We start from the raw sequence: 54,059 nt of genomic DNA, 5'->3' as shown, positions 1-54,059 counted from the left end.
GGGGATGGCGGTGAGGCCCGCCGTGTACACGAGCAGCGCGCCGGGGATGGTCTGCCAGGCGGACACGATCACGATCGACACCCAGGCGAGGTGCGGGTTGCCCAGGATGCTGTCCTCGAGGGGATGGAAGCCGATCGACGTCGCGAACGCCGGGAGGCTGTTCGAGAACAGGTAGTTGAAGACGTAGGCGACCACGATCCCGGAGATCACCATCGGGATCACGAAGATCGTGCGCAGCGACGTCGCGAGCCGGATGCGGCGCGAGAGCCCGACGGCGAGGGTGAGCGCGATCACCTGGGCCAGGATGACCGTGACGACAGCGAAGCCGATCGTGAACCCGTACGCCTGGCGGATCGTGGGGTCGGTGAACAGTGCCGCGTAGTTCCGCAGCCCCAGGAACGACCACGACCCGAAGCCGACGTAGTCGGTGAAGCTGTAGAAGATTCCCAGCCCGGCGGGCACGACGACGACGGCCGTGAAGATCACCAGGGACGGGACGAGGAACAGGTAGGCGGCGAGACCGGGCCTGCCGCGGGCGCCGCGACGCGACCGCGGGGTCGCCGTCGCCTGGCTCGGGGCGGCGATGTCGGCCACCTGCGTCGGGACGGTCACGATCGGTCCTCTCCGTGTGGACGGGATCCGGTGCGGTTCATCGCGTCGCCTCCCTCGTCGCGAGCCGGCGCCAGTCGGAGTCGAGCTGGACGAGCATCGAGTCGAAGTCGCCTGTCCGGATGGCGGTCTGCAGGTAGTTCCCGAGCGGGATCGACGTCGGGATGAAGGTCCCCGCTCCCTGGTAGAACGCCGCGCCGTCGACGAACTGCTGGAGTCCGGCGATGCGGGGGTCCTTGAGCGCCGGCGCGTTCTTGCGGGTCGAGTAGGCGAGGTTCTCGCGGTTGTACGCGTCGATGACCTGCGGCTGCATGAGGAACTCGACGAGCTTCTCCGCCTCGGCCCGGTGCTTCGTCGCCACCGGGATGTAGAGGCCGAGGTCGATGTTGACCCGGACCTGGCGGTCGCCGGCGGAGTCGCTGACCGGGAGCGGGAACGTGTCCAGCTCGAGGTCCTTGTCGACCAGCGCGATCTGGCTCAGGGCCCAGGGCCCCTGCAGGTACATGGCGGCCTTGCCCTTGCCGAAGGCCAGGTTGCCGTCGGCGTACCCGCGCACGGCGTGGTCCGGGTTGAAGAACGTCGAGATCTTCTTGGCCCGCTCCATCGGGACGGCGAGCGTCTTCTGGAACGAGACCTCCGAGTCGGGGCCGACGTCGGTCCCGATCTCGTTCATCTTCTTGAAGAAGGCGCCGGTGTCGACGAGGCTGCCGACGGAGTAGTCGAAGAGCCCCTGCCACAGCGTCCAGACGTCGCGGTCGGTGGCGTAGATCGGTGTCACCCCGGCCTTCTTCAGCTCGGTGCACAGGTCGACGAACTCCGTCCACGTCGTCGGGACGTCGAGGTGGTGGTCGGCGAAGATCTTCTTGTTGTAGATGACGCCTGCCGCCGCGAGCGAGTACGGCAGGACGCTCGTGCGCCCCGGGTACGTGGCGTACTGGTCGGTGAGCGTGCTGATGTCGGGTCGGATCGTGGCGGTCGACGGCAGGGTCGACAGGTCCCCGAGCTGGCCGCGCGAGATGTACCTCGCGAGCTCGAGGTTGTCGTTGAAGCAGCCGACGTCCGCGGGCTCGCCCCGGACGAACTGCGGCGCGATGACGCCCGTCGAGTCGTGGGTGACCGAGATCCCGGGGTTCTCACGCTCGAACTGGCGAAGGAGCTTGTCGAAGTAGGCGATGACCTCCTGCTTCTGCTCGTAGAACTTGAGCCTGGTCACGCCCGATCCGGCCCCCGGCGCGGCGCAGCCCGCGAGCGCGAGCGCCCCCAGGGCGACGGCCGACATGGAGCCGGCGAGGAACGAGCGGCGGCTCACCGTCCCTGTGTCTTGGTCTTTCGTCTGGCCCACGTGACGTCTCCTTCGACCATCAAACTGTGCGATGGCGCGAACTTACAGCGCTGTAAAGTGCAGAGTCAACCGAGCGTCACCTGCCGCTCGGCGCGCTCCACGGGCACGTCGGCGGCGTCGACGACCGTGCGGAACGCGCTCAGCACGGCGTCGTCGTCGGGCAGCTCGTCGAGCCGTGACCACAGCGCCCGGCCGGCACGACCGCCCGTCCCTCGGCGCGCGCCAGCACGTGGTCCAGCAGTCCCACGCGGCGTCGCGGGTACGAGGTGGACGTCGCCGTACACCGACATGCTCGGGCACACGTGGAGGCCGACGTGGACAACGCGGGCGGGCCGTGGATGAAGGCGGTTCCTCGAGGTGCTCGACGAGGCGGGCGGTCCTCGGCGCCGGTCAGGCCGTCGTGCGCCGTGTGTGCACCATCCGCCAGTTCACCGGCGCCCAGGACCGCCCGTCGTCGAACGAGAAGTCCTGCGCCCAGACGGGGTGCTCGGTGTCGGTGTCGGTCCATCGGAACCGGGCAAGGTAGCGGGTGCCGTCGTGCTCGGCGTCGCCGACGAACGTGCCCACCCCGTCCTCGAAGCGGCCCCGCACCGGGTCGTCCAGGACACCGGGGTTCCCGGTCGACGCCCACCAGATCCCCCAGTCGTCCGTCCCGGGGGCGTAGAGCCGCAGGGAGTAGCCGGTGAACCGGGTGCCGTCCGGCAGTGGGCCGCTCGTCTGGTCGGCGTTGCCGAGGCCGTCGAGGATGTGATGGACGTCCGCAGCGGTCTCGAACCGTGACCAGGTGCTGCAGGTGGGGTCGAACGGGTCGGTCAGGCGCTCGTGCTCGACGCGCCAGCTCCCGACGAGGAAGTCGAAGTCAGCTCTGCTCATCGCCGCACCGTACGACCGGGCACCGACCGTCAGGGACAGAAGACGTCCAGCAGCCGCCGGCAGCGCGGCGGGTCGATCGTGAGCCCGCGCTCCAAGCCCCAGAGCAGGTACGACATCGACCGCAGCACGACCCAGCTCTCGGCGCGCTCCACCGGCACGTCGGCGGCATCGACGACCGTCCGGAACGCGCGTCGCACGGCTGCGGCGTCGGGCAGCTCGTCGAGCCGCGACCACAGCACCCGCCCGAGGTCGTGCTCGCGGTCGCCGCGCAGGAGCACGGGGTCGACGACGAGCCACGGCGTCCGGTCCGCCGCGAGCACCTGACCGAAGTGCAGGTCGCCGTTCACCGCCCGGCTCCCGGTCGGGGCGGCCGCCCGTTCCTCGGCGCACGCCAGCGCGTGATCGAGCTGCCGTCGCGGTGTCGGCTGCCCGACGGCGCGCCACCCCTCCTCGAGCGAGTCGCGCAGGCCGGCGGCGACGTCCGCGGTGGAGGTGACGTCGTCGGGCACGGGAACCGAGAGCGTGCGCATGAGCCCGCCGAGCACGGGGAGCGCGACGGCGAGCGGCTCGTCCGCGAGGGTGCGGCTCCCGTCGAGGCGTTCGAGGAGCGTGGCCCGGGCCGGGATGTCCGCGTCGACGAGCCGGACGGTGCCGCGGCCGTCCCAGAGGTGGAGCGCGCGGACCTCGTCGGCGACGTCGTCGCCAGGCGGCGCGAGGCGCAGCGCGAGCCGTTCGTCGCCCCGGCGCACGGGGACGACCAGCGCGTTCGAGCCGTGCCACGGCTCCCCGTCGACGGCGAGCCCCCACGTCTCGCACTGCGCGTCCACGAGCGCGGGGAGCCCGTCGAGCCAGTCGCGGCCGTCGTCGTCGCGCCACCAGCGCGGCATCGCCCGGAACGACGCGGGGACGATCAGCGCGCTCATCGGGCTCCGGCGCCGAAGCGGGCCGGGTCCAGGGCCGCGAGGCCCGCGGCGTCGTCGGCCGACGGGAGCCCCAGGACGTCGTCGGCGACGCGCTCCCCGAGGTACGGGCCGAGCGTCAGCCCGGACGCGCCGTACCCGGTGACGACGCGCGAGTCGTCGAACGCCAGCAGGTAGTGCGAGGAGCCGATCGCCGTCGCCACGGCCCAGTGCGACGTGTCCGTGCCCGGCAGCCCGAGGTGGCTGATCTGCCCGCGCTGCGGGGTGATCGGCACGCCGAGGCCGCGGGGCGCGAGCACCGCGGGCGTCCACGTCCCGGCCGCGACGACGACGTGGTCCGCCTCGAGCCGGTCGCCCGACGCCAGCTCCGCGGCGGTGCGGTCGGGGGAGAGGCGGGCGTCGTCGTCGTGCACGGTGGCTCCGTGCGCGCGGGCCGCGGCGAGGAGGGCGAGCCGCAGCCGGCGCCCGTCGACGCGGGCCGCCCGGGTCACATGGACGGCGGCCAGGTCGGGCGCGGCGGCCGGGAACGCCTCGCGCGCCTGCGCGGGGTCGAGGCGGGAGACCGTCCCGACCTGCTCCGGCCCGAACGCGCGCAGCCGGGCCTCGACGCCGGCGAGGGCGGCGTCGTCCCGCGACAGCCACAGGCCGCCGACGACGCGGTACCCGACCTCGTCGGCGGCGTCGCGACCCAGGTCCGCGGCGAGGTCCCGCATCGCACGCGGGTAGTGCCGGACGGCCGCCGCGTACGCCTCGACGAAGCCCGGCTCGGTGATCCCGAGCGACGCCCGGACGATGCCGGCGCCGGCGAGCGTCGCGGCGCCGTCGTGCAGCCGGTCGACGACGACCACCTCCGCTCCGCGACGGGCGAGGGACCAGGCCACGGACGCGCCGGCGACGCCGGCGCCCAGGACGAGCACGCGCATGCGCTCGACGGTAACGGGGTTCCCGTCGTGAGAAGGTCGCTCCATGACGTGGACCGGCGCCGCCGACGCACAACGGTACGGATCGACGCTGCTCGAGGGGGAGCGGGTCCGGTTCCGTGCGCTCGAGGACGCTGACCTCCCCGACCTGGTCCGGTGGTGGCGCGCCCCGGAGTGGGCGGTGCTGCAGCAGATCCTCGTGCGGCCGAGGCCGGAAGAGCCCGTCGTTGAGACGTTCCGGAACTGGAGCAAGAGCGAACGCAGCGGCGAGGTCGGTTTCAGCGTCGTCGACCGCGCCTCGGGCGGCCTCGTCGGGCACGTGACGCTCTTCGGCGCCAAGCTTCCCGTCCGGGCTGCGACGCTCGCGGTGATGATCGGCAGCGAGCACGTCGGCCGCGGCTACGGCACCGACGCCGTCCGGCTCCTCACCGCCTACGGCTTTCGTGAGATGGGGCTGAACCGCATCGAGATCCAGGTGCACGCGTTCAACGACCGAGCACGAGCGGTCTACCGCAAGGTCGGCTACCAGGAAGAGGGCGTGCGCCGCGACGCCACCTTCCACGACGGCCGCTTTCACGACGAGGTCATCATGTCCGCGCTCGCCCGCGATTGGCCGCCGACGTCGTCGGGCGAGGTGCCCTCATAGCGAGCGGCTCCGCGCGTGGCCCGTGACCGCGAGAATGGAGGGCGTGACTCTCCCGTTCGACCGTGGCTCCGCGCCCGCCCCGCTCCCCGACGTCTCGTTCGCGTCCGACAACTACGCCGGCGCCCACCCCGAGGTCCTCGAGGCGATGGTCGCGGCGAACCGCGGCCACGCGGTGTCCTATGGCGCGGACCCGTGGACGGCGCAGCTGCAGGACGTCGTGCGCGGCCACTTCGGCGAGCAGTCGGTCGCGTACCCCGTGTTCAACGGCACGGGGGCGAACGTCGTGTCGCTCGCGTCGATGCTGCCGCGGTGGGGCGCGGTCGTGACGCCCTCGACGGCGCACATCGTGACCGACGAGAACGCGGCGCCCGAGCGGGTGGCCGGCATCAAGCTCCTTACGGTCCCGACGCCGGACGGACGCCTCACCCCGGAGCTCCTCGACCGCGAGGCGTGGGGCTGGGGTGACCCGCACCGGGCGCAGCCGCTGGTCGTGTCGGTCTCGCAGGCGACCGAGCTCGGGACGGTCTACGGGGTCGAGGAGCTGCGGGCGCTCGCCGACCACGCGCACGGACTGGGGATGCGCGTCCACCTCGACGGCGCCCGCCTGGCCAACGCGGCCGCGCACCTGGGCGTGGGGCTGGGCGAGCTGACGACCGCCGTCGGCGTGGACGTCGTGTCGCTCGGCGGGACGAAGAACGGGATCGTGCTCGGCGAGGCCGTGGTGGTGCTGGACCCGTCGGCCGTGGACGGCATCGAGTACGTCCGCAAGCTGACGATGCAGCTCGGGTCGAAGCTGCGGTTCGTGTCCGCGCAGCTCGTCGCGCTGTACGGCTCAGAGCTGTGGCTGCGGTCCGCCGAGCACGCCAACGCGATGGCCGCGCGTCTGCGGTCGGCGCTCGCCGCCGGCCTCGCGGAGGCAGCGGACGAGGGCCGCCTCGTCCTCACCCGGCCCACCGACTCCAACGCCGTCTTCGCGGCGCTCCCGCGCGACGCCGCCGAGCGACTGCGCGAGCGCTGGCGGTTCTACGACTGGGACGACCGCCGCGACGACGGCCTCGTCGAGGTCCGGTGGATGTGCGCCTGGGACACGACGCCCGAGGCTGTGGACACGTTCGCGGCGGAGGTGCTGGCCGCCGTCGGCGAGTGATGCGCTGATCGGCCCGACCCCGGCGTGCCGGGTGGTGACTCGGACGGCGCGGGGGTAGGCCTGAGGGGACGACGCTGTTCCGACGGAGGGATGACGATGCCCAGCGACAGCCCAGTGCCCAGCGTGAGCAGGTCGGCCCCCGGCGTGCGGAGCATCTGGCGGCGCAAGCCGATCGAGACCGACGAGGACGAGTCGTCGGGGCTCAAGCGGACCCTCGGCCTCTGGCAGCTCACCGCGATCGGGCTCGGGGCCATCATCGGCGCCGGGATCTTCACGCTCGCGGGCGCCGTCGCGCACACGGACGCCGGACCGGGCGTGACGATCTCGTTCCTCGTCGCCGGGATCGCCAGCGCGTGCGCTGCCCTGAGCTACGCCGAGTTCGGGGGGATGATCCCCAAGGCCGGCTCCGCCTACACGTACGGCTACGCGGTGCTGGGCGAGGCCGTCGGCTGGTTCATCGGCTGGGACCTGCTGCTCGAGTACACCGCCATCGTCGCGGTGGTCGCGATCTCGGTGTCCGGGTACCTGTCGTTCCTGCTCGAGTCGGTGGGGGTGCACCTGCCCGCGTGGATGCTCGGCGCGCCCGGCACCGGCTCGGGCCACAAGGTGGATCTCTTCGCGATGGCGCTGTGCCTGCTGGTCGCGTTCCTGCTGACGAAGGGCATCAGCTCGTCGGCGCGCATCGAGACGGTCCTCGTGTTCATCAAGGTCGCGATCGTGGTCGCCGTGATCGTCGTGGGCGCGTTCTACGTCAAGAGCTCGAACTTCTCGCCGTACCTGCCGTTCGGCTTCGGCGGGACCATCACCGGCGCGGCGACGGTGTTCTTCGCCGTCTTCGGGTACGACGCGATGAGTACCGCCGCGGAGGAGTCCAAGCAGGCGCAGCGCAACCTGCCCAAGGCCATCATCCTGTCGCTCTCGATCGCGATGGTGCTCTACCTGCTCGCCGCCACCGTGCTGACGGGGATGCAGAGCTACAAGGACCTCGACCCGACGCGCGCGTTCGCGGTCGCCTTCGACTACGTCGGGCTGCCGGGATTCGCGAAGGTCGTGGCGGTGGGCGCGATCGTCGGGATCTTCACCGTGCTGTTCGCGTTCACGCTGGGCGCCTCCCGCGTCTGGTTCTCGATGAGCCGGGACGGGCTCCTGCCCGGCTGGTTCGCGAAGACCAACCGCAACGCCGTGCCCCACCGGCCGACCTGGATCATCGGCGTCGTCGCGGCCCTGATCGCCGGGTTCACGCCGATCCTCGACGCCGCCGAGCTGACGAACATCGGTATCCTCCTGGCGTTCATCGTCGTCTCGGGTGCCGTGATCGTGCTCCGGTACCGCTCGCCCGAGACGCCGCGGACCTTCCGTCTCCCGTGGATGCCGGTCGTGCCGATCATCGGGATCGGGTTCTCGATCTACCTCATCACCAAGCTGCAGCCGGTGACGTGGCTGCGCTTCGTCGTCTGGTTCGCGATCGGCGTCGTCGTGTACGCGTTCTACGGCTACCGGCACAGCCGGATGTCCCCCGACGACGCCGAGGCGGCGCCCGCGGACCGGTCGCCCGGCGCCTGAGGACCCCGCCCGGACGCGGAGCCGTCAGGCGAGCGCGTCCCGGCGGCCCTCGAGGAACCGCCGTTCTACCGCGTTCTGCGTGAGCCGCGCGGCGGTGTCGTAGGCGGTGCTCGCCTCGTCGGTCCGCCCGAGCCGACGCAGCAGGGCGGCGCGCGTGACGTGCCACGGCGCGTACGCGTCGAGCCGCAGGCCGTCGACGACGTCGAGCGCGGGCCCCGGTCCGGTCACCTCCGCGAGCGCCACCGCGCGGTTGAGCGCGACGACGGGCGAGGACGCGACCGCGAGGAGCTGGTCGTAGAGCGCGACGACCTGCCGCCAGTCGGTGGCGTCGGCGGTGGGGGCGTCGTCGTGCACGGCGGCGATCGCGGCCTGGACCTGGTACGGCCCGGGCGCTCGTCCGGTGAGGCGGGCCCTCCGGAGCAGCGTCCGCACGACCGACTGACCCTCGGCGATCAGCCCGGCGTCCCAGCGGGACCGGTCCTGGTCGGCGAGCAGCACGAGCTCCCCGGCGGCGTCGGTTCGGGCCGGGCGCCGAGCGTCCGTGAGCAGCAGCAGCGCGAGCAGGCCGGCGGCCTCGGGCTCGTCGGGCATGAGGGCGACGAGGAGCCGCGCGAGCCGGATCGCCTCCGCGCAGAGGTCGTCCCGGACGAGCGCGTCGCCCGCCGACCCCCGGTACCCCTCGTTGAAGACCAGGTAGAGGACGTCGAGCACGGACCGCAGCCGGTCGGGCAGGTCCGCGTCCGACGGCACGCGGTACGGGATGCCGGCGTCCTTGATCTTGCGCTTCGCGCGGACGAGCCGCTGCGCCATCGTGGCCTCGGGGACGAGGAACGCCCGCGCGATCTCGGTGGTCTCGAGCCCCCCGAGGAGGCGCAGCGTGAGGGCGACCTGCGCCGCCCGGTTCAGGGCGGGGTGGCAGCAGGTGAAGATCAGCCGCAGCCGGTCGTCGCGCACCGGACCCTCCTCCTCGGCGGCGTCGGCCGGGCCGAGCGCGCCGGCGTCATCCCGCACCCCCGACGCCCTTCCGTGCACGAGCGCCGCCTGCGCGTACCGGGCGGGCCGCGTGGACTCGCGCCGGACGACGTCGAGCGCCTTGCGCCGGGCGGTCGTGGTGATCCAGGCGCCCGGGTTGGGCGGGACGCCGTCGGCCGGCCACCGGGCGACCGCGACCGCGAACGCCTCCTGCACCGCCTCCTCGGCGAGCGAGATGTCGTGGAACGTCCGGACGAGTGTCGCCACGCACGCCCCGTACTCGGCCCGGAAGACGTCTGCGACGGCGGACGCCCCCGGGCCGGGCCCCGTGGACGTCACGCCTCGGGCTCCTCCTGGAACGGGCGCACCTCGACGGCGCCCTGGCAGGCGACGGCGCCCTTCTTCGCCCAGGCGAGCGCCGCGTCGAGGTCCTCGGCCTTGATGACCCAGAACCCGCCCAGGTACTCCTTCGTCTCCGCGAACGGCCCGTCGGTGACGAGCACGTCGTCGCCCTGCGGGCGCACCGTCGTCGCGACGTCCGGCGGGAACAGCCCGCCCGCGAACACCCACGCACCCGCGTCCTGGAGCTCGGTGTTGAAGGCGGCGACCGCCGCGTACATGCCCTGGATCTCGTCGTCGGACGGTGTCGCGTCGCCCTCGGTGCCGTTGACGGCGAGGAAGTACTGCTTCATGGCTGTCTCCTTGGGTCCGGAGCCGGTAGGTCCGGCTCTCACCGACACTACGAACGGGAACGCCGCGGATCGACACCTACGCTGAGCTCATGTCTCGTGTCGTGGTCGCCGGCGGCTCCGGCGCCCTCGGCCGGGCGCTCGTCGCGGACCTCGCCGGGCGAGGGGCGGACGTCGTCGTGCTCACCCGCCGGCCCGACTCCGGGTGGGCGGTGCGGCAGGAGCAGTGGGACGGCCGGACGGTCGGCGCCTGGGCTTCCGTGCTCGACGACGACGGCGCGCCCCCGGTCTCGGTCGTGAACCTCGCCGGTCGCCTGGTGGACGTCCGCCCGACGGCCGCGAACGTCGCGAGCCTGAGGTCGTCGCGCGTCGACGCGACCCGGGCGCTGGTGGAGGCGAGCCGTGCGTCGCGCCGCCCGGTGGCGCGCTGGGTCCAGATGTCGACGACGGCGATCTGGTCCGACGGCGGCGACCGGCGGATCACCGAGGCCACGCCCCTGCCCGACCCCGGCCTGCCGCAGATGACGGGCGTCGCGCTGCCGTGGGAGCGCGCCGCCGCGGGCGCCCACGCCGAGCGCGTCACCACGCTCCGCACCTCCCTCGTGCTCCAGCCCGGCTCGCCCGTGGTCGCGCGGCTCGAGCTGCTCACCCGCCTGGGGCTCGGCGGGAAGGTGGGCTCGGGGCGCCAGTGGATCAGCTGGATCCACGTCGACGACTGGCTCGCGATCGTCCGGGCCGCGCTCGGCCTCGGCGGACCTGGCGAGCCCGCGCTGCCCGGCGGGGTGGTCGTCGCCTCGGCCCCGACCCCCGTCAGCAACGCCGAGCTCATGGCGACGCTCCGCCGGATGACCGGCCGGCGGCTGGGCCTCCCGACGCCCGCACCCGTCGCCCGGCTCGGCTCCTGGCTCCTGCGCAGCGACCCCGCGCTCGGGCTGACCGGGCGGCACTGCACCTCCGAGGTGCTGGCCGGGCTCGGCTGGCGCTTTCGCGAACCGGCGCTCGAGCCGGCACTGCGCGACGTCGTCGGGCGCGGGCCGCGCGGCTAGCCTGGCAGCATGACGCGCGTCGTGGTGACAGGAAGCAGCGGCAAGCTCGGGCAGGCGGTCGTGGTGGATCTCGCCGAGCACGGGTACGACGTCGTGACCGTCGACCAGGTGCCGCCCCCGCCCGGGCAGCCGGGGCAGTTCACGCGCGCCGACCTCACGGACCTCGGCCAGGTCGTCGAGCTGCTCACCGGCGTCGACGACCGGTACTCCGGTGTGGACGCCGTCGTGCACCTCGCGGCGATCCCCGCGCCCGGCCTGCGCACGAGCGGCGCGACGTTCCACAACAACGTGCCGTCCACGTTCGACGTCTTCCAGGCCGCGAAGATCGCCGGGGTCAAGAAGGTCGTCTGGGCGTCGAGCGAGACCGTCCTCGGCCTGCCGTTCGACGTGCCGCCGCCGTACGTGCCGGTCGACGAGGAGTACGCCGTCCTGCCGAACTCGACGTACTCGCTCGGCAAGGCCGTCGAGGAGGAGATGGCCCGGCACTTCGCGCGCTGGGACCCGGAGCTGTCGATCCTCGGGCTCCGGTTCTCCAACGTGATGGCGCTCGCGGACTACGCGGAGTTCCCGTCGTGGCAGGGCGACGCCGCCCGCCGCCGCTGGAACCTGTGGGGCTACATCGACGCGCGCGACGGCGCCCAGGCCGTGCGGCTCGCCGTCGAGACCGAGCTGAAGGGTTTCGAGGCCTTCGTCGTCGCGAACGCGGACACCGTCATGGAGCGGCCGTCCGCCGACCTCGTGGCCGAGCAGTTCCCGGGCGTCGAGGTACGGCGCCCGCTCGAGGGCACCGAGACGCTGCTCTCGATCGACAAGGCGCGCCGGCTGCTCGGCTTCCAGCCGCAGCACTCATGGCGCGACGTCGTCGGGCACGTGTCCTCGGTCTGAGCGCCCGACGGCGGCGCTCCCGTGGGGCGCCCCGGTCGCGGGCCGTCAGCCGAGGCCCAGCTCCGCCGCGAGCCGCCCGAAGCCGTCCTCGACCGGCTCGCCCGGCTCCCCGGCGACGAGCTGCACGGCCACCTGGTCGGCGCCCGCGTCGAGGTGCTCGGCCAGCCGAGCTGCCACCTGTGCGGGCGTCCCGTGGGCGACGACGGCGTCGATGAACCCGTCGCTGCCGCCGGCAGCGAGGTCGTCCTCGGTGAACCCGAGCCGCAGCCACGCGTTCCGGTAGTTGGCCATGCCCAGGTAGACGGTCAGCGCCGTGCGCGCGGCCTCCCGGGCGCGGGCGGCGTCGGCGTCGAGCACGACGTGCTGCTCGGGGACGAGCAGGGGCTCCGTGCCGAGAGTGTCGCGGGCCTCCCGCGTGTGCTTGGGGGTCACCAGGTACGGGTGGGCGCCGGCGGTGCGGTCGCGCGCGAGCCCGAGGACGCGCGGCCCGAGCGCCGCGAGGAGGACGTGGTCGCGGGGGACGTCGTCGGCCGCGAGGGCGTCGAGGTACTCGACGAGCGCGGCGTACGGCGTCGCGGCCTTCGCGCCCGACGCCTCGCGGTGGCCCGTGCCGACCCCGAGCAGGAACCGGCCGGGGTAGGCGGCCAGCACGCGGCGCGTGGAGGCGGCGGCCTCGTCGGCCGGCGACGCCCAGATGTTGACGATCCCCGTCCCGACGACGAGCGTCGACGTGGCCCCGAGCAGCTCCTCCGGCTTCGCGAGCGTGCCGTCGGGGGAGCCGCCGACCCACAGAGCGCCGTAGCCCAGCCGCTCGACCTGGGCGGCGAACGCCCCGTCGAGGTCGAGCCCGCTGCGCCACACGCCGTACCGCCCGCCGAGCCGTGCCGTCCTGCTGTCGTCCGTCGTCGTCGTCATACCGGCGGCAACCCGGCTCGCCCGGCCTCGATTCCCGGCCGCCGGCCACGCTGCCACGACGCCGCTCAGCCCGCTCCGATGATGTCGTCCAGCTCCCGCTCGAGGAGGAGCGCGGGGTCGAACCCCATCGTCGCGAACTGCCCGTTGACCTCGAGGCCGATCAGGCCGTGCAGGCGCGTCCAGCTGAGGATCACACCGGCGAGGACGTCGCCCGGGATGGTGCCGCGCAGCTCGTCGGGGATCCAGGGGGCGCGCTCGAGCTGCTGCTCCAGGAGGGTCGGCGGGGTCGGGGTCGTCCCGGGCGGGGACGGCGGCGCCTGGAGGTCGACCGACGCGGCCATGACGGAGCCGAGGGTCCTCTGTGCCGCCTCGATCACCGCGTCCGGCGGCTGGTACCCGGAGTAGGGCGTGCCGAACAGCAGGAGGTAGCGGTGCGGCTGCGCGAGCGCCCAGGAGCGCATGGTGCGGCCGAGCGCGCGGAGCTGCTCGTCGGCGCCCTCGGGCGCGGCGCCGACGACCGCCCGGGTGAGGGCGGCGCCGAGGTCGTCGTAGGCGTCGATGATCAGCGCGGTGAGGAGCGCGTCGCGGTTCGCGAAGTACCGGTAGAGGGCCGGACCGGTCATCCCGAGCTCGCGGGCGATCGCGTTGAGCGACAGCGCCGCCTGCCCGCCGGTCGCGAGCTGCTCGAGCGCGATGCGCTTCGCCTCGTCGCGCGTCTGCGCGCGGTAGCGCTCGCGCCGGCTCGGGGGTGCGTCGTCCACGGGTCTCCTTCGGGCTGGGCGTCGCGAGGGGTTGACAGGCCCAGGCTAGAGGCACACGCTGAAGTGACAGGCTCTAACGGACGCGAGGGGGAGTTACATCATGGCGACTTCGACGGCGGAGGCGGTGCTCGCCACCCGAGCGGCGCCCCACGTTCCGCGCGGCCTCGCCGCCGGCACCCTCGTCGCGACGGCGCTCGTCTGGGGGCCCTACGCGCTCTGGCCGGGCGCGCTGTGGCAGCCGCTCGCGCAGACCGGCGCCTACGTGGCGCTGTTCACGCTGACCGCGACCAACCCGCGGCTCAAGGTCCTGCTCGTCCGGGCCCTGCAGCGCTGGGTCATCAACCCGGTGGTGCGGGCCGGGTTCGTCGTCGGGATCAACCCGTTCGGCGTCGCGCTCCTCGAGACCCGCGGGCGCGTCAGCGGGCAGCCCCGACGCACGCCGGTCGGCAACGGCCGGCGTGGCACCGAGCTGTGGATCATCGCCGAGCACGGCGAGGCCGCCGGGTACGTGCGCAACCTCCGCCAGGACCCGCACGTGCGCATCCGGCTCCGGCTGGGCCTGCGGCACCGCTGGGTCGACGGGATCGCGACCGTCCGCCCCGACGACGACGCCCTCGCCCGTCAGCGCAGCATCATCGCCTGGCACCCGCTGCGGGCGCTCAACGCGGTGAACGTGCGGGTGCTCGGCGCGGACCTCCTGAGCGTCCACGTCCGGCTCGACCTCGACGGTGCGACCGCGCGGGGCGGCCGCGCCGGAGGGTGACGGGGCGCGGGAACGGGCGAGCCGCCGTCGTCGAGCGGGTCAGTCCGCGTCCGACGACGGCGCGAACGCTGCCCGCGCGACGCCGACCGCCGCCATGGCCCGCGGCCAGCCGGTGTAGAACGCGAGGTGCGTGATGGCCTCGACGAGCTCCTCCTCGGTCACGCCGTTGTCCCGGGCGAACCGGAGATGGAACTCGAGCTGGTCGAGGTTGCCGAGCGTCACGAGCGCGGCGACCGTGACGAGCGAGCGGTCGCGCTTGGCGAGCTCGGTCCGCTCCCAGACCTCGTCGAACAGCACCTGGTCGGTGTAGTGCGCGAGCGCGGGCGCGATGTCCCCGACGGACCGCTGTCCGCCCGTCCACCCGGTCACCGGTCCGCCTCCCCGGACGCGCCCCCGGCGAGCTCCGCGTCGGTGACGTGCTCCTTCCACACGGTGGTGGCGGCCGGGTCGTCGCCGCTCTCGAGCATCGCGAGGTGCTCCATGAACCCGTCCGACGTCGCCGCGTGCCAGTGGTCCTGGCCGGGCGGGGTGTAGAGGGTCTGGCCGGGGCGGACCTCGACGACCTGCCCGTCGCGGGTGCCGAAGCGGGCCACGCCCTGCGTGACGCGCAGGTACTGGCCGCGGGCGTGCGAGTGCCACGCGGTCCGCGCGCCCGGCGCGAACCGGACGAGCGCGACGGTCATGCGCTGGTCGGCCTCGTGCGGCGCGGCGATCGTGTCCACCCACACGTCGCCCGCGAACTGCTCGGGCGGGTTCTTGACGGTGGGTCGGGTGGGTTCGACGTTCATGCGATCCTCTCCTCGGTCGACTGTTCTGGAGGCTCGGGCTCAGACGGTCAGCAGGACCTTGGTGGCCCGACGCTCGTCCATGGCGCGGTACCCCTCGGCGGCGTCCTCGAGGGGGAGGGTCAGGTCGAAGACGGCGCCCGGGTCGATCGTGCGGTCCCAGATCAGCTGGACGAGCTCGGGCAGGAACCGGCGCACGGGCGCCGGCCCGCCGAGCAGGTGGACCTCGGCGAAGAACAGCTCCTCGCCGGGCAGGGTGACGCCGTGCGCGACGCCGACGTAGCCGATGTGCCCGCCGGGGCGGGCCGACCGGATCGCCTGCATCATCGACTCCTGGGTGCCGACGGCCTCGATCACGGAGTGCGCGCCCAGGCCGCCCGTGAGCTCCTTGACCTTCGCGACGCCGTCGTCCCCGCGCTCGGTGACGATGTCGGTGGCGCCGAACCGCCGGGCGAGAGCCTGCCGGTCGGCGTGCCGGGACATCGCGATGATGCGCTCGGCGCCGAGCTGCTTGGCGGCCAGAACCCCGAGGAGCCCGACGGCGCCGTCCCCGACGACCGCGACGGTCTTGCCGGGCCCGACCTCCGCGGCGACGGCCGCGAACCAGCCGGTCCCGAGCACGTCGGAGGCGGCGAGCAGGGAGGGGACGAGGTCGGCGTCGGGCACGCCGGGCATCGTCACGAGCGTCCCGTCGGCGAACGGGATCCGCGCGTACTCGGCCTGCGTGCCGATGGTGCCGTGGACGAACTGCGCGTGCACGCACTTCGACTGGAACCCGGCCCGGCAGATCTCGCACGTGTTGTCGGAGATCACGAACGACCCGACGACGTGGTCGCCCACGGTGAGCGTCGTGACCGCGTCGCCGACCTGCTCGACGACGCCGATGTACTCGTGCCCCATGGGCAGGTGGTCGGCCGCCTCGATGCCGCGGTAGGGCCACAGGTCCGACCCGCAGATGCAGGTCGCGGTGATCCTGATGACGGCGTCGGTCGGCTCCTCGATCCGGGGGTCCGGACGGTCCTCGACGCGGACGACGCCGGGTGCTTCCAGGATGACTCCACGCATGGTGTGCTCCGTTCCTTGGTTTCAGTGTGAGGTGACGCCGACGACGACGCAGCGGTCGTCGTCGGCGGACGTGGGGGAGGGCGTCCGCGGGCGGAGGGCGAGGCGGCCGAGCACGAGCGCGGCGAGGGCGACGGACACGACGGTGACCAGTCCGAGCGGCAGCACCGACGTCGCGCCGGCCAGCCCGACGAGCGGGGCCGCGACACCGCCGAACCCGAAGCGGACCGCCCCCAGCAGCGACGACGCCGTCCCGGCGAGGTGCGGGTACTCGACCAGCGCGAGCGTCGTCGCGGGCGGGGAGGTGATGGCGACGCCGCTGGCGAGCGCGAGCAGCGACCCGACCACGACCCACAGCGGCACCGCGACGAGGCCCGCGAGCAGCAGCCCCAGCGCGCCGGCGCCCGCCACGGCGACGCCGACGGCGAGCGTCCCACCGACGCTGCGCCGCTCGGCGGTCCTGCCGGCGACGTACCCGCACGCCATGAACCCCGCGGAGTTCAGCCCGAACGCGAGCGCGTAGCCCTGCGGCGACAGCCCGTAGACGCCCTGCAGCACGAACGTCGCGCCCGACACGTACGCGAACAGCGCCGCGTACATGAAGCCCTGGTTGAGCACCGCCCCGACGAACACCCGGTCGGACGCCAGCGCGCGCAGGTCGCGCAGGGTGTGCGCGAGGCCGCCGCTCGTCCGCCCCGCCGGGGGCAGCGTCTCGGGGAACGCGACGAGGGTGACGAGGAGGAGCGCGACCCCGACCGTGGCGAGGAGGACGAACAGGCCCCGCCAGTCCGTGACGGCCGTGAGCTGACCGCCGAGGACCGGCCCGACGACCGCGGCGAGCCCGCCGACCACCGTCAGGCGCCCGTAGAACCGGACGAGGCGCCCACCCGTGTAGACGTCGCGGCCGGCGGCCTGGGCGATGACGATCCCGACGCCGCCCGCGAGCCCCTGCACGAGGCGGGCCGCGATCAGCAGCTCGATCGTCGGGCTCAGCGCGCACAGCGCGGACGTCACCGCGTACGCGACGACGCCCACCAGGAGGACGGGACGGCGGCCGTACCGGTCGGAGACCGGCCCGGCGACGAGCTGACCGGCCGCGAGACCCACCAGGCACGCCGTCACGGTGAGCTGGGCGACCGACGTCGCCGCCCCCAGCTCCGCGGTCAGCGCCGGCAGCGCGGGGAGGTAGAGGTCCATCGAGATCGGGCCGAAGACCGTGAGCAGCAGCAGGAGCGCCGGCAGGAAGCGGGCGTACCGGTGCCGCGGCGCGGCGAGGGAGGTGGGGCTGTCGATCACGTCCACCACCCTCCGCGGTTCGTCCGCGCGGGGGGAGTCCCTGTCGAGAGGTGTACCGACAGGGCACCCCTCGCCGCCCGCGCACCCGGGTGGGCGCCGTCGTCCGCGCCTAGCCTGGAGGGATGGACAACCGAGCCGAGGTGCGCGAGTTCCTCGTGTCGCGCCGGGCGAAGGTCACGCCCGACGCCGCAGGCGTGCCCGCCGGATCAGGCCGCCGCGTGCCGGGGCTGCGTCGCAGCGAGGTGGCGATGCTCGCGGGCGTGAGCGTCGAGTACTACGCGAAGCTGGAGCGTGGCGCGATCGCGGGGGCGTCGTCGTCGGTGCTGGAGTCGGTCGCGCGGGCGCTGCAGCTCGACGAAGCGGAGCGCGCGCACCTGCTCGACCTAGCGCGCGCCGCCGACGGCATCCCGACCTCCGGGCGCCCCCGTGGTCGGTCGGCCCGGCCCGCCGCCCCGAGCCCCAGCCTCCAGTGGGCGCTCGACGCGATCACCGACGCGGTGGCGTTCGTCCGGGATCCCCTGCAGAACGTCCTGGCGACCAACCCGCTCGGGCGGGCGTTCTACGCGCCCGTGATCGGCGACGGCGGCCGCACGCCCAACCTGGCCCGGTTCCAGTTCCTCGACCCGGCCGCCCACGAGTTCTACCCGGACTGGGACCTGTTCGCCCGCATGTGCGTGTCCGTGATGCGCGCCGAGGCCGGCCGCAACCCGCACGACGCCGCCATGCAGGACCTCGTCGGCGAGCTCTCGACCCGGAGCGACACGTTCCGCACCCTGTGGGCAGCGCACGACGTCCGGATCCACGGCGCCGGCACCAAGCGGTTCCAGCACCCGGTGGTCGGCGAGCTGGTGCTCGCGTACGACGAGCTCGCGCTCACCGCCGAGCCCGGCCAGGTGGTGCTCGTCTACACCGCGGAGCCCGGCTCGCCGTCGGCCGAACGCCTGCGGTTGCTGGCGTCGTGGGCCGCGGAGTCCGCGAACGCGGGGCAGCGGGCGTAGCGGCGCCGACGCCTCGCCGACCCACCGCCGAGATCGAGGGTGTCCCGCCGAGATCGAGCCCTGCACCCTCGACCTCGACGCGGAACCCTCGACCTCGGCGATCACAGGTGCTCACCGTCCGGCGAGGCCGTGATCCTGGAGGTAGGTGTCGACGATCTTCGCGACGCCGGTCATGCCGGCGAGGTTCGGGTGGTACGACGCCGACGTCGCGGTGCCGTCCTTCCCGGTGATCCACGCCGCGGCCCCGGCGCAGGCGTCGTGGCCGGCCGACCCGTCGTACGTGTCGACGTACGCCGTTCCCGTCCCGGCCGCCGCCGACGCGAGTGCCGCGTTCAGCCCGTGCTCCCACCGGTCGACGTACGCGTAGTCGCCGGCGGCGAACGGCAGGGCCTCGCACGTGCCCTGCGCAGGAACGATCCGCGGGTAGCCGACGAGGACGACGGCGGCGTCCGGGGCCTTCGCCTGCACGGCCTGGACCGCGGACACGACCTGGGCGCGCGTCTGCCGGAGCTTGTCGGCGACCGTGTCGTCGCCGCCTGAGACGAAGTGGTCCCGGCACGGCGAGCCCTGCGGGTCGGTCGCCGCGACCGATGCGCAGCCCTCGATGAGGCCCGTGAACACGTGCTGGTCGTTGGCGCCGAGCGAGATCGTGACGAGCCGGGTGGACGGGTGGACGGAATCCACCTGGGGAGCGTGCGTCTCGGCTCCGAGCACCTGAGCTCCCGTGACGTTGGCGGGGGAGGCGCCCGGGCAGCTCGCGTTCGTGAACGACGACGCGTCGATCGCGCGCGCGACCTGCTCCGCCCAGCCCTGCGTCGAGCGCTCGCACAGGCCGGAGGACGCCACCTGCCGGGGGATGAGCGGCCCGGCGGTGTACGAGTCGCCGAGCGCGACGTACGACGGTCCGGAACCGCCCCGTCCGTTCAAGGCCACAGCGACGACGGCGGCGCCCACCACCGCCAGCCCGGCGAGCGCCAGGGCAAGGGTCCGCACGCGGCGGCGGTCAGGTCGGGTCATGGCGACTCCGTCGTGCTCGGTCGGGTCGGAGACGACGTCGTCGGTTCGACGCTACCCGCCGCCGCCCCTCGCGGCCCCTCTTCGAGGTCGAGGGTTTCCCGCCGAGACCGAGCCCCGCACCCTCGAACTCGACGCACAACCCTCGTACTCGGCGATCAGGGCGCGGCGTACGACCTGACCGTGTCGATCGTGTCCGCCTCGGCGGCGGTCTTGTCGTCCCGGTACCGGACCACCCGCGCGAACCGCAGCGCCACGCCGCCGGGGTAGCGCGTGGACCGCTGGACGCCGTCGAACGCGATCTCCACGACCTGCTCGGGTCGCACCTTGACGACGTACCCGTCCGTCGGGCCGTCGGCGAGCTCCGTGAAGCGCTCGGTCTGCCAGGCGAGCGTCGCGTCCGTCATCCCCTTGAACGTCTTGCCGAGCATCACGAACCCGCCGTCGGGGTCGCGCGCGCCCAGGTGGATGTTCGACAGGTACCCCTGCCGCCGCCCCGACCCGCGCTCGACGGCGAGCACCACCAGGTCGAGCGTGTGCCGCGGCTTCACCTTGACCCACCCGGCGCCGCGGCGCCCGGCCGCGTAGGGCGCGTCGAGCGACTTCACGACGACGCCCTCCTGCCCGCGCGCGACCGCGTCGGTGAAGTAGGCCGTCGCCTCGTCCGGGTCGGCGGTGACCGCCCGGCGCACCGCATACGACCCGGCGATCCCGTCGAGCACCTCCAGCCGGTCGCGGAGCGGCTCGTCGAGCAGGTCGCGCCCGTCGACGTGCAGCACGTCGAAGAAGAACGGCGTGAGCTCGACGACCGCCAACGGGTCGCCACCCTCACGAGTGGCCGAGCGTGACGCCGTCTCCTGGAACGGGCGCGGCGTGCCGGTCGCGTCCACGGCCAAGGCTTCGCCGTCGAGCACGAACGCCCGGGCGTCGAGCGCCAGCGCGGCGGCCACGATCTCGGGGACGCGGGGCGTGATGTCGTCGAGGCTGCGCGTGAAGACGCGGACGCCGTCGCCGGAGCGGTGCACCTGGATGCGGATGCCGTCCAGCTTGGTGTCCACCGACACCTCGGCTCCGGCCGGCCCGAGCTTCTCGAGCGCGGCGGCGACGTCGGGCGCCGACTGCGCGAGCATCGGCCGCACCGGGCGCCCGACCTCGAGCCCGAACCCCGCGAGGGTCGCCGCGGCGGCATCCGGGTCGGGCGCGCGCAGCGCGGCCACTGCCACCGGTCCCGTCGCGCCGGCGAGCATCACCGCCCGCCGCACGGCGTCAGCGGGTGCACCCGCTGCCTCCGCGACGGCATCGACGACGACGGCGTCCAGCGCGCCCTGCCGCAGCTCACCAGCGACGAGCCCGCGCAGGAACCGCTGCTCGCGCTCGGTCGCCGCGCCGAACAGCGCCGACGCCGCCGCGGCGCGGGACGTGTCGGAACCGGGACCCGACAGCCCGGCCATGCGCTCGAACGCGGCGTCGACCCCCGCGACGGTGAGGGTCGGCGACCCGGCGGGAGCGGGGAGGGACCGCATTGACGCCCAGCCGAGCCCGGTCCGGCGCTGCCGCAGCTCCCCGGCGAGGTACGAGGCGACGACGGCGAGCTCGTCCTGCCCGGAGCCGTCACCGACCGCTTCGCTCTCCTCGGCAGCGCGGCGCAGCAGCGCGGCGATGGAGGCCCGTTTCGCGAGCCGCGACCGTGTGGCCGCGACCGCCTCGGACGTGGCGGCGACGTCGTCGAGCAGCATGTCTCATGCTCTCGCCGGTCGCCCACGTTCTCTCGGTGACGGCGCCCCGAAAGATTCACCTGCCCGCCGCGTGCTGTTCGCCCGAAAGGCCGATAGCGGTGTCGTTCCAGTCCAGTACGATTCGGGGGCCCGACGCGCGGTCCACCGGGGACCCCGGCGTCAGAATCGAGAACTCGCATGATCCGCAGGTCCCTCGCCGCCGGTCTCGTCGCCGGTGCGCTCCTCGTCGGCGGGGCCGCTGCCCCGGCGATCGCCGCCACCTCGACCGCCACGCCGGTCGCGCTGAAGGCGACCACGGTCTCCGTCCCCACGTCGCTCGTGCTGCACTCGGCCACGAACGGGAAGCTCCCCGTGACGGTCACCTTCAACCGGGCCCTCGACGCCAAGGCCGAGATCGCCCTGGAGATCGACGAGCTCAGCGCCGCCGGCGGCGCGGAGCTGACCCGAACGTCTTCGACCTCCAGGACGTACAAGGCGACGCTGACGGTCCCGAAGACGACGAAGCCGGGCAAGTACCACGTCGAGATCCTCGCGGGTGGGCTGGACGACGAGGACCCGACGATCGACGTCACGAAGATCGTCACCGTCAAGCGCGCCACGGGCCTGTCGCTCAAGGCGTCGAAGACGACCATCGCGAAGGGCTCGACCGTCTCGCTGAGCGGCACGCTGACGCGGGTCGTGGCGAGCGGCTCGACCACGAAGGCCGCGGCGTTCGCGGGCCAGACCGTGAAGATCTACGCCGACCCGGCCGGGTCTGCGCCCAAGAAGCTCCTCACGACCCTCAAGACGTCGTCGAAGGGCACGTACTCCAAGACGTTCAAGCCGGGCCACAGCGCGACCTACACGGTCGTCTACGCGGGCAGCGCCTCGTACGCCTCGAAGACGAGCACGGCGGTCGTCGTCCACCTCAAGTGACGTCGGTCCGGCACGAGGCCGGACCAGCACCGAAGGGCCCGCCGGGAATCCCGGCGGGCCCTTCCGCGCTCCCGAACCGGGCAGGTCAGCGCGCGGCGCCGACGAGCGCGAGCAGGCGCGGGAGCCGCGCGGCGCGCTGGCCGGGCCGGAGTCGCCCCCCGCGCTCCAGCACGACGAGCCCGTGCAGCGCGCTCCACACCACCTCGGTGAGGACGTCGGCGCCGGGCTGCGGCTCGTCGGGGGCGAACGCGTCCCGCAGCTCGCCGAAGGCGTCGAGCAGCGCAGGCGGCGCGTCGGCCGTTCCGAACGGCAGGTCGGACGCGAGCACGAACATCGCGTCGTAGAGCGCGGGGTGCTGCTCCGCGAAGTCGAGGTAGGCCTGCGCGACGGCGGCAGCGCGGGAAGCCCGGTCCACGGCGCTCGCGCCCGCCGACCGCAGGACGTCGGCGAGCTCCCCGCAGCCCTCGACGGCCACCGCGTCGACGATCGCCGTCCGGTTGGCGAAGTGGCTGTAGAGCACGGGCTGGGAGTACTCGATCGTGTCGGCGAGCCGCCGCGTGGTCACGGCGTCCCAGCCCTCGGCCTCGGCGAGCTCGCGCGCCGAGTCGACGATCAGCTGCCGCCGCTCGGTCCGCTCCCGCTCGCGGCGGCGCTGGGTCGGATTCTCGCTCATGGGTCGAGCCTAGCAGTGCTAGACAACCGAGTGGCGGCAATGTAGCGTCGCTCTCGTACCTAGCACTGATAGATTCGATCGACAGGGAGCACGACCATGGAACTCGCCAGCTACCTCATCGCCGTCGTCGCCGTCCTGTGCGCGGGCATGATCTACGGCACCGACGCCAGCGGCGCGCTCGTCCTGCGCCCCACGTACGCGCGCGTCGACGACCGCACCCTCGTCACGGTCACCGGCTTCGGCCACTACTACGGCGACCGCCGCTTCCCGATCCCCGGCGCCCTCAGCGTCGTCGCGACCGTGCTCGCCGGCGTGGCCGCCGCCGTCGCGGGCCGAGGCTGGGCCACGGCGGCGGCGGCCGTCGCCACCGTCGCCCTCGTCGTCTGGCTCGTGATCTACAAGGTCGTCGCCGCGCCGATCAACAAGCGCCTCACGGCGGCGGCGTTCGCCGGCGAGGTGCCGGCCGATGCCCGGGCGCTCCAGGACAGGTGGGAGAGCGTCGTCACGCTCCGCTTCGTGCTCCAGGGCGTGGCCGTGGCCGCGCTCTGCGGGGTCCTCGCCCTCCCGTGAAGCGTCGACGGCGTCGTGGCAGGGAGCGCTGGCTAGGCTCGGACCGTGTCCGCACCGACCTTGCCCCGCGTCTCGCTGCCCGATGGCGTCGTCCTCCGCCTGCTCGCCTCCGACGACGCCCCTGCCCTCGCCGAGGCGTACGCGCGGAACGCGGAGCACCTCGCTCCGTGGGAGCCGGCCCGGTCCGACGACTTCGCGACCGAGCGGACCCAGGCGATACGGGTGGAGGGACTGCTGCACGGACTCAAGACCGGCGCGGCGCTGCCGCTGGTCCTCGCGCGGCCCGCGCCCACGGGGGCGGCGCGCGGCATCGAGGTCGTCGGCACGCTGACGCTGTCGGGCATCACCCGGGGCGCGTTCGAGTCCGCGGACCTCGGGTACTGGACGGACCGTGCGCTGCAGGGACGCGGGCTCATGTCGGCGGCCGTGAGCGCCGTCGTCGGGATCGCCCGGGACGACCTCGGCCTGCACCGGCTGCAGGCGGGGACGCTGCCGGAGAACGAGCGCTCGCAGCGGGTGCTGACCCGCGCGGGCTTCGAGCGGTTCGGGCTGGCTCGCGACTACCTCCGCATCGCCGGCCGCTGGCGCGACCACGTCCTGTTCCAGCGCATCCTGCGCGACTGACCCGCGGCTACCGGCTCGACGACGACGGCGCGTCGGCCGTCGCAGCGCGGCCCGCCTCCAACCGCGCCACGGGCACGCGGAAGGGGGAGCACGACACGTAGTCGAGTCCCGCGTCGTGGAAGAACCGGATCGACTCGGGGTCGCCGCCGTGCTCGCCGCACACGCCGAGCTCGAGCCCGGGCTTCGTGGCCCGCGCCTCCTCGACCGCGATCCGCACCAGCCGCCCGACGCCGTCCGCGTCGATGGTCTCGAACGGCGAGATGGTCAGCACCCCGTTGTCGAGGTAGGTGGTGAACAGCGTCCGTTCGACGTCGTCGCGCGAGAACCCCCACGTGGTCTGCGTGAGGTCGTTGGTGCCGAACGAGAAGAAGTCGGCCTCGGTCGCGATGCGGTGGGCGGTGAGCGCGGCGCGGGGCAGCTCGATCATCGTGCCCACGGGCACCCGGAGGTCCACCCCGGCCAGCGCGGTGACGCCCCGGACGACGGACTCGACCTCGTCGCGCACGATCTGCAGCTCCCGCACCGACCCGACGAGCGGCACCATGACCTCCGGTCGGGGGTGCTTGCCCTCGCGCACCAGCCCCACCGCGGCCTCGACGATCGCCCGCACCTGCATCGCGAACAGCCCGGGCACGAGCAGCCCGAGCCGCACGCCCCGCACACCGAGCATGGGGTTGGCCTCCTGGAGCCGATCGAGCGCGGCCAGCTTCTTCTCGTCAGCCGCGATCTCCTCGTCGGCTACGCCCACCTGGACGCCGTGGTTCCGGCGGTCGTGCGCGACCGCGACCTTGACCGCGAGCGCCGTGCGGTCGGGCAGGAACTCGTGGAGCGGCGGGTCGAGCAGCCGGATCGTCACCGGCAGCCCGTCCATCGCCTCGAGGATCCCGCGGAAGTCGTCGCGCTGGAGCGGGAGGAGCTGGTCGAGCGCGATGTCGCGCTCGGCGACGTCGTCGGCGAGGACGATCTGCTCGACGAGCGCGCGCCGCTCCCCGAGGAACATGTGCTCGGTCCTCGCCAGCCCGATGCCCTCCGCGCCGAGCCGCCGCGCCCGAGCCGCGTCGTCGGGGACGTCGGCGTTGGCCTCGACGCGCAGGCGCCGCCGCGCGTCGGCGTGCCGCAGCAGCCGGTCGACCGCGTGCAGGAGGTTCACGGTCTGCTCGTCCAGCCCCCGGCCGGACCCGTCGACCCCGACGACGGCGTCGAGGCCCTGCTCGAGGTAGCGCTCCACGGGCGAGGGCACGACGGGCACGGACCCGACGAACACCTCGCCCGTCGAGCCGTCGATGCTGATCTCGTCGCCGCGCTGCAGCACGGTCGGCTCGCCGCCGCCTGCGGACCGGACGGTCACCGTCCCGGCGTCCTCGTCGACGTCGAGGTCCTCCGCACCGACGATGCACGTGCGACCCATGCCGCGTGCGACGACGGCCGCGTGCGACGTCTTGCCGCCGCGCGACGTGAGGATGCCCTGCGCGGCGATCATGCCGCCGAGGTCGTCGGGGTTGGTCTCGCGCCGGACGAGGATGACGTGCTCACCGCGCTCGGCTGCAGCGACGGCGTCGGCGGACCGCAGCACGATCCTCCCCACCGCCGCCCCGGGGGACGCGGCCATGCCGGCCGTGAGCGCGCGGGGGGCCGCGCCGTCGTCGGCGGACCGGGCGAACTGCGGGAACAGGAGCGACGCGAGCTGCTCGCCCGTGACCCGCTGGAGCGCCTCGTCCTCGGTGATGAGCTGCTCGTCGACGAGCGCGGTCGCGATCCGGAACGCCGCGGCGGGTGTGCGCTTGCCGACGCGCGTCTGGAGCATCCACAGGTGGCCGCGCTCGATCGTGAACTCGACGTCGCACAGGTCGCGGTAGTGCGTCTCGAGCCGGCGCATGGCCAGCAGGAGCTGGTGGTGGGACAGCGGGTCGACGCGGTGCAGGTCGTCGAGGGACAGGGTGTTCCGGATGCCGGCGACGACGTCCTCGCCCTGCGCGTTCTGCAGGTAGTCCCCGTACGCACCGGGGGCGCCGGTCGCGGGGTCGCGCGTGAAGGCGACGCCGGTGCCGCTCGTGTCGCCGAGGTTCCCGAACACCATGGTCACGACGTTGACGGCCGTCCCGAGGTCCTGGGGGATGCGCTCGCGACGCCGGTACAGGCGGGCGCGGTCGGTGTTCCACGAGTCGAAGACGGCGCGGATCGCGAGGTCGAGCTGCTCGCGCGGGTCCTGGGGGAAGTCGCGTCCCGTGCGCTCCCGGACGATGCCGCGGTACGTGGCGACGAGCGCGCGCAGGTCGTCGGCGGTGAGGTCCACGTCGGCGACCGGGCCGCCACCGGTGGCCCGGCCGCGGGCCGCCTTCGCGTCGTCGAGCGCCGCCGCGAACACCTCGGCGGGGATCTCGAGGACGGTCGCGCCGAACATCTGGACGAGCCGCCGGTAGGAGTCCCAGGCGAAGCGCTCGTCGGTCGACTCCTCCGCGAGGCCCTGCACGGACTCGTCGTTGAGCCCCACGTTGAGGACCGTGTCCATCATCCCCGGCATCGAGAACCGGGCCCCCGACCGCACCGACACGAGCAGCGGGTCGCGCCGCGTCCCGAGCTGCCGGCCGACCTTGTCCTCCAGGTGGCGCAGCGCCGTCGTGACCTGGACGCGCAGCTCGCCGGGCTCCGTACCGCGGGCCAGGTACTCGCGGCACGCCTCGGTCGTGATGGTGAAGCCGGGGGGCACCGGGAGGCCCAGGCGCGTCATCTCGGCGAGGTTCGCGCCCTTGCCCCCGAGCAGGTCGGCCCGGTCCTTGTCGCCCTGCGTGAAGTCGTACACGTACGTCGTCGTCATGCGAACCTCCGGCCTCGACACCTGGGCTTCTCCAGGCTGGGCTCCCACCACCGTCAGCGCAAACGCGGGAGAATGCGGACCATGCCTCCCACGCCGCCTGCCGCCCCGACGTCGGGCACCGTGCTCGCCGTCTGCCGCGTCCACGCCCTCCTGCCCGACGACGGCGCCGTGGGTGTGACGGCGATCGACAAGCGTCCGGTCGACGGCCCGGTGCACGTGCGGCGGCTCGGGCTGTTCGCCGACGTCCAGGCCGACCGCGCGCACCACGGCGGCGAGGACCAGGCCGTCTACGCGTACTCCCAGGAGGACGCGGACTGGTGGGCCGCCGAGCTCGGCCACACCATCACGCCGGGGCTGTTCGGTGAGAACCTGCGCACGCGGGGGATCGAGGCGAGCCGCGCCGTCGTCGGCGAACGGTGGCGGGTGGGGACGGCGCTGCTCGAGGTGACGCACGAGCGGTCGCCGTGCGCGACGTTCGCGCGCCGCATGGGCCTGCCCCGGTGGGTCAAGCGGTTCACCGAGGCGAACCGGGTGGGCTGCTACCTGCGCGTCCTCGAGACGGGGGACCTGCGGGCCGGCGACGAGGTCGTCGTCGAGCACCGGCCCGACCACGGCGTGACCGTCGCCGACTGGTTCGCGTCACGCACCACCGCGCACGAGACGCGCGGCGACGTGTCGCGGCGGCTGCTCGACGCCGAGGCCGCCGGGGACGTCCGGCTGTCGGACGAGGTGCGCGAGCGCGCGACGGTGGCGGTCGCTCAGTCGGCCTGAGCCGCCGCCGGCGCCCGGTCCGACAGCGCCCAGGCCGCGCCCGCCGCGACGCCCGCGACGGTGAGCACGGCCGGCCACGCGCCGATCCGCTTCGCGAGCGGGTGCGACAGCCCGAACGCCCCGACGTACGTGGCGGCGAGCGCCGCCGTCGTGCCGGGGCCGGACTTCGCGAGCCACTGCCGGCCGGCGAGCACGCCGCCCGCCGCGAGGACGACGCCCGCGAGCGCCCGGACCTTCGTCGCGCGCCCGACGGCGTAGCCCCCGACGAGGGAGCCGGCGACGAGCGGGGCGGTGGGGAAGGAGGAAGCCATGGTTCGACGCTAGCCCCGCTCGATGAGAAATCCCGGCGGGGAGGGTCTGTCCTGGTGTGAGGGTGGGCACACGGCCCGCCCCGGAGCGAAGGAGCCGGTCATGGGCAGCACCTACTTGGGCCTCTGGTACGAGTCGAAGGCGGAGGAGGCCGCCGAGCTGTACGTGTCGATCTTCCCGAACTCGCGGATCATCCAGGTCGTGCGTCACGACGAGGCGACGCCCGAGCAGGGCCCGGGGGTCAAGGCGGTGCCGGGTTCGGTGTTCCTCGTCGACTTCGAGATCGACGGCCTGCACGTCCAGGCCCTCAACGGCGGCCCCATGTTCCCGCACACGGAGGCCGCGTCGATCGTCGTCGACTGCGACGACCAGGCGCAGGTCGACGAGTACTGGGAGAGGCTGACCGCCGACGGCGGGGAGCCCGGCCCGTGCGGCTGGCTCAAGGACAAGTTCGGGCTGAGCTGGCAGATCGTGCCCAAGCGCATGGGCGAGATCCTGGCCGACCCCGACCGTGTCGCCGCCGGTCGCGCGTTCGACGCGATGATGAAGATGGGCAAGCTCGACGTCGCGGCGCTCGAGGCCGCGTTCCGCGGCGAGCAGGGGTAGCGCGTCCGGCGACGACGTCAGAACGAGACGACTGTCGCCCCCTCGAGCGTGAAGCGCAGGAACGCGTCGCGCGCGACCTGCAGGTCGAAGCCCCGAGCGGTCAGGTCGTCCAGGGCGCCGTCGGCCCGCGCGGAGTTGACGCAGGCACCTACGACGACGCCTGCGGCGACCAGCTCGTCGAGCTGCCGGTTGAAGTTGGCGTCCGCCTCGCCGTCCTGACGGCCGAGGCGGCGTTGTGCCGGCCCGAAGCAGAAGACCTCGACCTCCACACCCCGCTCCCCGGCGACCTCGAGCATGCGCTGCGCGACGCGGGTGCCCGTCACGACCGCATCGTCGTCGTCATGGAACACGTGGACCACCGTCTTGGGCATCACGCCACCTCACTTCCGTCCCGAGCGTCCAGGAGACGGTCGCATACGGCCCCGCCGTGCCGAGCGGCGTTCCGGCCCGTGAACGCGCGGGCTCAGCCGTCGGCGGGCGTGGGCGCGACGCCGAGCTGCCCGAGCAGCCCGGTGACATCCATGAGGATGCGGCTCTCGACGAGCCGGCCGTCCCGGTACCGGTCGATCGTCCACGCCTCGACGCTCACGGTGCGGCCGGTGGGCGGGATGCCCATGAACTCGCCGTCGTGCGTGCCGGTCCAGGTCGAGAGGCTCATGATCCGGTCCCCCTCGACGAGGGTGTCGAGCACGTCCCAGTGCATGTCCGGGAACCCGGCGACCATCCCCGCGAGCACGTCGGCCAACCCCGCCCGCCCCGGCCCCTGGCCGGGCAGCGGGTTCTGCTCGACGAAGTCCTCGGCGACGAGGTCGTCGAGCGCGGCACCCAGGTCGTGCCCGTTGAGCACCTCGTCGGTGAAGCGTGCCGCGAGTGCCCGGAGCTCGTCCGGCGTGACGTCGCTGTCCATCGCTGCCTCCCTCGGCGGTCTCGGCGGCTCGCCCGTCCGGCGACCACCGCACCCGAACCACGCTAACGACGCGCGCCCAATGTCGCAGGAGCACGGCCGGAGCCCGAGCAGAAGGTCTCGACGACCGGGCCGTGGTCGCGTCTCGCACCGCCGTCGGGTTCGCGGACGGACGGTCAGCGGAGCCGGATCAGTCCGGCGTCCGTCGGGGTGAAACCGCAGGCGTCGTAGTAGAAGGACCGCAGGTGCGGGTCGAAGTCCACGTGCAGCCACTCGCAGCCTGCGGCCGCGGCCTGCTCACGTGCGACCTCGATCAGCCGGACGCCGATGCCCTCCCGGCGGCGTCGTGAGGCGACCGCGGTGTCCTCGACGAAGGCGTGGACCGAGCCGTCCCCCACGACGTTGACGAAGCCGACGAGGCCCCGCGCGTCGCGTGCGACCACCCAGCCGAGGCTGTGACGCTCCAGCTGGTCGTGCCAGGCGTCGTCGAGGACGTCGTGCTCGAAGGCCTCGGCGTGGAGTGCGTTGACCTCCTCGTCCTCGAAGTGCCCCCGCCAGGTGTACTGCACCGCGCCGCGGCGCTCACTGGAGGGTGCCTCGTCGACGGCGGCAGCGGCGGGTGACGTCACGTCGGCCACCGGCCCGGTCGCCTCGCGCACGCGGCCGAGCCACTCCGCGACGGCCGCGCCCGCCTGCTCGGGCTGCTCGAGTAGCACGTTGTGGCCGGCCCGGTCGAGCACGACGAGGCTCGCGTGCGGGTAGTGCTCGAGCCGGTCCCACGCGTCCGCGTACCCGACGACGTCGTCCTGCCGCCCGCACAGGAACAGCGCGGGCCCGGCGAACGGGGGTGCGGTGTCCTCCGGCTCGGCGGCGAACGCGTAGCGCTCGCCCAGCCGCGCGAGGCCCGCCGTGTCGACGGTGAGGACGCCGGGGTGCACGTAGCGCTCGTAGGACGCCAGCCCCTCGCGCGTCTGGACGACGGCGATCTCGGTGTAGCCCTCGGCGACGGCCGGGTCGACACCGTCGAGCAGCCCCGGTTCGACGTGGAGCACGGTGCGCGGCGGCGCGGTCCGCTCGGCGTGCGTCGCGACGAAGACCCCCGCGATCGCCGCGAGCCCGAGCACCTGGCCGGGCAGCTCGGCGACCAGCCGGCGCGCGATCATCGCGCCGTACGAGTTGCCGACGACGGCGAACGGCTCGTCCCCGAGGCGCTCGCGGACCTCGCGGAGCATGGCGTCGGCCATGTCGTCGCTCGACGCGACGTCCCCGACAGGGGACCGGCCCATGCCCGGCAGGTCGACGTAGAGCCGGCGCCAGCCGCCCGACTCCTCGAAGACGGGCTCGAGCGGCAGCAGGATGCGGTGGTCCACCCCCGCCCCGTGGATCAGTACGACCGGTGTACCGGTCCCTCGCTCCTCGACGTGCATGCGACGACCGTAGTCCGGCTCCCGCGAGGGGCGCCGCGCTAGCGCGCGAGCACCGCGCGTCGGGTAAGAGCTGGCCCGCTGACTGGCGTCTGGCGATGATCTACCGATGACCGCACGCCTGCACGACGACGAGGTGGACGTCACCGACGACGTCGTCCGCGCGCTCGTCGACGACCACGACCCCGCCTGGCGCGACCTGCCTCTCCGCCGGGTCCGCAGCGACGGCACCGACAACGTGGTGTACCGGCTCGGCGACGAGCTGGGCGTCCGGCTCCCACGGATCCACTGGGCGACCGGCCAGGTGGCCAAGGAGGCGCGCTGGCTCCCGGCCCTCGCCCCGCACCTGCGCTGCGCCGTGCCGGAGCCCGTGGCCGTCGGGGCGCCGGGTCACGGCTACCCGCACCGGTGGCTCACGTTCCGGTGGCTCGGGGGGACCGACCTCGGGCACGCCGCCCCCGTCGCGGACGCCTGGCCCGCGCGCCGGTGGGAGAGCGTCGCCGGGCGACTGGGCGACGTCGTCCGCGGGCTCCATGCGGTCCGGCTCCCGGACTCGCCCGCCGCGGGTTCCCGCGGTGGTCCCCTCGCCCCGCACGACGACGGCGTCCGCCGGTTGATCCGCGACGTCGCCTCGCTCGCGGGTCGCGACCGGTTCGACCCGGGGCGTGCGGTGGGGGTCTGGGAGGAGGCGCTCGCCGCGCCGGGCTGGGGGCGCGAACCCGTCTGGGTCCACGGCGACCTGCTGCCGGGGAACGTGCTGGTGGGCGGCGTCGACGAGGTGAGCGACGTCGTCGGGCTGATCGACTGGGTGGCCGCGGGCCTCGGCGACCCGGCCTGCGACGCGATGGTCGCGTGGGCGCTGCCGCCCGCGGCACGGCAGGTGTTCCGCGAGCGAGCAGGGATCGACGACGCGACGTGGGCGCGGTCGCGCGGCTGGGCGGTCGAGCAGGCCGTGGCGTTCATCCCGTACTACCGGACCACCCTGCCGCGCGCCGTCGAGGCGGCCTGGCAGCGCCTCGACGCCGTCCTCGCGGAGGACGTCTGAGGCCGCCGTGCCTCAGCGGCTCGTCGACCGGCGGTACTGGAGGTTCGCGAGGGGCACGAAGATCAGCAGGATCACCACGGTCCAGATCAGCGTGTACAAGGCCGCGTGCTGCAGCGGCCACGCGCTCGGCTCGGGCGTTCCCGCGGGGATGTTGCCGAACAGCTCGCGGGACGCCTGCGTGACCGCCGACACCGGGTTCCACTCGGCGATGGACTGCAGCGGCCCGGGCAGGGTGTCGAGCGGCACGAACGTCACGGCGATGAACGTGAGCGGGAAGATCACGATGAACGACGCGTTGTTCACGACCTCCGGGCTCGGCACCAGCATGCCGATCCACGCCATGATCCACGACACCGCGTACGCGAACACGATGAGCAGCAGGTAGCCGGCGGCCGCGTTCCAGAAGCCGTCCCGGATGCGCCAGCCCACGAGCAGCCCCGTCAGCGACATGACGACGAGCACGATGACGTTGTTGACGACGTCCGACAGCGTGCGGCCCGTGAGTACCGCGGACGGCGCCATGGGTAGCGACCGGAACCGGTCGATGACGCCCTTCTTGACGTCCTCCGCGAGCCCGGCGCCGGTGATCGTGGCCCCGAAGATGACCGTCTGCGCGAAGATCCCGGCCATGAGGAACTCGCGGTACTCCTGCGCGTTCCCGTTCTGCCCGATCGCCCCGCCGAACACGTAGGCGAACAGCAGCACGAACATGATCGGGGACAGCGTCGTGAAGACCAGGAGGTCGGGGACGCGCTTGATCTTGACGATGTTGCGCCACGCGACGACGTACGCGTCGGACAGCACGTACGGGACCTTCATCGGACCGTCTCCTTCGCGTTCGCGCCGGCGTCCTCGGGGGCATCGGGCCCGGCCTCGTCCTCCGCGGCGTGCCCGGTCAGGGTGAGGAAGACGTCGTCGAGCGTGGGACGCCTCAGCCCGACGTCGTCGAGCGCGATCCCCGCGCCCTCCAGCTCCCGCAGAGCCGCGGTGAGGGCCTGCACGCCGGTCCCGACGCTGATCGAGAACGTGCGGCGTTCGCGGTCGACGTAGGGTCGGCCGGACCCGAGCGGGGTGAGGAGGCGCTCGGCGTCGTCGAGCCTGGCGGCCTCGCGCACCGTCACCTCGAGCTGCTCGCCGCCGACCTGGCGCTTGAGCTCGTCGGCGGTACCGCGCGCGATGATGCGGCCACGGTCGATGACGACGATGTCGTCCGCGAGCATGTCGGCCTCCTCGAGGTACTGGGTCGTCAGGAGGAGGGTCGTGCCGCCCGAGACGAGCGACCGGATGACCTCCCACATGTCGGTGCGGCCGCGCGGGTCGAGACCGGTGGTGGGCTCGTCGAGGAACAGGACGGGCGGGTCGGCGACGAGCGCGCCCGCGAGGTCGAGCCGGCGCCGCATGCCGCCCGAGTAGGTGCGCGTGGGCCGGTCGCCCGCCTCGTCGAGGCGGAAGTCGGCCAGCAGCTTCCGCGCCCGTCGCTCGCTCCGGCGCTTGCCCAGGTGGTACAGGCGGCCGATCATCACGAGGTTCTCGAAGCCGGTCAGGTACTCGTCGACCGCCGCGTACTGCCCGGACAGCCCGATCTGACGCCGGACGCCGGCCGGGTCGCGCAGCACGTCGACGCCCGCCACCTCCGCCGTGCCCTCGTCGGCGGGCAGGAGGGTGGACAGGATGCGGACGATCGTCGTCTTGCCGGCGCCGTTGGGGCCGAGCAGGCCGAGGACCGAGCCGCGAGGGACGTCGAGGTCGACGCCGTCGAGGGCGGTGACCTCCTTGTAGCGCTTCACGAGTCCGCGGGCGCGGACGGCGAGGTCGGGGTCCGTGGGGTCCATCGGAGTTTCCTTCTGACGGTTGCGGCGGGCACATAGATGTGATTTGGGTCACATCTACGGTAGAAGGAGACTCCGACACCCGGCCGGACTCATCGCCCCCCGCCGTCGTCAGGTCCGGGCAGCCAGCTCCCGGAGCTCCGCGGTCGCCGCCGCGAGCCGCTCCTCGAACCGGCCGCGCTGGTCCGCGAACGCGGGCACCGTGGCGCTGAGCGTCCGGTCGACGGCGACGACGTGTACGTCCATCCCGAGCGCGTCGCCCAGGATCAGGCGCAGCACGGGGAGCGCGTGGTCGCGACCGTCGGCCTCGGAGTCGTCGTCGTGGGCGGTGCCGCGCGTGGCGACGACGACCGCCCGGCGCCCCCGCAGCGGCCGCGGCTCGTCACCGCCGAACGGTGCCGTGACACCCGGGACGTGCACGTGGTCGAGCCACGCCTTGAGCGTCGCGGAGAGCCCGTAGTTGTACAGCGGCGCGCCGATCACGACGGCGTCGGCCGCGAGGAGCTCGTCGAGCACGCGGGCGTGCGCGGCCTCGGCGCCGGCCGGCACGACGGCGTCCGGCGCGCGGAGGCCCGGCGCCCAGTGGAGCGCGCCGCGGCCGGGTGGGGCGACCGGGTCGGTGCGGAGGTCGTGCTCGACGACGGCGCGGTCCGGGCCGCCCGCGAGCCAGGCCGTCGCGAAAGTCGCGGTGAGGGCGCGGGAGACGGAGGCGGCGTCGTCGTAGGAGGAGTCCAGGCGGAGGAGCGTCGGCACGCGCGTCACGCTAGCCGGATCCGGGAGTGCCCGCTGCGGGTCGGGTCAGGCGCGGTGGCGGCCTGTCCGGTGCCGTCCGCGTGCTCCGCTGCTCGCGGGGCGTCGGTGCGCACGCGGTCCGTCGCGGAGCTCGACCACGACGAGCACGGCCCCACCCGCCGCCAGCGCGCTCATGAACCAGGCGTCGCCCGTCATGCGGTGGCCGTCCTGCTCGTTCGTGTCCGGGTCGCCAGGGAGGTAGCGGAGCGTCACGACGTCGCCGACGGACGGCTCCCCGTCGTAGTCGGAGACCTCGTGCGCGCCCGGGAGGCCGGGGATGGCGACGTCGAGGTAGCGAGTGCTCGATCGTCCGGAGTGCTCGACGTGCACCCGGACCACGCGGGCCGGCGCGACGATGCCCCGCCGGTCGAGCTCGCGCTGGTCGTGGACGGTCGTGACGGTCATCACGGCGCACAGCACGACGACGAGGGCGAGGGTGACGAGGCGGGCGCGGTGTGCCCAGGTCGACCGCCCTGTCGACCGCCCGGCCGACCGCCTGAATCGCGTCACGGCGGCACCGTATGCGCGGACGCGCGACTTGACGATATGGAAAGTCGCGAGCATGCTTTCCAACATGGAAAACGCCTCGCCCGGCGCCACGCCGTCCGCCTCAAGCTCAGGCTCCGACGCCCACTCCGACGTCGCCCACTCCGATGTCGCCGGCGACGCTCGCGCCGCCCTCGACGCTCGCGCGGCCCTCGACGCTCGCGCGGCCCTCGACGCTCGCGCGGCCCTCGATGCGGTCGCCGAGTCGAAGGCGCTCGTGGCCGCGCAGATGCGGCGCGGACCCCGCTGGTACAACCCGGTGTACGGGGTCCTGTGCGGGTTGCTCGTCCTGTCGATCGGGCTGCCGCGCCCCTGGTTCATCGTGGGGGTGCTGGTCTCGGCGATCGGCCTCGGCCTGCTGGCGGGCACCTACCGTCGGCGGACCGGGATCGTCCTCGGCACCGGCAACCCCCGGCCGCGGGGCATCTACCCGTGGCTCATCGTCGTGCTCGGCGTGAGCGCCGGGGCGTCGTACCTCGACGGGCACCACGGCTTCCCGCTCGGCGTGCCGATCGTCGCCGTCGTCGCCGGCGTCGCGTGCTGGGTCCTCAGTCGCCGGTACGACGCCGCCCTGTTCGCCCTCCTGGAGGAGTCGGACGACGACGGGACTCGCGCATGACCGCCGCGCCCCGGTTCGACGAGGTCATCCACGCGCCCCAGCGCCTACGGATCGTCGCGATGCTCGCGTCTGTCGCGGGCCTCGACTTCGGGACCGTCCGCGACGCGCTCGACGTCTCCGACTCCGTCCTCTCCAAGCATCTCAAGGTCCTCGAGGACGCCGGCTACGTGAAGGTACAGAAGACCAAGCGGTCCGGCCGCACCTGGACCTCGGCGTCGCTGACCCGTGCCGGCAGGTCGGCGTACGAGGGTCATGTCGCGGCGCTCCGGGCGATCGTCGAGGTGCCCGCCGAGGTGACGAGCCAGCCTGTCGAGCCGTGACGCCCGGGACTGCGCCCGTGCGCTGATCTCCGACCGCACGTTGTCGCGCGCGCTCCGCGTCGGCTCCTGTGGCGTCCGGTCAGAACGGGGGGTCGTCGGCCGCGTCCGGCGGCGGGCTTGTCGGTCCGTCGCCCGCGTGCCCGGCCGGTGTTGGCCTGGCTGTCCCCTGCCCGGGCGGTGGTGTCCGCGTGCTCACGGCGCCGGGCGGGCGGCTCGGGTCGGTCGGGGTGGGCGGGACGTCGTAGGTGCGCCCGGTCGGGGAGGTCCAGGTGATCGTCCCGTCGCCGCGGGCGCGGGTCGACCACCCGCCGTGGGTCTTGGCGTTGTGGTGTGCCCGGCATACCGGGTGCAGGTTCGACGCACGGGTCTGCCCTCTCGTGTCTCGTGCCGGGTCGAACGGGTCGACGTGGTCCAAGTCGCACCGGGCCGCGGGCACGTGGCAGCCCGGGAACGTGCACACCGGGTCCCTGGTCCGCACCAGGTCTCCGAGCACCACGCCCGGGCGGTAGCCGGTGCGTGACACGTCGGTCGCGGCCCCGGTGACCGGGTCGGTCAGGATCCGGCGCCACGTCGCGTCACCACCCGCCGCGAGCACCCGGGCGATCGCCGCCGGGACCGGGCCGTACCCACCCAGTAGCGCCGGCGCGTCGTCCAGGCCCAGGAGCGTGGTGGCCGACACCGTCACGTTCACCACCGCACCCACCACACTGACCGGAGATCCGGCCGTCGCCGCAGGGCCGGTCGTCGCGGGGCCGGTCGTCGCAGGGCCGGTCGTCGCAGGGCCGGTCGTCGCAGGGCCGGTCGTCGCAGGGCCGGTCGTCGTCGAGGCCTCTCGGGTGGTCACGAGGTCGGTCAACGCGTCCGCGCGCAGCTGACCCACCGTGCGGGTCTCACCCGGCATGCGCACACCACGCCAGGCCGAGTCGTCCAGCCGGGCCCATACCCGGGCGGCGTCCGCAGCGGGCAGGAGCGCGGTCAACCAGGCCATCTGGTCCGGCGCGGGATCGAGCCACACCCCACGCTCCGCGGCCGCCTTCTCGGCCCTGCGCGCGGCACCACCCGGGTCCGCCTCGATCGCGGCCCGCCGCAACCGGTCCCGCAGCTGGCGGGGCGTGAGCCCCGACGCGGGTCCCGGGTCTTCCCGGGTGCCGACGAGCTCGGTCGCGACCCGGTCCCGCACCCCCACCGGGACGGTGCCACCCGTAAGGAGCGCGTCTGCGCGCGGGACGTCGATCCGGCCGTCGGCGAGCGCGTCAGCGACCGCGGGCACCTCCCCCAGACCCACCGCGCGCCCGACCAGGACCCCCGCCGTGTGCCGCGAGGACACCAACGCCGCCGTCAGCTCGTGCGTCACGCCCTCGACCGCGCGCGAGGAACCACCCGACCGCGCGACCAGCTCGTCCACGACCCGGGCCTGCGCCGCCACCGCCCACGACACCACGTGCTGCCAGGCGACCACCGCGTCGACCAGGACGTCATCGCTCGCCCCCGACAGGTCAGCACCCACCAAGCCGGCAGCCTTCGCGAGAACCGCCGCATCAAGCCCGCCCAAGCCCGCACCACCCAGGCTCACGACGGGACCAGCGTCGCCCCCAGCGTCGTCGCCCGGACGAGCAGCATCGTCTTCGTCACCGCCACCGTCCCCCGGGCGAGACCCGTGCAGGCCCCAGTCCACCCGACCGGCGTCGAGCACCCCCGCCACCAGACTCGCGAACCCGACCTCCAGCAGCGACACACCGCCCCGCACCTCATCGCCCACCAGGGCGCGCCCACGAGCCGCAGCGGCGCCGTCGTCGGCCACCCCGCCACCCTCGAACACATCCCCGGACTCGAACATGTGTTCGATTCTACCGGTTCGGCTCGTGCCCGCGCCACCCCTCAACCCGGCCTGTGGACCGCGAATTTTCCGCGCCCGCATCCGCCCCTCGGCCGCACGAGCGACGCAGTCCGCACGCCGTTCGACGAGCCCCCGACGAGCCGACCGGCACCATCGACGCGCCCAGCGGCACCATCGACGAACCCGAGGTCACCGTCGACGAACCCCGACCTCACCGCGGCGCCGACCCCGGCGCCGTCAGACCCCCAGCACGCGCTGAAGGGCCCCGTTCCGGAGCACGCCGTCGGGGTCGCGGCGCGCGACCAGCTCCCGCGCGTCGTCGAACCGGGGGTACCGCTCGGCCAGGGCGGCGGCGTCGAGCAGGTGGACCTTGCCCCAGTGCGGGCGCGCGCCGAACGGCGCGAGCGCCGCCTCGATCGCGGGGAGCGCCGCGAGGACGCGCGCCTGGTCGTTGCGCCACGTGAAGTGGATCGCGAGCGAGTCGCGCCCGTACGCCGGGCTCAGCCAGAGACGGTCGGCCGCGACGGTCCTCAGCTCGGTGATGACGAGCGCGTCCATGAACTCCGGAGCGACGGCCCGCACGGCGCGCAGCGCGTCCACGGCGTCCGCGCGGTCGACGAAGTACTCGGTCTGGATCTCGTCGCCCACGCTGGGTGTCGCGTCGAAGCGGAAGTGCGGGAGCCGCTCGTTCCACGCGCCCGGCGTCAGGTGGAGCGTCGTGTTGACCTCGTCGGTGGGGACGATGAGCGGCTGCGCGAGGCCGGAGGCGGGTACACCCAGGAGGTCGGGGACGTCGTCGTCCTCGAGGCCCTCGACGCCCGTGCGGCGCTTGACCCACACCTGCTCGACGGCGTCGTCCACCCAGTTCGTGAACCCGCTCACGCTGTAGCCGGCGCCGGTCACGGCGGGAAGGTCGGCCAGCAGCGCGTCCCACGGGAGGCCTCGGTAGGAGTCCTGGCGCACCAGGTACGTGGGCTCCACGGCGAGGGTCACCCGCACGACGACGCCCAGCGCGCCCAGGGCCACGACGCTCCCCTCCAGCTCGGGGTCGCCCGCGCGGAGGGTGCGCATCGCCCCGTCGGCACCCACGAGCTCGAGGCCCCGCACCGCCGTCGACAGCGAGCCGTTCGCGTCGCCCGACCCGTGGGTGCCCGTCGCGACCGCGCCGCCGACCGAGATGTGCGGGAGCGAGCCGAGGTTGTGCAGCGCCCAGCCGCGGCCCCCGAGCCAGCCTGCGAGCTCCCCGTACCGGGTCCCCGCGCCGACGGTCACCGTGCGGGCGGCCTCGTCGAGCACGGGCTCGGCGGGGATCGCCGTGACGGTCACGAGGGTCCCGTCGGTGTCGGGGAGGTCGTTGAACGAGTGTCGGGTGCCGAGCGGGCGGACGTGCTCGGCGTCCGCGACCGCACGCCGGACGTCCTCGATCGTGCGCGCCTCGACCAGCGTGGCCCCGGCGATGTCATGGTTGCCGGCCCAGTTCGCGATCTGCATGCCCCCATCCCACCACCCCTCTCGCCGACCACGGGCTCCGCGCCCGTCCGTCGGGACGGACGGACCCACAGCCCGTGGCCGCGGGGCGGTGGTCCCGTGGTCGGCAGAGCGCGGTCTGGTGGCGGCGGCTCAGCGCACGAGCTCGCCGCCCGCGAAGAACGCCGTGCGTTCCTCGTCTCCGAGGGCCGCTTCGACGCGCACCCGCATGTCGTCCGCCAGCGGAGGCAGCCGCGAGACGGCGCACCACCTCGCCTCGGTGTTCTCGCCGTCGGCGGGGTGGGGCTCGCCCGCGCGCCACTCGAGCCGGAACGCGAGGTCGACGAACTGGACCCGGTCGCCGTTGGGGTAGGCGGCCGGCTCGGTGACGTCGACGAGGGCGAGGCGCACCGGTGCTGCCTCGACGCCCGCCTCCTCCGCGACCTCCCGGACGGCCGCGTCGGCGGGGTGCTCGCCCGGGTCGACGATGCCCGTGACGGGCGTCCACGCGCCGTTGTCCGCGCGCCGCACCAGGAGCACCTCGGGGTCCGCCGCGGCGGCGTCCCGCATGACGACGGCCGTCACGCCCGTCAGCCACAGAGGGTCGTGCCCGATCTTCTCCCGCAGGGCCAGGACGAACTCCGGTGTCGACATCCCGCCAGCGTAGGAGGGGTACGGTCAGGCTGCGGCCCGCCCGGCGGTCGCGGCGGCGACCTCCTCCTCGATGAGCGCATGGTTGACCCCGGCACCGGCCATGGTGCCGGCCGCGATCGCGACGGGCACGTTCGCGTAAGCAGCCACGACGTTCCCGGCCGCCCACACGCGCGGCACGGTCGTGCGGCCGAGCATGTCGACGGGCACGGCGCCGGGGAGCGCGCCGCCGGGACCGGCGGCCCCGTCGGACCGCTCCGCACCCAGCCGCAGGAGCAGGTCGTCGCCCGACCGGGGCTCCGGGGCGGTGAAGACGGCGTCGGCGTCGACCGTGCGGCCGTCGTCGAGCACGAGTGCGGCGAGGTGCTCGCCGTCCGGCCCGGGCGCGCCCGTCGCGCGGACTGCCCGGTGCTGCTCGACGACGATCCCACGCGCCTCGAGCGCCGCCCGCTCCGCGCTGGTGGGCTCGGGCGCCTCGTGCACGACGTAGGTGAGGTGCTCCGACCACTGCCGGATCAGCTGCGCCTGCCCGACGCTCGCCGGCCCCGTCCCGAGGACGACGAGCCTCTGGTCGCGCACCTCGTACCCGTCGCAGTAGGGGCAGTGCGCGACGCCGCGCCCCCACCATTCGGCGAGCCCGTCGACGTCGGGCAGCACGTCCCGCAGGCCCGTCGCGACGACGAGGTGCCGGGCGCGGTGGCTCGCGCCGTCGGCCGCGGTCACGGTGACGGCGTCCTCGTCGGCGCGGGCGTCGACCACCTCCGCGGACCGGACGACGCCGCCGTAGGACGCGACCTCGTCCCGCCCGTCGGCGAGCAGCCGGGCGGGGGAGGTGCCGTCACGCCCGAGGACGCCGTGCATGTGCGCGGTGAACCGGTTGCGGGGCGCGCCGGCATCGAGGACGAGCACGCGGCGCCGCGCCCGCCCGAGCATGAGGGCGGCCGCGAGGCCTGCGACACCGCCGCCCACGACGACGGCGTCCCAGGTCTCGTGGTCGGCGGCCTGGTTCGGGGGAGCGGGGGTGGTGGTCATGGCTCCACGGTCGCCGCGGCCACGCTGATATGGCAAGGTGGCTTGCGATATCGGCAACAACGAGGGACGGCATGGCGACGGACGCATCGCACCGGCACGAGACCGAGGCCGAGGACGACGGCGAGCTGCGCGAGCTGCTCGACGGCGTCGGGCCGCGGTTGCGCGACCTGCGCCGTCGGCGGGGGATGACGTTGGCCCAGGTCGCTGAGGCGACCGGCGTCGGCGTGAGCACGTTGTCGCGGCTCGAGTCGGGCGGGCGGCGCCCGACCCTCGAGCTGCTCGTCCCGCTCGCACGCACCTACCGCGTCGCGCTCGACGACCTCGTCGGCGCGCCCCCGACCGGCGACCCTCGCGTGCGCCCCCGGCCCGTGCGCCGGCACGGCAGCATCTACCTGCCGCTGACCCCGCACGCCCAGGGCGTCCAGGCGTTCAAGTCGATCATCCCGGGTCGCGACCCCGACGCCCCCGTGAAGCTGGGCCGGCACGAGGGCTACGAGTGGTTCTACGTCCTGAGCGGGCGGGTCCGCCTCGACCTCGCCGACCGGAGCACCGTCCTCGAGCCCGGCGAGGCCGCCGAGTTCGACACGCGCACACCGCATGCCATCGTCAACGCCGGACGCGAGGTCGCGGAGGTGCTGCACCTCTTCGGCCCCCAGGGCGAGCAGGTGCACGTCCGAGAGGGTTGACGGCGTTCAAGACCACGCGAGCCCCGGGCCCCGCCGTCCGGCAGCCTCTCCCGAGGCTCACTTCCACGACCACCGCGATGGCGTGGCTCGTTCCGACGATAGACGCCGTAAGCGCGTTCGCGAGTCAGACGCCCGGCTCGCCCAGGTACGCGGCGACGGTCCGCGCGGCGGCGGCGAGCGCGGCGTCCTCGTCGACGCCGGACGCGGCGTGCGCGTGCCCCCACTCGCGCCCGGAGTGCCGGACGAACGCGACGCCGTCGGGCGACGCGAGCCAGGCGGTCGAGTCCTGCGCGGTCCCGGCGGACCGGGTCGCGAGGTAGCGCACGAGCCCGACGAGCGCGAGGTCCCATCCGATCCCGACGGCGCCGGGGCCGTAGGCGTCCCACTGCGGCGCGCGGGGGAGGAGGTGGGAGAGCGCGAGGCGGGTGTGGTCGTCGTCGCCGGACGGGGACTTCTCGCGTTCGAGCCCCACGGTCACCCAGGACGTCTCGTCGCCGAACTCCCACGTGATGCGGAACAGGTGCGGCGGCCGGCAGTCGAGGACGGTCCCGCTGGCGTTGCCTTCGAGCTGGTAGCGGCCGTCGTCGGCGAGGTCGCCGCTGACGGGGACGAACCACGAGCTGATCCGGTCGGCCTGCGTGACAGCGGGCCAGACGGCGTCGATGTCGTGGGGCAGCGTGATCGCGAGCACCACCTCGTCCCGGAGCGCGCCGTTCTCCTCGCGGACGTCCACGGTGCGGGCGACGGTGCCGAGCGGCCCGTCCGACGACGCAGGCTGCTCGGGTGCGGGGGCGTCGCTCATCGGGTCCTCCGGTGGTGCGCGGCGGGCGGGTCGTGACGGGCGGAACCCGTCACGCCCACCGTAGCGCCGGAGGCTCGGGGCCCGCGCTGGATCGGGGTGCGAAGCGGCCGGTCAGCGCCGACGCGCGGGTGCGCCGCCGAGCCGTTCGAGCCCTTCCCGCTCGACCCGCCGACGCCGCAGCACGCGGCGCAGCTCGAGCCCGCCCACGAGGACGACGGTCACCCCGACGACCGCGGCGGCCAGCACGGCTCCGTGGTCGCCGACGAAGTCCTTGCTCGCCTCCATCGGCCAGATCGCGACTGCCGCGACGGCGGCGAGCACGAGCCCGACGACGACCGTCCGGCCCACGACGCGCGGCCAGGCGGACGGTGCGGGCGCGAGGGCGTGCTGGACGGTGCGGACGTCGTCGGCGGTGCGGGTCTCCTCGGTCACGGGGTCCTCGAACGTGTACCGCGGCGCGTCGTCGGCGAGCGTCACGTCGACGTCGCAGCGCAGCCGCGACCCGGGGAGCGTGACCTTCGCGGTGCCGCGGTCGGGCGTGAGGCGACCGACCGCGGCCTTGGCGTCGTAGGCGCGCAGGTGCGCGACGAGGTCGACGGTGGCGTTCTTGAGCGTCGCCCTGCGGGCGGTCTGCTCGGGGCTGTACGTCGCGGTGCGGGTGCGGGACATCTCACTCCCTCGTGCGGGGTCCGGTGGTGGTCCGGGCCGGCGGGCCCGTCGCCGGCGACGGTGCCCGCCGGCGGCGGCGCCGTCACGCTAGGAAGGGAAGGTGCAGGTTCGCCGGGACGAACCTTGGTGCGCGCTGTCAGTGCAGGTCATGATGGGTGCGTGCCCGATCGTCGGGCGGCCGGAGGGGGAGCGATGCGGGTCTGGTTGGCGTCCTGGCGGGGGTGGCCGGCGGCGGTCCTCGTGCTCGCCGTGGGCTGCCTGGTGGCGGCGGGCAACTGGTGGACCATCTGGCGCGCGTACGACGACGCCGCCGGCACCGCGGCCGCGGCGGACCACGCCGGCCACCGGAGCCTCGTGTACGTGACGTGGGCGGTCGCCGCGGTCGTGGTCGCGGTCGTGCTGCGGCGCGCCCGACCCTTCCCCGCCCGGCTCGACCCGCCCCCGCCCGCGGGCGCACGATGAGCCCAGCGCACCGCTGACCGTCCCACCGCTGAGGAGCACCCTGACGATGACGTCCGTTCCCGCCCAGCCCACTACCCCGCGCCCGGCGCTCGCCCACCCTGACGTGATCGGGCGGCTCACGCTCGAGCAGAAGGCGTCGCTCGTGTCGGGCGCGGACTTCTGGCACACGCAAGGCGTGCCCGACGCCGGGATCCCGTCCGTCATGGTGACCGACGGCCCGCACGGGCTGCGCAAGGCCGGCGGTGAGGACGCGATCGGGATCGGCAGCTCGAACCCCGCAACCTGCTTCCCGCCCGCGGTGGCGCTCGCGTCGTCGTGGGACCCCGACGCCGTCCGCCGCGTGGGCGCCGCGATCGCCGACGAGGCGCGCGCCGAGCAGGTGGCGGTCGTCCTCGGTCCGGGCATCAACATCAAGCGCAGCCCGCTGTGCGGGCGCAACTTCGAGTACGCGTCGGAGGACCCGTTCGTCGCGGGCGCGTTCGGCGCGGCGATGGTCGAGGGGATCCAGTCGCGCGGCGTCGGGAGCTCGCTCAAGCATTTCGCGGCCAACAACCAGGAGACGGACCGCCTGCGCGTGAGCGCCGACGTCGACGAGCGCACCCTCCGCGAGATCTACCTGCCTGCCTTCGAGCACGTGGTCACCACGCAGCAGCCGACCACCGTCATGTGCTCGTACAACAAGATCAACGGCACCTACTCGAGCCAGAACCCGTGGCTCCTCACCGACCTCCTGCGCGGCGAGTGGGGCTTCGAGGGGCTCGTCGTCTCCGACTGGGGCGCGGTGTCCGACCCCGTCGCCGCGGTGGCCGCGGGGCTGGACCTGGAGATGCCGCCCTCGGGCGGGGAGCCCGTGATCGTCGCGGCCGTGCGCGAGGGGCGCCTCGACGAGGCCGTCCTCGACGTCGCGGTCGACCGGCTGCTGACGCTGCTGGACAGGACCGGCCCCGCCCTGGCAGCCCAGGACCCCGCGCTCGACGACGCCGCCTACGCCGCCCACCACGCCCTCGCCCGGGAGGTCGCGGCGTCGTGCGCGGTGCTCCTCGAGAACGACGGCACGCTCCCGCTCGACCCGTCGGGGACCGAGCGGATCGGCGTCGTCGGCGCGTTCGCGAGCGAGCCGCGCTACCAGGGCGCGGGCTCCTCGCAGGTCGTCCCCACGCGCCTCGACGACGCGCTGACCGCGATCCGCGCCACGGCCGGCGAGGCTCGCGTCGACCACGCGCCCGGCTTCCGGCTCGACGGCACGCCCGACCCGGCGCTCGCGGACGAGGCCGTCGCGGTCGCCCGGGACGCGGACGTCGTCCTCGCGTTCCTCGGCCTGCCGGGCGCGGCGGAGTCCGAGGGCTACGACCGCACCACGATGAGCCTCCCGGACGACCAGCTCGCGCTCCTCGAGCAGCTCGTCGGCGTGAACGACAAGGTCGTGGTGGTCCTGTCGAACGGCTCGGCCGTCACCGTGACCGAGTGGCGCGACGGCACGGCCGCGATCCTCGAGGGCTGGCTCCTCGGCCAGGCGGGCGGCTCCGCGACCGCGGACCTCCTGTTCGGCCTCGCCTCGCCCGGCGGGCGCCTCACCGAGGCGATCCCGCACCACCTCGAGGACACGCCGTCGTACCTGAACTTCCCCGGCGGCGACGGCCACGTCCTCTACGGCGAGGGCGTGCACGTGGGCTACCGCTACTACGACACCCTCCACGTCCCCGTGGCCTACCCGTTCGGCCACGGCCTCACGTACACGACGTTCGCGTACGGCGAGCCGACCGCCGTCCCCGCCCCGGACCGCGGCCCGAACTCCTGGGACGTCCACGTCACGGTCACCAACACCGGTGAGCGCGCCGGTTCCGAGGTGGTCCAGGTGTACGTGCACGACGCCGCAGCCCGGGTCCCGCGTCCGGCCCACGAGCTGCGGGGGTTCCGCAAGGTGTCGTTGGAACCCGGTGCCTCGGACGACGCCGTGATCCCCCTCGACGCCCGCGCGTTCGCCTTCTGGTCCGTCCGCGACCACCGCTGGGAGGTCGAGGCGGGGGAGTTCGTCATCGAGGTGGGCGCGTCGTCCCGCGACGTCCGCGGCCGCGTGACCGTCACGTCCGAGGGCGACGGCGCGCCGCACCACCTCGACGCGACCTCGACGATCGGCGAGTGGCTCACCGACCCCGTCGGCGCGCAGGTGCTGGGTGCGGCGCTCGCGGCGGCCGGCGAGGCCGCGGGCCCGCTCGCCGCTGCCTCCGACCCCGGCGCCGACGCCGGCTGGGCGGAGATGGTCCGCCAGATGCCCATCGGCAAGGTCGTGAGCTTCACCGACGCGGTGACCCGCGACCAGGTCGAGCAGCTCGTCGCGGCCTACGAGGCGGCGTCGGCGGGTCGCTGACGACCTCCCTTCGCTCGCTGCCGCCCGGGAGTCAGGCCGCCGCGGCTGCGCGCAGGACCTGGTCGCCGCGGTCGTCGGCGAGGGCGGCCAACGGTGTGTCGCCGTCGAGCTCGTCGAGCGGGGCGCGGAACCACGCGCGGGCGGCCTCTTCGTCGCGCGTGGCCGAGAGCTCCTTCCACGTCGAGTACGCGATGCGCAGCCGCATCTCGCTCTCGTGGGCGGGGCGGGGGCCCGAGTCGGCGGCCCACTCGACCGCCTCGCCGGTCCGGGTCGACCCGGCGAGCATCGCGACGGCGGCGGGGCCGAGGACGGTGTCGAGGGCGGCGGTGAGGTCGTGGATGTCCATCGGGCCAGTGTGCCGCCTCCCCGCCCGGGCGGGGAGGCGGCACGCACCCCCGGATGGAGGGCTCGTGCGACGTGGGACCGCCTCGAGTCAGGCGGTGGCCGCCGCCGCCTCCGCGCCGCGCACGCCCGCGGGCTGCCACACCCGCAGCCCGAGGCCCACGACGACGGCCGCCACGAGGACGATCGCCGCGTCGAGCGCGAGCACGAGGTGGACGCCGCGCTCCAGGCTCGGGGCGGTGGTGGCGAGGACCCCGAGGAGCGGGATGCCGACGGTGATCCCGACCTGCTGCGTGGTGGTGACGAGGCCTGTGACGAGGCCCTGCTGGTGGTCGGCCACACCCGAGGTAGCGGTCACGCCGTAGGAGATGATCGCGCCGAGGTGGCAGGCGGACGCGACCGAGACGCCGGCGACGGCCAGCCAGACGGACCCGCTACCGGTGCCGAGCGTGAGCAGACCCGCCACGAACAGCCCCTGCCCGACCAGCGCGCCGACGAGCGTGCGTGGTGCGCCGAACCGTCCGACGAAGCGCGGCGCGACGACGCCCGCAGCCACGGACAGCACGCCCTGCACGCCGAACACGAGGCCCGTCCGGAACGCGTCGAGCCCGAGCACGTCCTGCAGGTACAGGGTCAGGACGAACACGACCGTGCTCATCATGGAGAACGTCACGAGCCCTCCGAGGTTCCCCCAGGCGACGGTGCGCCGCCGCAGCAGCGGCAGCGACACGAGCGGCTGGCGGGTGCGCGACTCGACGACGACGAACGCGACGAGCAGCGCGGCGCCCACCCCGAGCGCGACGAGCACGTCGGGGTGGCCGAAGCCGTGCGCCGCCGCCGTCGACAGCGCGTAGATGACGGCGAGCAGGCCGCCGGTCACCGTGACGGCGCCGGGGACGTCGAGGCGCGGACGGTTCGGGCCCTCGTGCCGGGACTCGTGCAGGAACAGCCGTGCGAGCGGCAGGACGACCACCGTGGCGACGGCGAGGATCGCCATCGTCGAGCGCCACCCGAGGGTGTCGGTGAGGACGCCGCCCAGGACCATGCCGACGGTGAAGCCGAGGGAGAGCAGCGTGCCGGCGACGCCCAGCGCACGTGCCCGGCGGGGGCCCTCCTCGAAGGTCGTGGTGAGCAGCGCCATCGCGGTGGGGACGATCGCGGCGGCGCCGACGCCCTGCAGCGCCCGTCCGACGAGGAACACGGTGGGCGTCGGGGCGAGGGTCGCGACGAGCGACGCGGCGCCGAAGAGGGCGAGCCCGCCGAGGAAGAGCCGCCGGCGGCCGAACAGGTCGCCGGTCCGGCCGAGGAGCAGGAGGAAGCCGCCGGAGGGGAGAGCGAACGCGGTGATCGCCCACTGGAGGGTGGACGGCGACATCGCCAGGTCGGTGCCGATGGTCGGCAGCGCGACGTTGAGGATCGAGAAGTCGAGGGCGACCATGAACTGCGCCGCGCACAGGACGACGAGGACGAGGAGCTCGCGCCGGGCGAAGCGGGTCGGGTCGGGCCGCGTCGGGTCCGGGCGGGGCGACGGGCCGGCCGTGCGGGCCTCGTCGGTGGTGAGGGTCTCGGTTGCCATGCTCCGAGCCTCGGGCTCCGCCGACATCCGTGGGGAGCCTCCGCTTATGCTGGTGGCCGCACCACCAGGCAGTCGCACCACGAGGGGGAGCAGGCATGGCCGAGCTGGTCGAGGTACGTCCCGTACCGAGCGCGTCGGGGCCCGGGGCCCCTGCGGCGCGGCGCGCCGAGCTGCGGGACTTCCTGCGCACGCGTCGTGCCCGTGTGAGCCCTGCCGACGTCGGGCTGCCCGACGCCGGGCGCCGACGCACCCCCGGTCTGCGGCGCGAGGAGGTCGCGGTGCTCGCGGGCGTCGGGGCGTCCTGGTACCAGTGGCTCGAGCAGGGCCGGGACATCCAGGTCTCGCCGCAGGTGCTCGACGCGGTGGCGCGCGTCCTGTTGCTCTCGAGTGCGGAGCGCCGGCACCTGTACGCGCTCGCGGGACTGAACCCGCCGGCGGCGGAGGTCGACGGCGACGCCCGCGGCGTCGGCGAGGGGCTCATGCGGCTGCTCGACTCGTGGCTTCCGTACCCCGCGCACGTCATGGACCGGTACTGGAACTGCGTGATGTACAACGAGGCGTCGGCCGTGGTGCTCGGCATGCGCCCGGACACGCCCCAGAACTGCCTCGTCACGTTCTTCACGGACGACCTGTACCGCGGGCGGGCGCGGAACTGGGAGGTGAACGCGGACGCCGTCGTCGCGCAGTTCCGGGCGGCGTGCACGGCGAACCCCGGGGACGACGGCTTCGCCGCGGTCGTGGAGCAGCTGAGCGCGGTCAGCCCGGAGTTCGTCGAGCGCTGGGGCCGGCACGACGTCGCCTCGCCGGGCTTCCTCGCGAAGGAGCTCGAGCACCCGGTGCTCGGCACCCTCTACATCGAGGCGACGCAGCTCCAGGTTCCGGCGCGGCCGGACCTGTCGCTCGTGCTCCACAACCCGGTGCCCGGCACGGGCACGCAGGAGAAGCTCGAGCGGCTCCTGTCGCCCGACGCGCGGCGCGAGGCCCTCGCCGCCTGTCTCTGACGGCGGCGCTCAGGCGCGCCGCAGCCGCGTGTCGAGCAGGAAGCCCCGCTTGCCCCCGACCGACACGTCGCGCGAGTGCTTGATGTGCGCGTACACAACCGTGATCCGGGTGCCCTTCCTGACGGCCTTCACGTGCTTGTAGCCCGTCGACGGGCCGGTGCGCATCCACGTGTCGTGGGTGACCACGTACGTGACCTTGGTGGTGCCGGACGACCCGACCTTCGTGGGCGAGACGTACGCGGCGCTGGCCCAGCCCTTCGTCGACCCGACGGTGACGGGCACGAAGTTGTTCGTCTTCTTGCCCGGCTTGGAGATCATCTTTGTGTTGCGCGAGACGGTCTTGAGGACGCGGTACCCGGTGGACGGGCCCGAGCGGATGTTGAGCCGGCTGGCCGTCACGTAGTAGGTGCAGCTCGTCGGCGTCCTCACGCCCTGGTCGAAGATCCGGGCCCGCGCGATGCTCACCCCGTGCGCCCCCAGCCAGGTGCTCGGGTTGATGTGGGTCTTGCCGTACCCGCCCTTCCAGACCTCGAGGTGCAGGTTGGGGCTCGTGGCCGGGCCGGACGAGCCGACGAGCGCGATCCTCTGCCCGGCCTTGACCTTCTTCCCCGCGCGCACGTACTGCGTCGCCTTGGCCATGTGCACGTAGACGACGTCGTACCGGACGCCGCCCACCGAGCTCTTGACCATGACGTAGCCCGCGTTGCCGTTCTTCGGGTTGACGGCGTGGGTGACCGTCCCGCCCACGACGGCGTAGATGGGGGCCTTGTTCTGCGCCTCCAGGTCGATCGCGGGGTGCCACGCGCTCGCGTTCGCGACGGGCAGGCACCGGGGTCCGTACATCGACGACGTGTAGAACGTCTCGGCCTTGAGCGGGGACCGGAACGTCGTGGCGGCCTGCGCCGCACCGCCCGGGCCGAGGAGCGCGGGCCCGACGAGCACGGGGGCCGCAGCGGCCAGCGCGACCACGAGGAGGGCGGCAAGGAGGGTGGTCGCCCTGCGGACCGGGCGTCGTCGTCGGTCGGTCATGGCGTCCACGGTGCGCCCGACGCGCGGGCCCCGCATCTCCACCGGGCGGCCCGCCCCCGAGCGGGCCACCGAATCTCGGGGGGTGATCCAGGTGCTCCCGGGCTTCACACGGGCACAGCGACGTCACAGACTGGTCGGGTGCCCCGGATCTCCTCGTGGATCACCCACCGCTGGACGGCATGGGCCGTGATCGGCTTCTGGATCGTCGTCCTCGCGGCGCTCGGCCCGCTCGCCGGCAAGCTGTCCGACGTCCAGTCGAACGACGCCAAGACCTGGTTGCCGTCCGCGGCCGAGTCGACGCAGGTCCTCGACGTCACCGCCCGGTTCACCGACCCGAACACCCTCCCGGCGGTCATCGTCTACGTGCGCGCCGACGGCGGCGCGCTCGCGCCGACGGACCTCGCCGCCGTGGCCAGGGACGCGCAGACGTTCGAGCAGCGCGACGACCTCGGCGGCGAGGTCGTGGGCCCGATCCCGTCGAAGGACCGTGAGGCCGCGCAGGTCGTCGTCCCGCTGGACCTCGGCCCGGACGGCTGGAACAAGGCGCCCGACGCCGTGGCGGAGCTGCGTCAGGTCGCCGACGACGGCCCGCCGGGACTGACGGCCTACGTCGCCGGCCCGGCCGGTCAGGCGGCGGACTCCGCGAAGGCGTTCGAGGGGATCGAGTCGACGCTGCTCTTCGCGGCGGCGGGCGTGGTGATCGTGATCCTGCTCCTCACGTACCGCAGCCCCATCCTGTGGCTGCTCCCCGTGCTGTCGGCGGGGGTCGCGCTCACGGTCTCGCAGGCGGTGATCTACCTGCTCGCGGACAACGCGGGACTCACGGTCAACGCGCAGTCCGCCGGCATCCTCACGGTCCTGGTCTTCGGGGCGGGGACGGACTACGCCCTCCTCCTGGTCGCGCGCTACCGGGAGGAGCTCCGCCGTCACAGCGACCGTCGCGACGCCATGGGCCGCGCCCTGCACCGCGCGTCGCCGGCGATCGTGGCCTCGGGTGCGACCGTGGCGCTCGGGATGCTGTGCCTCCTGGTCGCGCAGATGAGCTCGACGAGCGGGCTGGGGCCGGTCGCGGCGATCGGCATCGTCGTCGCGCTGCTCGTCATGCTCACGCTGCTCCCGGCGATCCTCGTCGTGTGCGGGCGGTGGGTGTTCTGGCCGCGCGTCCCGCACGAGGGCCAGGCGGAACCGACCGAGACGGGCGTCTGGGCGCACGTCGGACGGCGCATCGCGCGTGGCCCTCGCCGCACCTGGGCGGTGACGTCGGCGCTGCTCGCCGTCGCCTGCCTCGGGGTGACCCAGCTCGACGCGACCGGGCTGTCGACCGCGGAGTCGTTCCGCGGCACGCAGGCGTCGGTCGAGGGCCAGGAGGTGCTGCAGCAGCACTTCCCGGGGGGCTCGGGCCAGCCCGTCGTGGTGATCGCGGACGCGACCGGCGCGGACGCCGACGCCACGGTGGCGGCCGTCCGCACCGCGTTCGCGGGCACCGACGGCATCGACGCGTCGAGCGTGACGAGACCCGTGGTCAAGGGCGGCGTGGCGTACCTGGAGGGCACGCTCACCTCGGCCCCCGACTCCCAGGCTGCGTACGACACGATCGACCGGGTGCGCGACGCCGTGCACGCGGTGCCGGACGCCGACGCGAAGGTCGGCGGGACGACGGCGGTGAACGTGGACGTGCTGCACGCGTCCTGGCAGGACACCCAGCGGATCATCCCGCTGATCCTGCTCGTCGTCTTCGTGATCCTCGGGCTGCTGCTGCGGGCGATCACGGCGCCGATCATCCTCATCGGCACGGTCGTGCTCTCGTTCGGGGCCGCGCTGGGCATCAGCGCCCTGTTCTTCAAGCACGTCTTCGGGTATGCGGGCGCGGACCCGTCGCTCCCGCTGTTCGTGTTCGTCTTCCTCGTCGCGCTCGGGATCGACTACAACATCTTCCTCATGACGCGCGTGCGCGAGGAGGCCGCGCGGCTCGGCACCCGGCGCGGCGCGCTCGTCGGGCTCGCAGCCACCGGGGGCGTGATCACGTCCGCGGGGCTGGTCCTCGCGGGAACCTTCGCGACCCTCGGCACGCTCCCGCTCGTGGCGTTCGCGGAGATCGGCTTCGCGGTCGCGTTCGGCGTCCTGCTCGACACGCTGATCGTCCGGTCGGTGCTGGTCACGGCCCTGAACCTCGACGTCGGGCGGGCCATGTGGTGGCCCAGCCGGCTGTCTCGCGAGGAGCGCAGATCGGGGGCCCCTGAGTCTGTCGTGTGAAGTTACCGGGTGGTACGTTCGCGAAGGTCCGCATCGCCGCGAGCCGAGGGAGACCCCCGTGAGCAGTACGCGCAGGATCGTCAGCACGTTCGTCGCCGGGGCCGTCGGTCTCGGTCTCACCGTCAGCGCCGGCGTCCTGCCGGCCGCCGCGCACGGCGGCGGCGGGCACCCGGGTGGGGGGCCGTCGTCGGGCAGCACGCAGCAGCTCGCGCCGCGAACTCACTTCACCATGGCGCCCGACGGGTCGAGCGGCCTCACCCAGGGCGGCGAGGGCATCCCCAACATCGACTCGGTGAAGAAGACGATCGCCGCCTACTACGGCGACCCGGGCACGGGCATCGCCGACAAGGCGACGTCGCCGTACATCGGCGAGATGGACGCGATCGTCGCGAAGGAGCTGCGGCAGCTGCCGAAGATCCTGGCCGACGCGCGCCGCCACCACGAGAAGCCCGCGATCGTCCTCGACGCCGACGACACGACCCTGTGGACGTACGACATGGAGGTCGGGGACATGAAGTTCGTCTTCACCCCGGCCGAGCAGGACGTGTGGGTCCAGGGCCAGAAGTTCCCGGCGACGCCGTCGATGGTGCGGTTCGTCAACACGGCGCAGGCGATGGGCTTCACGATCTTCGGGCTGACGGGCCGCAACGACGACCAGAAGGCCGCGACCGTCGCGAACCTGCAGAAGGTGGGCTACCGGGGCTTCACACCCGCGAACTTCTACACCAAGTGGACCGGGAAGGGCGCCTCGCAGCAGCCGTCGTACATCACGTGCCGGGCGGCGTCGTGCACGACGGTCGAGTACAAGGCCCTCACGCGCAAGCACATCGAGGACCTCGGGTACACGATCACGCTCAACGTGGGCGACCAGTGGTCCGACCTGCAGGGCGGCTACGCCGACCGCACCCTCAAGCTGCCGAACCCGACCTACTACCTGCCGTCCGCGGACCTGCCGGGCAGGCACGAGCCGCGGCTCGCGCCGCGCACGCGCTTCACGATGAAGCCGGACGGGTCGAGCGGGCTCACCCAGGGCGGCGAGGGCATCCCCAACATCGACGCCGTGAAGAAGACGATCGCCACGTACTACGGCGACCCGGGCACGGGCCTCGCCAGCACGACGTCGTCCCCGTACCTCACGGAGATGAAGCGCCTGACGCAGCGGCTCGCCCCGCAGGTCGCCGCACAGTGCGCCGTCGGCAGGCTGCTGCACCGGAACCCGGCGATCGTGCTCGACGCGGACGACACGACGCTGTGGACGTACGACATGGAGGTCGGGGACATGAAGTTCGTCTTCGACCCGGCCGAGCAGGACGTGTGGGTCCAGGCCGAGAAGTTCGCCGCGACGCCCGGCATGGTCTCGCTCGTCGCGACGGCGCAGCGGGCGGGCTGCACGATCGTCGGGCTCACAGGCCGCAACGACGACCAGAAGGCCGCCACCCTCGGCAACCTGCAGGCCGTCGGCTACCAGGGCTTCACAGCAGCGAACTACTACACCAAGTGGACCGGGGTCGGGGCGTCGCAGCAGCCGTCGTACGTGACGTGCGCGGCGGCCAGGTGCACGACGATCGAGTACAAGTCGCAGACCCGTGCCCACGTGGAGTCCGCGGCGGGCGGCGGCTACGACGTCGTGGCCAACTTCGGGGACCAGTACTCCGACCTGATCGGCGGCCACGCCGACCGCGCGATCAAGCTGCCCAACCCGACGTACTACCTGCCCTGAGGGTGGGCGCCGTCGCGGGGCCGCGGGCCGAGCGCCCGGGCCTCGCGACGGCCCGCACGACGGCGTCATCCGGCGGCCGCGAGACGCTCGCCCCGTCTGGACTCCCGGTGTGGTCGAGCCGGCCCCGGGAGGGTGCTACGCTAGTCATCCCCCCGGAAGAGAGGGACGGACGAGCCGGCTCGGAAGAGCGGCGAGGCTGTCCACCACGGGAGGGCAACCCTTCACCAAGAGTTCCAGGGCATTTTGCGTGCCTCGGTGCTACGTGGAGGACGGATCTTCTTCGGATCCCGCCCAGCAGATCGAAATCCAGCGGATTTGATCGCGACGGCGAGATGCGCATAAGATTCAGGAGTCGCCACGGAGAAGGTCGAAAGGCCGGAACGGGGTGAGCGTCCGTTTCTTGAGAACTCAACAGTGTGCTTGATAGTCAATGCCAATTTTTAACCCTCGATGGGTTGCT

General features: G+C 73.9%; 56 protein-coding genes (1 of these 56 running past the window's edge). 21 read left to right on the top strand and 35 right to left on the bottom strand.

Annotation, left to right across the window (positions count from 1 at the left end):
• From ACLQ14_RS18505 to ACLQ14_RS18480, 6 genes are all read right to left on the bottom strand, one after another.
• Nucleotides 1–612, bottom strand: the 5' portion of a protein-coding gene (locus ACLQ14_RS18505; protein WP_425815759.1) for a carbohydrate ABC transporter permease. Its footprint begins 327 nt before the window's first position; only the first 612 of its 939 coding nucleotides appear in the window; it begins with the start codon at nt 610–612; its stop codon lies off the left edge, out of view.
• A gap of 37 nt (nt 613–649) precedes the next feature.
• The gene (locus tag ACLQ14_RS18500; protein ID WP_425815757.1) at nt 650–1,918 is read right to left on the bottom strand and encodes an ABC transporter substrate-binding protein; all 1,269 of its coding nucleotides are present in this window, start codon (nt 1,916–1,918) and stop codon (nt 650–652) included.
• Nucleotides 1,919–2,016: 98 nt separating this feature from the next.
• Complete coding sequence (locus ACLQ14_RS18495) at nt 2,017–2,241, bottom strand: hypothetical protein (protein WP_425815755.1); 225 nt, start codon at nt 2,239–2,241, stop codon at nt 2,017–2,019.
• Between the two features lie 100 nt (nt 2,242–2,341).
• Entirely contained in the window at nt 2,342–2,824 is a 483-nt protein-coding gene (locus ACLQ14_RS18490; RefSeq protein ID WP_425815753.1) for a hypothetical protein, read from the bottom strand.
• 29 nt (nt 2,825–2,853) lie between these two features.
• A complete protein-coding gene (locus ACLQ14_RS18485) occupies nt 2,854–3,747 on the bottom strand; it encodes an aminoglycoside phosphotransferase family protein (protein WP_425815751.1) in 894 nt (297 codons plus the stop codon).
• Nucleotides 3,744–4,667, bottom strand: a complete 924-nt coding sequence (locus tag ACLQ14_RS18480) for an NAD(P)/FAD-dependent oxidoreductase (protein ID WP_425815749.1) — start codon at nt 4,665–4,667, stop codon at nt 3,744–3,746. The genes ACLQ14_RS18485 and ACLQ14_RS18480 overlap by 4 nt, the downstream gene beginning before the upstream one ends.
• Nucleotides 4,668–4,710: 43 nt before the next feature.
• Here ACLQ14_RS18480 and ACLQ14_RS18475 point away from each other — a divergent pair, with 43 nt between their 5' ends.
• From ACLQ14_RS18475 to ACLQ14_RS18465, 3 genes are all read left to right on the top strand, one after another.
• Entirely contained in the window at nt 4,711–5,310 is a 600-nt protein-coding gene (locus ACLQ14_RS18475; RefSeq protein ID WP_425815747.1) for a GNAT family N-acetyltransferase, read from the top strand.
• A 43-nt stretch (nt 5,311–5,353) separates the two neighbouring features.
• Nucleotides 5,354–6,457, top strand: a complete 1,104-nt coding sequence (locus ACLQ14_RS18470; protein ID WP_425815745.1) for a threonine aldolase family protein — start codon at nt 5,354–5,356, stop codon at nt 6,455–6,457.
• Between the two features lie 123 nt (nt 6,458–6,580).
• Nucleotides 6,581–8,020, top strand: a complete 1,440-nt coding sequence (locus tag ACLQ14_RS18465; RefSeq protein WP_425815743.1) for an amino acid permease — start codon at nt 6,581–6,583, stop codon at nt 8,018–8,020.
• 24 nt (nt 8,021–8,044) lie between these two features.
• On the opposite strand, the gene ACLQ14_RS18460 is transcribed toward ACLQ14_RS18465, so the two are convergent.
• Nucleotides 8,045–9,331 (bottom strand): RNA polymerase sigma factor, encoded by a 1,287-nt coding sequence (locus tag ACLQ14_RS18460; protein ID WP_425815741.1) that lies wholly within the window; start codon nt 9,329–9,331, stop codon nt 8,045–8,047.
• Nucleotides 9,328–9,684, bottom strand: a complete 357-nt coding sequence (locus ACLQ14_RS18455) for a YciI family protein (RefSeq protein ID WP_425815739.1) — start codon at nt 9,682–9,684, stop codon at nt 9,328–9,330. The genes ACLQ14_RS18460 and ACLQ14_RS18455 overlap by 4 nt, the downstream gene beginning before the upstream one ends.
• Nucleotides 9,685–9,773: 89 nt before the next feature.
• Here ACLQ14_RS18455 and ACLQ14_RS18450 point away from each other — a divergent pair, with 89 nt between their 5' ends.
• Together ACLQ14_RS18450 and ACLQ14_RS18445 are read left to right on the top strand one after the other, a co-directional pair.
• On the top strand, nt 9,774–10,727 hold the full coding sequence (locus ACLQ14_RS18450; protein ID WP_425815737.1) for an epimerase: 954 nt from the start codon (nt 9,774–9,776) through the stop codon (nt 10,725–10,727).
• A gap of 9 nt (nt 10,728–10,736) precedes the next feature.
• Nucleotides 10,737–11,612, top strand: a complete 876-nt coding sequence (locus tag ACLQ14_RS18445; protein WP_425815735.1) for an NAD-dependent epimerase/dehydratase family protein — start codon at nt 10,737–10,739, stop codon at nt 11,610–11,612.
• A 45-nt stretch (nt 11,613–11,657) separates the two neighbouring features.
• Here the strand turns inward: ACLQ14_RS18445 and ACLQ14_RS18440 are convergent, their stop codons facing one another.
• Both ACLQ14_RS18440 and ACLQ14_RS18435 read right to left on the bottom strand, forming a co-directional pair.
• Nucleotides 11,658–12,527, bottom strand: a complete 870-nt coding sequence (locus ACLQ14_RS18440) for a TIGR03620 family F420-dependent LLM class oxidoreductase (protein WP_425815733.1) — start codon at nt 12,525–12,527, stop codon at nt 11,658–11,660.
• A 65-nt stretch (nt 12,528–12,592) separates the two neighbouring features.
• Nucleotides 12,593–13,288 (bottom strand): TetR/AcrR family transcriptional regulator, encoded by a 696-nt coding sequence (locus ACLQ14_RS18435; protein WP_425815731.1) that lies wholly within the window; start codon nt 13,286–13,288, stop codon nt 12,593–12,595.
• Between the two features lie 100 nt (nt 13,289–13,388).
• On the opposite strand from ACLQ14_RS18435, the gene ACLQ14_RS18430 reads away from it, so the two are divergent.
• On the top strand, nt 13,389–14,051 hold the full coding sequence (locus ACLQ14_RS18430; RefSeq protein WP_425815729.1) for a nitroreductase/quinone reductase family protein: 663 nt from the start codon (nt 13,389–13,391) through the stop codon (nt 14,049–14,051).
• Nucleotides 14,052–14,090: 39 nt separating this feature from the next.
• On the opposite strand, the gene ACLQ14_RS18425 is transcribed toward ACLQ14_RS18430, so the two are convergent.
• From ACLQ14_RS18425 to ACLQ14_RS18410, 4 genes are read right to left on the bottom strand one after another with little or no spacing between them, the layout of a single operon-like run.
• Nucleotides 14,091–14,420: a carboxymuconolactone decarboxylase family protein gene (locus ACLQ14_RS18425; RefSeq protein WP_425815727.1), complete on the bottom strand. Its 330-nt coding sequence runs from the start codon at nt 14,418–14,420 to the stop codon at nt 14,091–14,093.
• The gene (locus ACLQ14_RS18420) at nt 14,417–14,839 is read right to left on the bottom strand and encodes a (R)-mandelonitrile lyase (RefSeq protein ID WP_425815725.1); all 423 of its coding nucleotides are present in this window, start codon (nt 14,837–14,839) and stop codon (nt 14,417–14,419) included. The genes ACLQ14_RS18425 and ACLQ14_RS18420 overlap by 4 nt, the downstream gene beginning before the upstream one ends.
• A 39-nt stretch (nt 14,840–14,878) precedes the next feature.
• Nucleotides 14,879–15,901 carry a zinc-dependent alcohol dehydrogenase family protein gene (locus ACLQ14_RS18415; protein WP_425815723.1) on the bottom strand — a complete coding sequence of 341 codons (1,023 nt, stop codon included), beginning with the start codon at nt 15,899–15,901 and terminating at the stop codon, nt 14,879–14,881.
• A 21-nt stretch (nt 15,902–15,922) separates the two neighbouring features.
• On the bottom strand, nt 15,923–17,194 hold the full coding sequence (locus ACLQ14_RS18410; RefSeq protein ID WP_425815721.1) for a multidrug effflux MFS transporter: 1,272 nt from the start codon (nt 17,192–17,194) through the stop codon (nt 15,923–15,925).
• A 122-nt stretch (nt 17,195–17,316) separates the two neighbouring features.
• Here ACLQ14_RS18410 and ACLQ14_RS18405 point away from each other — a divergent pair, with 122 nt between their 5' ends.
• Entirely contained in the window at nt 17,317–18,192 is an 876-nt protein-coding gene (locus tag ACLQ14_RS18405) for a helix-turn-helix domain-containing protein (RefSeq protein ID WP_425815719.1), read from the top strand.
• Between the two features lie 111 nt (nt 18,193–18,303).
• On the opposite strand, the gene ACLQ14_RS18400 is transcribed toward ACLQ14_RS18405, so the two are convergent.
• Together ACLQ14_RS18400 and ACLQ14_RS18395 are read right to left on the bottom strand one after the other, a co-directional pair.
• On the bottom strand, nt 18,304–19,209 hold the full coding sequence (locus ACLQ14_RS18400; protein ID WP_425815717.1) for an SGNH/GDSL hydrolase family protein: 906 nt from the start codon (nt 19,207–19,209) through the stop codon (nt 18,304–18,306).
• Between the two features lie 155 nt (nt 19,210–19,364).
• Nucleotides 19,365–20,942 (bottom strand): ATP-dependent DNA ligase, encoded by a 1,578-nt coding sequence (locus ACLQ14_RS18395; protein WP_425815715.1) that lies wholly within the window; start codon nt 20,940–20,942, stop codon nt 19,365–19,367.
• Nucleotides 20,943–21,119: 177 nt separating this feature from the next.
• Between ACLQ14_RS18395 and ACLQ14_RS18390 the strand changes: the two genes are divergently transcribed.
• Entirely contained in the window at nt 21,120–21,857 is a 738-nt protein-coding gene (locus ACLQ14_RS18390; protein WP_425815713.1) for a hypothetical protein, read from the top strand.
• Nucleotides 21,858–21,942: 85 nt separating this feature from the next.
• Here the strand turns inward: ACLQ14_RS18390 and ACLQ14_RS18385 are convergent, their stop codons facing one another.
• Entirely contained in the window at nt 21,943–22,530 is a 588-nt protein-coding gene (locus ACLQ14_RS18385; RefSeq protein ID WP_425815711.1) for a TetR/AcrR family transcriptional regulator, read from the bottom strand.
• Between the two features lie 96 nt (nt 22,531–22,626).
• Between ACLQ14_RS18385 and ACLQ14_RS18380 the strand changes: the two genes are divergently transcribed.
• The gene (locus ACLQ14_RS18380; RefSeq protein WP_425815709.1) at nt 22,627–23,100 is read left to right on the top strand and encodes a DUF1772 domain-containing protein; all 474 of its coding nucleotides are present in this window, start codon (nt 22,627–22,629) and stop codon (nt 23,098–23,100) included.
• A gap of 45 nt (nt 23,101–23,145) precedes the next feature.
• Nucleotides 23,146–23,724 carry a GNAT family N-acetyltransferase gene (locus ACLQ14_RS18375; protein ID WP_425815707.1) on the top strand — a complete coding sequence of 193 codons (579 nt, stop codon included), beginning with the start codon at nt 23,146–23,148 and terminating at the stop codon, nt 23,722–23,724.
• Nucleotides 23,725–23,731: 7 nt separating this feature from the next.
• Here ACLQ14_RS18375 and ppdK read toward each other — a convergent pair whose 3' ends face one another.
• Complete coding sequence (gene ppdK / locus ACLQ14_RS18370; protein ID WP_425815705.1) at nt 23,732–26,539, bottom strand: pyruvate, phosphate dikinase; 2,808 nt, start codon at nt 26,537–26,539, stop codon at nt 23,732–23,734.
• An 81-nt stretch (nt 26,540–26,620) separates the two neighbouring features.
• Here ppdK and ACLQ14_RS18365 point away from each other — a divergent pair, with 81 nt between their 5' ends.
• Nucleotides 26,621–27,310, top strand: a complete 690-nt coding sequence (locus ACLQ14_RS18365; RefSeq protein WP_425815703.1) for an MOSC domain-containing protein — start codon at nt 26,621–26,623, stop codon at nt 27,308–27,310.
• Here the strand turns inward: ACLQ14_RS18365 and ACLQ14_RS18360 are convergent.
• Nucleotides 27,298–27,621, bottom strand: coding sequence for a hypothetical protein (locus tag ACLQ14_RS18360; RefSeq protein WP_425815701.1), 324 nt, complete (start codon nt 27,619–27,621; stop codon nt 27,298–27,300). The genes ACLQ14_RS18365 and ACLQ14_RS18360 overlap by 13 nt on opposite strands.
• Before the next feature lie 100 nt (nt 27,622–27,721).
• On the opposite strand from ACLQ14_RS18360, the gene ACLQ14_RS18355 reads away from it, so the two are divergent.
• Nucleotides 27,722–28,225, top strand: coding sequence for a VOC family protein (locus tag ACLQ14_RS18355; protein ID WP_425815699.1), 504 nt, complete (start codon nt 27,722–27,724; stop codon nt 28,223–28,225).
• Nucleotides 28,226–28,242: 17 nt separating this feature from the next.
• On the opposite strand, the gene ACLQ14_RS18350 is transcribed toward ACLQ14_RS18355, so the two are convergent.
• From ACLQ14_RS18350 to ACLQ14_RS18340, 3 genes are all read right to left on the bottom strand, one after another.
• Nucleotides 28,243–28,596, bottom strand: coding sequence for a DsrE family protein (locus ACLQ14_RS18350; RefSeq protein ID WP_425815697.1), 354 nt, complete (start codon nt 28,594–28,596; stop codon nt 28,243–28,245).
• A 92-nt stretch (nt 28,597–28,688) separates the two neighbouring features.
• Entirely contained in the window at nt 28,689–29,132 is a 444-nt protein-coding gene (locus ACLQ14_RS18345) for an ester cyclase (RefSeq protein ID WP_425815695.1), read from the bottom strand.
• Nucleotides 29,133–29,305: 173 nt separating this feature from the next.
• Nucleotides 29,306–30,556: an alpha/beta fold hydrolase gene (locus ACLQ14_RS18340; RefSeq protein ID WP_425815693.1), complete on the bottom strand. Its 1,251-nt coding sequence runs from the start codon at nt 30,554–30,556 to the stop codon at nt 29,306–29,308.
• Between the two features lie 106 nt (nt 30,557–30,662).
• On the opposite strand from ACLQ14_RS18340, the gene ACLQ14_RS18335 reads away from it, so the two are divergent.
• Nucleotides 30,663–31,598, top strand: coding sequence for an aminoglycoside phosphotransferase family protein (locus ACLQ14_RS18335; RefSeq protein WP_425815691.1), 936 nt, complete (start codon nt 30,663–30,665; stop codon nt 31,596–31,598).
• Between the two features lie 12 nt (nt 31,599–31,610).
• On the opposite strand, the gene ACLQ14_RS18330 is transcribed toward ACLQ14_RS18335, so the two are convergent.
• From ACLQ14_RS18330 to ACLQ14_RS18315, 4 genes are all read right to left on the bottom strand, one after another.
• Nucleotides 31,611–32,417: an ABC transporter permease gene (locus ACLQ14_RS18330; protein WP_425815689.1), complete on the bottom strand. Its 807-nt coding sequence runs from the start codon at nt 32,415–32,417 to the stop codon at nt 31,611–31,613.
• Nucleotides 32,414–33,430: an ATP-binding cassette domain-containing protein gene (locus tag ACLQ14_RS18325; RefSeq protein ID WP_425815687.1), complete on the bottom strand. Its 1,017-nt coding sequence runs from the start codon at nt 33,428–33,430 to the stop codon at nt 32,414–32,416. The genes ACLQ14_RS18330 and ACLQ14_RS18325 overlap by 4 nt, the downstream gene beginning before the upstream one ends.
• A gap of 108 nt (nt 33,431–33,538) precedes the next feature.
• On the bottom strand, nt 33,539–34,180 hold the full coding sequence (locus ACLQ14_RS18320; protein WP_425815685.1) for an FMN-dependent NADH-azoreductase: 642 nt from the start codon (nt 34,178–34,180) through the stop codon (nt 33,539–33,541).
• A 45-nt stretch (nt 34,181–34,225) separates the two neighbouring features.
• Nucleotides 34,226–34,729 (bottom strand): hypothetical protein, encoded by a 504-nt coding sequence (locus ACLQ14_RS18315; protein ID WP_425815683.1) that lies wholly within the window; start codon nt 34,727–34,729, stop codon nt 34,226–34,228.
• Nucleotides 34,730–34,793: 64 nt separating this feature from the next.
• Here ACLQ14_RS18315 and ACLQ14_RS18310 point away from each other — a divergent pair, with 64 nt between their 5' ends.
• Nucleotides 34,794–35,384 (top strand): hypothetical protein, encoded by a 591-nt coding sequence (locus ACLQ14_RS18310; RefSeq protein WP_425815681.1) that lies wholly within the window; start codon nt 34,794–34,796, stop codon nt 35,382–35,384.
• Nucleotides 35,381–35,704: a transcriptional regulator gene (locus ACLQ14_RS18305; RefSeq protein WP_425815679.1), complete on the top strand. Its 324-nt coding sequence runs from the start codon at nt 35,381–35,383 to the stop codon at nt 35,702–35,704. The genes ACLQ14_RS18310 and ACLQ14_RS18305 overlap by 4 nt, the downstream gene beginning before the upstream one ends.
• A gap of 79 nt (nt 35,705–35,783) precedes the next feature.
• Here the strand turns inward: ACLQ14_RS18305 and ACLQ14_RS18300 are convergent, their stop codons facing one another.
• The 4 genes from ACLQ14_RS18300 to ACLQ14_RS18285 all read right to left on the bottom strand — a co-directional run bounded on the left by ACLQ14_RS18300 (nt 35,784) and on the right by ACLQ14_RS18285 (nt 40,691).
• The gene (locus ACLQ14_RS18300; RefSeq protein WP_425815783.1) at nt 35,784–37,211 is read right to left on the bottom strand and encodes a DUF222 domain-containing protein; all 1,428 of its coding nucleotides are present in this window, start codon (nt 37,209–37,211) and stop codon (nt 35,784–35,786) included.
• Nucleotides 37,212–37,778: 567 nt separating this feature from the next.
• The gene (locus tag ACLQ14_RS18295; protein ID WP_425815677.1) at nt 37,779–39,032 is read right to left on the bottom strand and encodes a D-arabinono-1,4-lactone oxidase; all 1,254 of its coding nucleotides are present in this window, start codon (nt 39,030–39,032) and stop codon (nt 37,779–37,781) included.
• A 129-nt stretch (nt 39,033–39,161) separates the two neighbouring features.
• The gene (locus tag ACLQ14_RS18290; RefSeq protein ID WP_425815675.1) at nt 39,162–39,662 is read right to left on the bottom strand and encodes an NUDIX hydrolase; all 501 of its coding nucleotides are present in this window, start codon (nt 39,660–39,662) and stop codon (nt 39,162–39,164) included.
• Nucleotides 39,663–39,686: 24 nt separating this feature from the next.
• Nucleotides 39,687–40,691, bottom strand: a complete 1,005-nt coding sequence (locus ACLQ14_RS18285; protein ID WP_425815673.1) for an NAD(P)/FAD-dependent oxidoreductase — start codon at nt 40,689–40,691, stop codon at nt 39,687–39,689.
• Between the two features lie 71 nt (nt 40,692–40,762).
• Here ACLQ14_RS18285 and ACLQ14_RS18280 point away from each other — a divergent pair, with 71 nt between their 5' ends.
• Entirely contained in the window at nt 40,763–41,377 is a 615-nt protein-coding gene (locus ACLQ14_RS18280; RefSeq protein WP_425815671.1) for an XRE family transcriptional regulator, read from the top strand.
• Between the two features lie 124 nt (nt 41,378–41,501).
• Here the strand turns inward: ACLQ14_RS18280 and ACLQ14_RS18275 are convergent, their stop codons facing one another.
• Complete coding sequence (locus tag ACLQ14_RS18275; protein WP_425815669.1) at nt 41,502–42,179, bottom strand: SRPBCC domain-containing protein; 678 nt, start codon at nt 42,177–42,179, stop codon at nt 41,502–41,504.
• Nucleotides 42,180–42,290: 111 nt separating this feature from the next.
• Nucleotides 42,291–42,848: a hypothetical protein gene (locus tag ACLQ14_RS18270; RefSeq protein WP_425815667.1), complete on the bottom strand. Its 558-nt coding sequence runs from the start codon at nt 42,846–42,848 to the stop codon at nt 42,291–42,293.
• 192 nt (nt 42,849–43,040) lie between these two features.
• Here ACLQ14_RS18270 and ACLQ14_RS18265 point away from each other — a divergent pair, with 192 nt between their 5' ends.
• Nucleotides 43,041–43,310 (top strand): hypothetical protein, encoded by a 270-nt coding sequence (locus ACLQ14_RS18265; protein ID WP_425815665.1) that lies wholly within the window; start codon nt 43,041–43,043, stop codon nt 43,308–43,310.
• A gap of 46 nt (nt 43,311–43,356) precedes the next feature.
• Nucleotides 43,357–45,678: a glycoside hydrolase family 3 C-terminal domain-containing protein gene (locus tag ACLQ14_RS18260; protein ID WP_425815663.1), complete on the top strand. Its 2,322-nt coding sequence runs from the start codon at nt 43,357–43,359 to the stop codon at nt 45,676–45,678.
• Between the two features lie 31 nt (nt 45,679–45,709).
• Here ACLQ14_RS18260 and ACLQ14_RS18255 read toward each other — a convergent pair whose 3' ends face one another.
• Both ACLQ14_RS18255 and ACLQ14_RS18250 read right to left on the bottom strand, forming a co-directional pair.
• Nucleotides 45,710–46,024, bottom strand: a complete 315-nt coding sequence (locus tag ACLQ14_RS18255) for a hypothetical protein (protein WP_425815661.1) — start codon at nt 46,022–46,024, stop codon at nt 45,710–45,712.
• An 87-nt stretch (nt 46,025–46,111) separates the two neighbouring features.
• Nucleotides 46,112–47,596, bottom strand: a complete 1,485-nt coding sequence (locus tag ACLQ14_RS18250) for an MFS transporter (protein WP_425815659.1) — start codon at nt 47,594–47,596, stop codon at nt 46,112–46,114.
• 95 nt (nt 47,597–47,691) lie between these two features.
• Here ACLQ14_RS18250 and ACLQ14_RS18245 point away from each other — a divergent pair, with 95 nt between their 5' ends.
• The gene (locus tag ACLQ14_RS18245) at nt 47,692–48,597 is read left to right on the top strand and encodes a helix-turn-helix transcriptional regulator (protein ID WP_425815657.1); all 906 of its coding nucleotides are present in this window, start codon (nt 47,692–47,694) and stop codon (nt 48,595–48,597) included.
• A 9-nt stretch (nt 48,598–48,606) separates the two neighbouring features.
• Here the strand turns inward: ACLQ14_RS18245 and ACLQ14_RS18240 are convergent, their stop codons facing one another.
• A complete protein-coding gene (locus tag ACLQ14_RS18240; RefSeq protein ID WP_425815655.1) occupies nt 48,607–49,626 on the bottom strand; it encodes a peptidoglycan DD-metalloendopeptidase family protein in 1,020 nt (339 codons plus the stop codon).
• Nucleotides 49,627–49,764: 138 nt separating this feature from the next.
• On the opposite strand from ACLQ14_RS18240, the gene ACLQ14_RS18235 reads away from it, so the two are divergent.
• Nucleotides 49,765–51,879: an MMPL family transporter gene (locus ACLQ14_RS18235; protein WP_425815653.1), complete on the top strand. Its 2,115-nt coding sequence runs from the start codon at nt 49,765–49,767 to the stop codon at nt 51,877–51,879.
• A gap of 58 nt (nt 51,880–51,937) precedes the next feature.
• Nucleotides 51,938–53,599, top strand: a complete 1,662-nt coding sequence (locus ACLQ14_RS18230; protein ID WP_425815651.1) for an HAD family acid phosphatase — start codon at nt 51,938–51,940, stop codon at nt 53,597–53,599.
• The last annotated feature ends 460 nt before the right edge of the window (nt 53,600–54,059 follow it).

Source organism: Luteimicrobium sp. DT211, assembly GCF_049844995.1.
Lineage (GTDB): Bacteria > Actinomycetota > Actinomycetes > Actinomycetales > Cellulomonadaceae > Luteimicrobium.
Note: the sequence above shows the minus strand (reverse complement) of the source record. Positions and strands in the feature narration are given on the sequence as shown.

Excerpts from the sequence above, each read along its gene's own strand:
- ACLQ14_RS18495 (WP_425815755.1), bottom strand. The coding sequence starts at position 2,241 with ATGTCGGTGTACGGCGACGTCCACCTCGTACCCGCGACGCCGCGTGGG.
- ACLQ14_RS18490 (WP_425815753.1), bottom strand. The coding sequence starts at position 2,824 with ATGAGCAGAGCTGACTTCGACTTCCTCGTCGGGAGCTGGCGCGTCGAG.
- ACLQ14_RS18485 (WP_425815751.1), bottom strand. The coding sequence starts at position 3,747 with ATGAGCGCGCTGATCGTCCCCGCGTCGTTCCGGGCGATGCCGCGCTGG.
- ACLQ14_RS18480 (WP_425815749.1), bottom strand. The coding sequence starts at position 4,667 with ATGCGCGTGCTCGTCCTGGGCGCCGGCGTCGCCGGCGCGTCCGTGGCC.
- ACLQ14_RS18475 (WP_425815747.1), top strand. The coding sequence starts at position 4,711 with ATGACGTGGACCGGCGCCGCCGACGCACAACGGTACGGATCGACGCTG.
- ACLQ14_RS18455 (WP_425815739.1), bottom strand. The coding sequence starts at position 9,684 with ATGAAGCAGTACTTCCTCGCCGTCAACGGCACCGAGGGCGACGCGACA.
- ACLQ14_RS18450 (WP_425815737.1), top strand. The coding sequence starts at position 9,774 with ATGTCTCGTGTCGTGGTCGCCGGCGGCTCCGGCGCCCTCGGCCGGGCG.
- ACLQ14_RS18445 (WP_425815735.1), top strand. The coding sequence starts at position 10,737 with ATGACGCGCGTCGTGGTGACAGGAAGCAGCGGCAAGCTCGGGCAGGCG.
- ACLQ14_RS18440 (WP_425815733.1), bottom strand. The coding sequence starts at position 12,527 with ATGACGACGACGACGGACGACAGCAGGACGGCACGGCTCGGCGGGCGG.
- ACLQ14_RS18430 (WP_425815729.1), top strand. The coding sequence starts at position 13,389 with ATGGCGACTTCGACGGCGGAGGCGGTGCTCGCCACCCGAGCGGCGCCC.
- ACLQ14_RS18420 (WP_425815725.1), bottom strand. The coding sequence starts at position 14,839 with ATGAACGTCGAACCCACCCGACCCACCGTCAAGAACCCGCCCGAGCAG.
- ACLQ14_RS18415 (WP_425815723.1), bottom strand. The coding sequence starts at position 15,901 with ATGCGTGGAGTCATCCTGGAAGCACCCGGCGTCGTCCGCGTCGAGGAC.
- ACLQ14_RS18405 (WP_425815719.1), top strand. The coding sequence starts at position 17,317 with ATGGACAACCGAGCCGAGGTGCGCGAGTTCCTCGTGTCGCGCCGGGCG.
- ACLQ14_RS18400 (WP_425815717.1), bottom strand. The coding sequence starts at position 19,209 with ATGACCCGACCTGACCGCCGCCGCGTGCGGACCCTTGCCCTGGCGCTC.
- ACLQ14_RS18395 (WP_425815715.1), bottom strand. The coding sequence starts at position 20,942 with ATGCTGCTCGACGACGTCGCCGCCACGTCCGAGGCGGTCGCGGCCACA.
- ACLQ14_RS18390 (WP_425815713.1), top strand. The coding sequence starts at position 21,120 with ATGATCCGCAGGTCCCTCGCCGCCGGTCTCGTCGCCGGTGCGCTCCTC.
- ACLQ14_RS18385 (WP_425815711.1), bottom strand. The coding sequence starts at position 22,530 with ATGAGCGAGAATCCGACCCAGCGCCGCCGCGAGCGGGAGCGGACCGAG.
- ACLQ14_RS18380 (WP_425815709.1), top strand. The coding sequence starts at position 22,627 with ATGGAACTCGCCAGCTACCTCATCGCCGTCGTCGCCGTCCTGTGCGCG.
- ppdK (WP_425815705.1), bottom strand. The coding sequence starts at position 26,539 with ATGACGACGACGTACGTGTACGACTTCACGCAGGGCGACAAGGACCGG.
- ACLQ14_RS18365 (WP_425815703.1), top strand. The coding sequence starts at position 26,621 with ATGCCTCCCACGCCGCCTGCCGCCCCGACGTCGGGCACCGTGCTCGCC.
- ACLQ14_RS18360 (WP_425815701.1), bottom strand. The coding sequence starts at position 27,621 with ATGGCTTCCTCCTTCCCCACCGCCCCGCTCGTCGCCGGCTCCCTCGTC.
- ACLQ14_RS18355 (WP_425815699.1), top strand. The coding sequence starts at position 27,722 with ATGGGCAGCACCTACTTGGGCCTCTGGTACGAGTCGAAGGCGGAGGAG.
- ACLQ14_RS18350 (WP_425815697.1), bottom strand. The coding sequence starts at position 28,596 with ATGCCCAAGACGGTGGTCCACGTGTTCCATGACGACGACGATGCGGTC.
- ACLQ14_RS18345 (WP_425815695.1), bottom strand. The coding sequence starts at position 29,132 with ATGGACAGCGACGTCACGCCGGACGAGCTCCGGGCACTCGCGGCACGC.
- ACLQ14_RS18340 (WP_425815693.1), bottom strand. The coding sequence starts at position 30,556 with ATGCACGTCGAGGAGCGAGGGACCGGTACACCGGTCGTACTGATCCAC.
- ACLQ14_RS18335 (WP_425815691.1), top strand. The coding sequence starts at position 30,663 with ATGACCGCACGCCTGCACGACGACGAGGTGGACGTCACCGACGACGTC.
- ACLQ14_RS18330 (WP_425815689.1), bottom strand. The coding sequence starts at position 32,417 with ATGAAGGTCCCGTACGTGCTGTCCGACGCGTACGTCGTCGCGTGGCGC.
- ACLQ14_RS18325 (WP_425815687.1), bottom strand. The coding sequence starts at position 33,430 with ATGGACCCCACGGACCCCGACCTCGCCGTCCGCGCCCGCGGACTCGTG.
- ACLQ14_RS18310 (WP_425815681.1), top strand. The coding sequence starts at position 34,794 with ATGGAAAACGCCTCGCCCGGCGCCACGCCGTCCGCCTCAAGCTCAGGC.
- ACLQ14_RS18305 (WP_425815679.1), top strand. The coding sequence starts at position 35,381 with ATGACCGCCGCGCCCCGGTTCGACGAGGTCATCCACGCGCCCCAGCGC.
- ACLQ14_RS18295 (WP_425815677.1), bottom strand. The coding sequence starts at position 39,032 with ATGCAGATCGCGAACTGGGCCGGCAACCATGACATCGCCGGGGCCACG.
- ACLQ14_RS18290 (WP_425815675.1), bottom strand. The coding sequence starts at position 39,662 with ATGTCGACACCGGAGTTCGTCCTGGCCCTGCGGGAGAAGATCGGGCAC.
- ACLQ14_RS18285 (WP_425815673.1), bottom strand. The coding sequence starts at position 40,691 with ATGACCACCACCCCCGCTCCCCCGAACCAGGCCGCCGACCACGAGACC.
- ACLQ14_RS18280 (WP_425815671.1), top strand. The coding sequence starts at position 40,763 with ATGGCGACGGACGCATCGCACCGGCACGAGACCGAGGCCGAGGACGAC.
- ACLQ14_RS18275 (WP_425815669.1), bottom strand. The coding sequence starts at position 42,179 with ATGAGCGACGCCCCCGCACCCGAGCAGCCTGCGTCGTCGGACGGGCCG.
- ACLQ14_RS18270 (WP_425815667.1), bottom strand. The coding sequence starts at position 42,848 with ATGTCCCGCACCCGCACCGCGACGTACAGCCCCGAGCAGACCGCCCGC.
- ACLQ14_RS18265 (WP_425815665.1), top strand. The coding sequence starts at position 43,041 with ATGCGGGTCTGGTTGGCGTCCTGGCGGGGGTGGCCGGCGGCGGTCCTC.
- ACLQ14_RS18260 (WP_425815663.1), top strand. The coding sequence starts at position 43,357 with ATGACGTCCGTTCCCGCCCAGCCCACTACCCCGCGCCCGGCGCTCGCC.
- ACLQ14_RS18255 (WP_425815661.1), bottom strand. The coding sequence starts at position 46,024 with ATGGACATCCACGACCTCACCGCCGCCCTCGACACCGTCCTCGGCCCC.
- ACLQ14_RS18250 (WP_425815659.1), bottom strand. The coding sequence starts at position 47,596 with ATGGCAACCGAGACCCTCACCACCGACGAGGCCCGCACGGCCGGCCCG.
- ACLQ14_RS18245 (WP_425815657.1), top strand. The coding sequence starts at position 47,692 with ATGGCCGAGCTGGTCGAGGTACGTCCCGTACCGAGCGCGTCGGGGCCC.
- ACLQ14_RS18240 (WP_425815655.1), bottom strand. The coding sequence starts at position 49,626 with ATGACCGACCGACGACGACGCCCGGTCCGCAGGGCGACCACCCTCCTT.